Below are 55,387 nucleotides of genomic sequence, written 5' to 3'. Positions count from 1 at the left end.
GCTTTTCCATCACTTCGTCGCTGACTTCGAAGTTCGAATAGACGTTCTGAACGTCATCATCATCTTCAAGAACATTGAGAAGCTTGAGCACGGAGCGTGCCTTTTCTTCATCGAGTTCCGTGTTGGTCTGTGGCTTCCAGATCGTCTTGATCGATTCGGCTTCACCGAGCGCCGTTTCCAACGCCTTCGATACTTCACCAATGTCTTCAAAGGCGCAGAGGATCACATGCTCTTCTTCGCCCGACTGGACGTCGTCGGCACCGGCTTCAATAGCCGCTTCCATGACCTTGTCGGCATCGCCAACAGAAATCTTGTAAACGATTTCGCCAACGCGATCGAACATGAAGGCTGCAGAACCGGTTTCACCCAGAGCGCCACCCGACTTGGTGAAAGCTGCACGCACATTGGATGCGGTACGGTTACGGTTGTCGGTCAGCGCTTCAACGATGACCATCACGCCGCCCGGGCCGCGGCCCTCGTAGCGCACTTCATCATAGTTTTCACCGTCGTTGCCTGCCGCCTTCTTGATGGCGCGCTCGATGTTATCTTTCGGCATCGACTGCGCCTTGGCGTTCTGGATGGCCAGACGCAGGCGCGGGTTCATCAACGGGTCAGGCAGACCCTGCTTTGCAGCCACGGTGATTTCTCGACCAAGCTTGGAAAACATTTTCGACCGCACGGCATCCTGACGGCCTTTGCGGTGCATGATATTCTTAAACTGTGAATGGCCAGCCATGGCACCCCTGTTCTGTTCATATGATGCGCACGGAGAAAGCGTCACATAAGAATGGGTCTGGCCGCAGACAGGTCGGCCACCGCGCTTTCCGTGCTGAATGGCCGCGTTATAAGGAATTGAGCCGCATTCGTCCAGCAAAAGCGCGATCACGCAATCACTTGTCGATAAAGTTGACAGGCCTCGACGCGGACCACCAAACAATATTATCTATAAAACCATGAATCAGCGCTCAAATGACACTCCCGGCGAAACCATTGCCGCCCGCATCAGCCGTATTCTCGCCGACCGTATTATTGCGGGCGAGATCGAGCCGGGCATCAAACTCCGTCAGGATCATATCGCCGAAGAGTTCGAAACAAGCCATGTGCCCGTGCGCGAAGCCTTTCGCCGATTGGAAGCGCAAGGACTTGTGGTTTCCGAACCCCGTCGTGGCGTGCGCGTTGCGTCCTTCGATATCAGCGAAATCCGCGAAGTGGCGGAAATGCGCGCAGCACTTGAAGTGCTGGCCCTGCGTCATGCAGCGCCCCATATCAGCCGCGCCACGCTGGACGCTGCCGAACAGGCAACCCTCGAAGGCGACAAGTCACGCGATGTGCGAAGCTGGGAAGACGCCAATCGTCGCTTTCATCGATTGATTCTGGAGCCATGCAACATGCCGCGCCTGCTGGCGGCTATTGATGATCTTCATGCAGCAAGCGCGCGCTTTCTGTTTGCCACCTGGCGTTCGGAATGGGAAACCCGTACCGATCACGATCACCGCGCGATTCTGACCGCACTCCGTCAGGACGACATTGAGACGGCGACCACCATCCTTGCGCGCCATGTGCAGTGGATAGGGCATCGCCCCGTCAAAACCGCATCAGGCAAGACCCGCGATTCTTTCGCCATCGTCGGCTAAGCAGCCACCCAGACCTTCCAGTTCTTAAGATGACCATGCGAGCTGCCGCACATGCAGCTCGCGCGCTTGCGGCTGCTTTGATTTTAAAGCATTTCCAGCAAAAGTGGGAACCGCCTCCGCAGGGAAATCAGTTCGCCGGACTGATTTCTTTTCCTGCTGCGATGCGTCGGATAATGCGTACAAACAAATAGTTACAGCGGTTCCAACGATTCAGCCTTAACTGGAGCCACTGTAAGCCTCTCCCAATTTTTATATATTTTATCTATTTCTCACTTGCCAAACACCATCAATCCGATGATTTTAAATAGATCGAATCGTAATTTTATCTATAATTTGAGGAAGCCATGGCTTACATCACCCAGAAGCGTGTATCTTTCAGCCCACTTGATCTCGAATCCCGCTCACCAGCCCTACGCATTGCTGCGGTAGCCTTCGGTACTCTGGTATTGGCAATCTCATCGCAGATTGCAGTCCCTATGATACCGGTTCCGATCACGCTTCAAACCCTCATTGTGCCGCTGATCGGCGCACTCTATGGCTGGCGACTTGGCTTCATCACCGTGCTTGCCTGGCTGGGCGAAGCCATGATTGGCCTGCCGGTTCTCGCTGGCGGCGCAGGTGGTATCCAGCATTTTGCCGGTCCAACCGCTGGCTATCTTGTCTCGTTTCCGATTATCGCAGCACTCACCGGCTATCTCGCGGAACGAGGCTGGAACGGTAAAAACCTGGTGCTTGCTTTTGTATCGTTCGGCGTAGCCAACCTGCTTTGCCTCGCCCTTGGTGCAATTTGGCTTTCAGCGCTGATCGGCGTTGAAAAAGCAGTAACCTTCGGTGTGACGCCATTCCTCATCGGCGCTCTGATCAAGTCGGCACTCGGCGCTGCAATTCTCAAAGCAGCAGCGCGATAAACGATTGATGACAGTTCGCCTGCGCGGTCATCATCTTCTTTGTATGCTGACCTATATCGGTAAGGGCTACAGCCCGGCTTTCGTGGAAAATTACGATGCGATTGCCGGGCATTTGTCGAATGGAGAAGACATCGAGATCGTCGATGGTCCAGACGACATCTGCCAGCCGCTGCTCTGTGAAAGTGATTGCCACTGTTTTAATGCAAGCGTAGCTGTTCGGGACAGATTGGCTATGGAAGCCATATCGAGGCTGTTTGGCCTGGTGATCTCGGCTGGATCACGATTGTCGCTCGATGCCATGCAGCTTGGCCGGATGCGGGCCGCTTTTGCCGACGGCAGCATCCGCAAAGCGTGCAAATCTTGCGAATGGTCAGAGCTTTGCACCCGCATCGCCGTCAAAGACGATTATGCGGGCGTTCAAATAAATTTATAAAGGCCTATCGCCAGAATGCAGGGATAGTTTCTTCCAGCCGTGCGCCGATCCGCAACGGCGCAGCCTTTTCAGCAAGGCCGGTACGATCAGAAATCTCGATCCCCACACCACAAATGGTTGCCGGACCACTGGCAGCCTCAAAGCGACCCTTTGGCACTTTCGACAGGAAGCGGTTCAAAGGCTCTTCCTTGTCCATTCCAAGCGAAGAATCATAGTCACCGCACATGCCGGCATCCGACATATAGGCTGTGCCATTGCGCAAAATCTGGCAATCGGCGGTCGGCACATGCGTATGCGTTCCCACGACAGCACTGGCGCGACCATCGACAAAATGGCCAAAGCACTGCTTTTCGCTGGTAGCTTCCGCATGGAAATCGAAGAACACGGCATCTGCCTGCTCGCCAAGCGGGCAAGCTTCGAGAATTTTCTCGGCCGCAATGAACGGGTCATCCAGATCCGGGTGCATGAACACGCGACCCATCACATTGGATACCAGCACGCGGGCACCATTCTTGGCGATGTAAAGCCCCTCGCCCTTGCCTGCCGTTCCTTTCGGAAAATTTGCAGGACGCAGGAAACGGTCTTCGCGCTTGGAGAAATCCAGCGCCTCGCGTTGATCCCATACGTGATTGCCGGTTGTCACCACATCCGCGCCCGCGCGGATTGTGTCGTGAAAAATCTCTTCGGTAATACCAAAGCCGCCAGCGGCGTTCTCGCCGTTGACGATCACGAAGTCCAGCTTGAGATCGGAAATCAGCCCCGGCAGCTTTTCATAAACCGCCGTGCGCCCCGACCGGCCCACCATGTCACCAAGAAAAAGTAATCTCATAAATGCGTCTTTATCAGCCCTGATCGAATAAGTGCAAGCCAGTCTCGGTCAGTATCTGGTGAAGAGCAATGTCGTGCGGCTCATTGGGCACATGTGGCACTTCCTGACAATCAAATGCCATGCCGATCAACAGCGGCTCCAGACCGCGCCCGGCAAAGCGCGCCAGCGCCCGATCATAATGACCAGCACCATAACCCAGACGATGACCGCGCTTGTCGAAACCGGCAAGCGGCATAAACAGGATGGCAGGATCAACCAGCGGTGCGGTCTTGTCCGGCCCCATCGTGCCGAACCCCGTCTGAACCAGCTCCGCATCCGGCAGAAATTCACGAAATGCGATTGTTTCCTTATCGAGAACCACCGGCAGACACAGACGCGCACCCTTGTCGCGCATCGCTGACAAAAGCGGACGTGGATCAATCTCCGAGCGGATCGGCCAATAGCCTGCGACCATCGTTTCCTTTGGAATCAATATCGCGGTTTCAGCCTTTTTTGCTGCAGCCAGTGACGCCTCGAACCGAAAGCGCGGATCAAGTGCATCGCGACGCGAAAGCACCTCTCGCCTCAATGCCTGCTTGTCGTCGCCTCGCGGCTGTCCATTGTCATTCATCAAACGCCTCCACCAATTGCTGCTAGTGGACCCGGAATGGCGGCATCCGTCAAGAAGCAGCTGCAATCCGTTGCGAACGATCACGAATGACTTTCAGCACAACGCCATGGAAATCATTCAGGAAAACCTTGCCCCACAGATCGCAGTAGAAATTGATCGGCGTTGCAATCCGGTAGCGTGTGGTGAGCGTGAGACGTGTATGACCATTTGGCAGCGCTTCGAGGTGATAATCACCATTCGTGAGCTTCAGGTAAGAGCTATCCACATTGATATGGGCTTCGACGGCCGCGGGGATGGAATCGGTGCCAAACCGAAAATCCCAGGCCAGCAGCCGGTTTTCTTCCCAGCGCGTCACAATCTCCTGAAATTTGACGCCGCGTGTCCATTCAAGCTGGCGCACAGCGCCGACACCCTCGCCCTCAAGGCGTGCATCGACGGGCTGTGGCACACCGACAATCCCGTGACTGAATGTCCATGACAGTTCATCCGGACGAACATGGCGGATTTCTGCGGTCTGCTGCCAGACGACTTCAGGCGAGGCTGCAATATCAATAACGGTCGTAACCGCTCCTTCATGCGGCTCATATTGCAGCAGCGGTTCAAACGGATAGAACATCAATGGCAGTGCGATCACCAGCATTGTGGAGCGTGGCGTGCGGAAACGGCGGATCAGCGAAAGCGTCAGCCAGGAGCCCACTGCGGAGAAAACGCCGAAAAACGGCGCAGCCATGATCACGCAGATGCCGCCCTCCCGGAACAAAGCCATGCTCACAACAATGAGACCGCCGATAATCATCCAGCTCATTCTCACATGGCGCCAGAGACCCTTTTCGGCGCGCGGGTCGCTTAGGCTCGAAGCAAGGCTCGATATCGCCATAGGCAAAAGCATAAGCCCCGCGATAAACGGCATCCATTCCCGTGCCGAGTTCACCCAGATAAGGACATAGAGCGTAAGCCCGTAAGCCACAGCCACTGGAACTGCGACACGTAAACGTTCGGAAAAGCCAGGAGAATTCGGGGGAGAGGATGTCATTTAAAACGCACATATCTTTGAAGGATAAGGCGTTTTAGAACATTTTTGTCTTAAATAACAAATAGCTTTGCTTACTTTATAGCAAGAGCTTGAAAAGTGGCGACCACGACGACCGATGGTAGTGTTTGATCCCGGGAACCTACAACGTAGGTGGGCGCCATATGCGAAAGCCCACAGGCCTTCACAGGGACAGCTCCCTTAGAGATCAATAAGGCCCCGGGGATGCTGTTACACCTGTCGGGAAGCGCAGTACGCCGAGAACCTATATAGGCGCAGTCAGACCTTAGCGCCAGAGGCGTCAGCCCGAGATACAGAAATCTTTTCGTAGATCAGACAGCGCCCGGACGGGGAGCGATACGCTTTGCTATCTGCTCGATACGTTCGGCCAAATCAGACAGCACACCAGTAAGGGCAGCATCATTCTGATCGGCACTGGTCAGCGCTTCGTCGCGAGAGCGGCGCAGGGTCTCGATCTCGTTTTCATGGCCCTTGATGCGCTTTTGCGTTTCCGCAAGCTCGTCCATCACCATGATACCGGCCATCACTGTGAGGCGCAGATCGCCTATTTCGCCGAAAGATGATTTGAGATGGGTGACATATTGGTCAAAGCGATCGGCAAGCCCGGAAAGATGTTCTTCCTGCCCTTCGTCGCAAGCCATGCGATATGCTTTGCCATCAATGGTAACGGTTACAGTCGCCATAGATCCCTTCTCCTATCGATCCAGCACGGCGCGAATGGTTTCCATCGCCGTCACCAGACGTCGCGAAACTTCGCGGTTTGCGGCTTCAAGCCGCTCGGCACGGGCTTCTGACTGGTCGAGTTCCTGGGCTAGACGGCTGCGGTCAGCATTCATGCGCTGTACCTCTTCCTCGGCTTCGGCGAAATCGCCTTCCTTGTCCAGCCGCAGGTCCACCGCTTGTTCAAGCGTACTGAGTGCCTTTTCCAGCCGTTCGAGGACCTGCCTGAGGGTCGTTTCGGGTGCCATCCATATCCTTTCCAATGCCAGATCACAGACATCGAATCGCGCCTGCCGGACGGGCATCTTTGAAAAGACTGTAATAATCGACCGCCCGATAAGCAACAAATGACGAGCCAGACTGGCCGTTCATGCACCGTTATCAGCGCAAAAAAGGCTTTTCAGTGATTGTCAGCCCACAAATTGCCCGCATTACCCAATCAATCGCAGACTGTTTATTGCCGATAAGCCATCGTTTTGTTGACTCCTCGGTAGCAGGTGCTATGTGTCCCAAAGCCTTCTGTCGCGCGAGCATCTACAGAATTTAATCGGTTTAAATTGATTAAATCGTTTAGTATAAGGAGCTCGTGCTTCAGTCCCGAGGCATCGCCGCAACCCCGTTAAAACCACTCTGGAAAGACGGCTGAGACAATGACGAATTCCGACAAGCAAAACCAGCTGGCCAACGCCATCCGCTTTCTCTCGATCGATGCGGTCGAGAAGGCTAATTCAGGCCACCCAGGCCTGCCTATGGGCGCAGCCGACATAGCAACGACTCTTTACACCCGTTTCCTGTCGCACGACCCGCAGAATCCGCATTGGCCGGATCGCGACCGTTTCGTGCTTTCTGCAGGTCACGGCTCGATGCTTCTTTATTCGCTGCTCTTCCTCTCGGGCTACGAAGACATCACCCTTGATGAAATCAAGAATTTCCGCCAGCTCGGCGCACGCACCGCAGGTCATCCTGAATACGGTCATGCCGCTGGCATCGAAACCACAACTGGTCCGCTTGGACAGGGCATTGCCAATGCTGTTGGCATGGCGCTTTCCGAACGCGTTCTGAATGCACAGTTCGGCGACAGTCTCGTTGACCACTACACCTATGCGATCGTTGGTGACGGCTGCCTCATGGAAGGCATCAGCCAGGAAGCCCTGTCGCTGGCAGGTCACCTGAAGCTCAATAAGCTGATCGTTCTTTGGGATGACAACAACATCTCCATCGACGGCCCGATCTCGCTGTCCGACAACACCGACCAGCCTGCACGTTTCGCCGCTTCCGGCTGGAACACGCTTGCTGTTGACGGTCATGATCAGGACGCGATTGCCAAGGCAATTGAACTTGCCAAGGTTTCGGACAAGCCAACCTTCATCGCCTGCAAGACCACCATTGGTTTTGGTTCGCCAAACCGCGCTGGCACCAACAAAGTCCACGGCTCGCCACTCGGTGCAGAAGAAATCGCTGCAACGCGCAAGGCACTCGGCTGGACTTCTGAACCTTTCGTCGTTCCTGCTGAAGTTCTCGACGCATGGCGCGTTGCTGGCCTCAATGCTGCGAAGAAGCGTCTGGAATGGGAAAAGCGTCTTGCTGCGGCTAACGCAGAAACCCGCGCTGAATTCGAACGTCGTATGCGTGGCGACCTGCCTGCAAACTTCGATGACGCGATCAACGAATACAAGAAGAAGCTTTCCGCAGAAAAGCCAAAGGTTGCGACCCGTAAGTCGTCCGAAATGGCTCTGGAAGTGATCAACGGCGTTGTGCCTGAAACCTTGGGCGGCTCTGCCGACCTGACCGGTTCCAACAACACCAAGACCAGCCAGACCAAGGCTGTTACGCCGGAAAACTACGGTGGTCGTTACATCCACTACGGTATCCGTGAACACGGCATGGCTGCTGCCATGAACGGCATCACGCTGCATGGCGGTCTGATCCCTTACTCGGGCACTTTCATGTGCTTCTCGGATTATTGCCGTCCGGCCATGCGTCTGTCGTCGCTGATGGGCATCCGCGTTGTTTACGTCATGACCCATGATTCGATTGGTCTTGGCGAAGACGGCCCAACCCACCAGCCGGTTGAGCATCTTGCAGCTCTGCGCGCCATTCCAAACCACAATGTCTTCCGTCCGGCAGACGCTGTGGAAGTTGCAGAATGCTGGCAGATTGCACTGCATTCGAAGGGCACTCCTTCGACGCTCGCCCTGACCCGCCAGAACCTGCCAGTTGTGCGTACCGAACATCGCGAAGAAAACCTCTCCGCATTCGGCGCTTACGAACTCGCTGCTGCAAAAGGTGACGCAAAGGTTTCGATCTTCGCAACCGGTTCGGAAGTGGAAATCGCGCTCAAGGCTCGTGACCTTCTCGAAGCCAAGGGCATTGCCACCCGCGTTGTTTCCGTTCCTTGCTTTGAACTCTTCGAAGAGCAGAGCGATGCTTACAAGCAGGCAACGCTCGGCGATGCACCGGTCAAGGTTGCAATCGAAGCTGGTCTTTCGATGGGCTGGGAACGCTTCATCGGCGAAAACGGCGTGTTTATCGGCATGAAGGGCTTCGGCGCTTCGGGCGAGATCAACGATCTCTACAAGCATTTCGGCATCACTGCTGAACATGCTGCTGAAGCCGCGGAAAAGAAGCTCAAGGCCGCATAATAATCAAACGCCGGCGTTAAACACGCCGGCGTTTACCTTTCCAGTTGTGGGCGTTCCCAAACGCGTTCAACTGTTTTATCAAGCCACTGCATATGCAGAACCCTTTCGGGAGATTTAGAGAAAATGGCAGTTCGCGTCGCAATTAACGGTTTTGGCCGCATCGGCCGTAATGTCCTCCGCGCTATCGTCGAGTCGGGCCGCACCGACATTCAGGTCGTTGCGATCAATGATCTCGGCCCAGTGGAAACAAACGCGCATCTTCTGCGCTATGACAGCGTTCATGGTCGTTTTCCAAAGGAAGTGAAAGTCGCTGGCGACACCATCGACGTCGGCTACGGACCAATCAAGGTTCACGCTGTTCGCAACCCGGCTGAACTGCCGTGGAAGGAAGAAGGCGTCGATATCGCTCTGGAATGCACCGGCATTTTCACCGCACGCGACAAGGCAGCTCTTCATCTTGAAGCTGGCGCAAAGCGCGTTATCGTTTCGGCTCCTGCCGATGGCGCTGACCTTACCGTTGTCTATGGCGTCAACCACGACAAGCTGACGAAGGACCATCAGGTCATTTCCAACGCTTCTTGCACCACCAACTGCCTTGCGCCAGTGGCTCAGGTTCTCAACGATGCAATCGGCATCGAAAAGGGCTTCATGACCACGATCCACTCCTACACGGGCGACCAGCCGACGCTGGACACCATGCACAAGGATCTCTACCGCGCACGCGCAGCAGCTCTTTCCATGATCCCGACTTCGACGGGTGCTGCAAAGGCTGTTGGTCTGGTTCTGCCAGAACTCAAGGGCAAGCTCGACGGCGTCGCAATCCGCGTTCCAACCCCGAACGTATCGGTTGTTGACCTGACCTTCGTTGCCAAGCGCTCGACCACTGTTGAAGAAATCAACAATGCGATCCGCGAAGCTGCCAATGGCCGCCTCAAGGGCATCCTCGGCTACACCGATGAGCCGCTCGTTTCGCACGACTTCAACCACGATTCGCATTCGTCGATCTTCCACACCGACCAGACCAAGGTCATGGACGGCACCATGGTGCGCATCCTGTCGTGGTACGACAATGAATGGGGCTTCTCGAGCCGCATGAGCGACACTGCAGTCGCTTTCGGCAAGCTGATCTAAGCAGCTTCAATGTTTCGCTCCCTTCTCCCCACCGTTGCGCGCTGGCGTTCGCTGGAAGGAGAAGGGCTCGAACATCTCAATATCACGCCCGCCGGTAACACTTTCAACGCCACTGGCGTTATCATCGGCGAGCGTGGCGATGTTCCCTACGGTGTACGTTATAGCATCGATTGCGCGAGCGACTGGCGCGTATTCCATTTCCTCATCGAAACGACATCCGGCTTAATGCTCGAACTCAAATCCGATGGAAATGGGCACTGGACGACCATGGCCGGAGACGCATTACCTGAGTTTGATGGTTGCATGGACATTGATCTGGCAGGGACACCCTTCACCAATAGCCTGCCGATCCGCCGTCTGGGTCTGACGCCCGAAAGCGGCACGGTACAGCTCGACATGCTTTATGTACCGTTCAATAGTTTCCGCCCGCTGCGAGACAGCCAACGATATACTTGTCTTAAGGAAGGCAAGCTTTACCGTTACACTGCCGCTGATCGCACGTTCACCGCTGAATTGCCTGTCGATGAAGACGGGCTTGTCACTGATTACCCAACCCTGTTCCAGCGCCTGCCTGTCTGAAAGACGAAAACCTGCAGGCCGCCGGAAAAAGCCCCGGGAGAAATATCATGAGTTTCCGTACCCTCGATGATGCCGACGTCAAATCTAAGCGCGTTCTGGTTCGTGTTGATCTCAACGTGCCGATGGCAAACGGCGAAGTAACCGACCTCACCCGTATCGAACGTATTGTTCCAACCATTGCGGAACTGTCGAAAAAGGGTGCCAAGGTCATCCTGCTCGCTCATTTCGGTCGTCCAAAAGGCGTTGCGTCCGATGAAAACTCGTTGAAGCATGTCGTAAAGCCGCTTTCGAAAGTGCTCGGCCATGGCGTACATTTCGCTGAAGACAGCATTGGCGACAAGGCGAAGGCGGCAGTTGATGCGCTGAAAGACGGCGACGTTCTGCTTCTCGAAAACACGCGCTTCCACAAGGGCGAAGAAAAGAACGATCCGGAATTCGTGGCAGCGCTCGCAGCCAATGGCGACATCTATGTCAATGACGCCTTCTCGGCGGCGCACCGCGCGCACGCTTCGACCGAAGGTCTGGCGCATGTGCTGCCAGCCTATGCAGGCCGCGCCATGCAGGCAGAACTTGAAGCGCTTGAAAAGGGCCTTGGACAGCCAGCCCGTCCCGTTGTAGCAATCGTTGGCGGCGCCAAGGTTTCGACCAAGCTCGACCTTCTGTCGAACCTGATTGAAAAGGTCGATGCACTGGTGATCGGCGGCGGCATGGCCAACACTTTCCTCGCAGCCCAAGGCCACGATGTCGGCAAGTCGCTTTGCGAGCATGATCTTGCCCATACCGCACGCGAAATCATGGCCAAGGCTGAAAAGACCAAATGTGCCATCATCCTACCGGTTGATGCGGTCGTGGGCTGGCACTTTGCTGCCGATACACCAAACCAGACCTATGGCGTGGAGTCGGTGCCAAGCGACGGCATGATTCTCGACGCAGGCGCGCTTTCGACTGACCTGATTGCATCAGCCATCGATGATGCCGCAACGCTCGTCTGGAACGGCCCGCTCGGCGCATTTGAGCTGCGTCCGTTCGATACAGCAACCGTCAAGACCGCCAAGCATGTTGCCGCCCGCACCAAGGCTGGCAAGTTGGTATCGGTCGGCGGCGGCGGCGACACCGTTGCAGCGCTTAACCATGCAGGCGTTGCAGACGACTTCACCTATATCTCGACCGCTGGCGGCGCTTTCCTTGAATGGATGGAAGGCAAACCACTTCCCGGCGTTGATGTGCTGAAGAAGTAAGAAAACAAAAAAGCCCGGGGGGTTCCTCCGGGCTTTTGCTTTATGATTTCGGTGTCAGCTTCAGAAGACGCCCGGGATTGTCATCCTCGATCACCCAGATCGCACCATCTGGCCCGACGGCTACGTCACGGATACGATTTTCCATCGCAAAACGTTCGGCTTCATTCGGCTGACCATCGCTGTTGATCGTCACACGGATCAGCGCCATCGACGAAAGGCCGGCGATCAACGCAGAACCATTCCAGTCGGCAAACATCTTGCCCTTGTAGAATGCCAGGCCGCCAGGCGAGATCACCGGCGTCCAAAACAGCATAGGTGCTTCAAACTCAGGCCGCGTGCTGTGGCGCGGGATCGGACGGCCACTATAATTGTCGCCATTGGAGACAACCGGCCAGCCGTAATTGAGACCCGGCTTGATGAGATTGAACTCATCGCCGCCGCGCGGTCCCATTTCATGCTCCCACAGCTTGCCGTCCGGCGCGAATGCCAGACCATAGGGATTGCGATGCCCCGTCGTCCAGGTCAGCGCTTTGATGCCACCTTCCTCAGCCTTCGGATTGTCCTTTGGGGTTGAACCATCGGGGTTCATACGCAGGATCTTGCCCATCGGCGCATTGTCATCCTGTGCGGTTGCGGGCGACATGCGATCGCCAACCGACAGGAACAAATGCTTTTTATCAGGCGCAAACGCGATCTTGCCACCGGGTTGCCCGCCCTTGGCAGGTGTCGCCTGCTGCCAGATTGCCTTGAGATCCTTAAGCTCAGCCTTGCCCTTGCTTTCAGACAGCGTTGCACGCGCCAATATGAGCGCGCCGCCACCATTTTCCGGCATGACATAGGTGAAATAGATCGCCTTGCTCTTGGCAAAATCAGGCGCAGGAACAACATCCAGTAGACCGTTCTGGCCGCTGAACAAAACCTCCGGCACGCCTGAAACTTCCGTCTTCTCACCCTTTTCTGTTACGACAAAAATCTTGCCGCCCTTCTCGGTGAGGATCAGTTTGCCGCCCGGCAGAAATGCAATCGCCCATGGTGTGTCAAATTCCGCCACTGCTGCCACATTGAAAGGCAATTCAGTGGTGGCCTCCCTGCTTCCTGCATTGATGCTCTCCGCAAAGGCGGTCTGAGCCGGAAGGGCGATCATCGATGCAGCCAGAATGAACGGCAGGCTTAGTAGGGCACTTCGCATCTCTCCTCCTTATAATTGATATCCTTTAGATGGGATTCTCAGGCGTCATGTCAAAACCAAATGGGGTTGAAATCGCATATTCGTCTGTCGAATCTGGAATATTCATTTTGCACGCCAATTAGAGCAGAGTTCTGACAGCCGGTAAGAAAACTTGTCCCGGCTAAATCGTTTGAAAAAATTTCAATCGTTTCAACCACTTGTGCTGCCATTTTGTTGGCCTAACTCTTCTGCTATCGAAAATGAATATGTGTCTTGAGAGCGGCTGAGGCTCTTTGCCCAGCTTCCCAATATTGCCCCCTTGCGGGGACTTAAGGAGCTAACACATGACCGAACGTCTTGAAGATATTGCAATTGCACTCGTCGCAAACGGCAAAGGAATTCTGGCCGCGGACGAAAGCTCCGGCACCATTGCAAAGCGTTTTGAAAGCATCGGCCTCGCCTCGACCGAGGATTCACGCCGCGATTATCGCGAGATGCTGTTCCGCTCCGACGAAGCGATGAAGAACTACATTTCCGGCGTCATTCTTTACGATGAAACCATCCGCCAGAAAGCCAAGGACGGCACGCCGCTTGTCGATCTCATTCGCAAGTCAGGTGCGGTGCCGGGCATCAAGGTAGATGCCGGTGCCAAGCCACTTGCAGGTTTTGAGGGTGAAACAATCACCGAAGGTCTCGACGGTCTGCGTGATCGCCTCAACGAGTATTATGGTTTCGGTGCCCGCTTTGCGAAATGGCGTGCCGTAATCTCGATTTCTGATGGGCTTCCAACATGGGGAGCGGTCAAGCAAAACGCGCAGGCCCTCGCCCGTTACGCAGCACTCTGCCAGGAAGCAGGCATTGTGCCGATCGTTGAGCCGGAAGTGCTGATGGATGGCAAGCCGGGCGATCATTCCATCGACCGTTGCTACGAAGTCACCGAATGGGTGCTCAAGACCGTCTTCACCGAGCTTTACGACGCGCGCGTCAGGCTTGAAGGCATGATCCTGAAGCCGAACATGGTTATCGACGGCAAGAAGGCGCGCAAAGCCTCTGTCGAAGAAGTGGCCGAAAAGACTGTTCGCTGCTTCCGCAACACTGTCCCTGCCGCGGTGCCGGGCATTGCCTTCCTTTCCGGAGGTCAGACCGGCGAAGAAGCAACCGCGCATTTGTCGGCAATGAATGCCAGCTTCGATATGCCGTGGAAGATGACCTTCTCCTATGGCCGCGCGCTGCAGGCAGCCTCTCTGGAAGCCTGGGGCGGTAAGGATGAGAATGTTGCCGCTGGCCAGCGTGCCTTTGCGCATCGCGCCAAGATGAACGGCCTTGCTGCAACTGGCGGCTGGAAGAAAGACCTCGAACAAGCAGCCTGAACGATGCTGCATGATAAAAGGCCCGGTTCAGCGCATGATCCGACCGGGCTTTTTAGTTTTCAGTGAAATGAAACCCGACCGCCATCGCCATAGCAAAGATCGCAAACGCCGCGATCTTCCAAAAATCGCCACGCTTCTTCAATCCCGGCCAGCCAAGTGGCTTGATGATGTGCAAGCCCATCAGGGCCATAAGCAGCACAGGCAGGACTTTGAACACAAACACCTCTCACGCACCCTTTTGGCCCAGCAATCAGCATCCTGCAAGCCTCATCAATTTATGCTGTGTTTGTGATACACTTATTCATCTTAAGTTTCATGGACGAAGCTTTGATCTTGGGCGTAGACTTAACCCCGGAGGAGATGGAAAGCGCGTGGAGGAGATCAGGCTAATCAGCCCTGTCTTGCGCTTTCATCCAGCGTGTTCGAGCATTTCCAGCAGAAGTGGAAACCGGTTTTGCGTCTGGAAATGCTTAAAAACAAATAGATAGAGCGGTTTCAGTGACTCAGCATTGGCTAAAACCGCTCTATCACGATGCTTTAACGGATCATCTGATCCAATTAAGCGCGTGCTTCTGGGAGGAACAGCATGACATCAAAATATGCCGAAACCTATGCCGCATGGCAGCAAGACCCTGAAGGCTTCTGGGCCGAAGCAGCCGGGGCCATAGACTGGTTCAAGCCATGGGATCAGGTTTTTGCGAGCGATGAAGGGGTTTATGGTCGCTGGTTTAAAGGTGCTGAATGCAATACCTGTCACAATGCACTCGACCGCCATGTTGCCAATGGGCGCGGCGATCAGGTTGCGCTCATTTACGAAAGCCCGGTAACAGGCTCTGTACGCAAATTCACCTATCGCGAATTGCTTGAAGAGGTGGAAGCCCTCTCGGCGGTCATGCTCGACAATGGTGTGAGCAAAGGCGACCGCGTTCTTATCTATATGCCCATGGTGCCGGAAGCTGCTGTCGCCATGCTTGCCTCAGCCCGCATTGGTGCCGTGCATTCGGTGGTCTTTGGCGGTTTTGCCGCCAATGAACTTGCAACGCGTATAGATGATGCAAAACCCGTGATGATCATTGCTGGTTCATGCGGCATCGAACCAACTCGCGTTGTGCCCTATCAGGCAATGCTCGACAAGGCGATTGCCACCGCCCGCCACACGGTCAGGCACTGCATTATCCTGCAACGCGAGCAGCATCCGCATAAGCCGGTTGAAGGCCGCGATATCGACTATCGTACCGCTGTGGATGCCGCGCGCGGCCGTCATGTTCCTTGCACGCCCGTTGCAGCCACCGATCCGCTTTATGTGCTTTACACATCGGGTACTACCGGCGAACCCAAAGGTGTCGTGCGTGACAATGGCGGGCATATGGTGGCCCTTGCATGGTCGCTGAAGCATGTGTTCGGCATCGAGCCGGGACAGGTGTTTTGGGCGGCATCCGATGTCGGCTGGGTGGTCGGCCATTCCTATATTGTCTATGCTCCGCTCATTGCCGGTGCCACCAGCATCCTCTTTGAAGGCAAACCCGTTGGTACGCCCGATGCAGGCAGCTATTGGCGCATCATCGCCGAGCACGGTGTGGAAGTGATGTTCACAGCCCCCACTGCCTTGCGTGCGATCAAGAAAGAAGATGCCGACGGTAATTTCGCGCGCCGATATGATCTTTCAAAATTCCGCGCGCTTTATCTGGCCGGCGAACGTGCCGATCCCGACACGATCCACTGGGCTGAAAATCTGCTCGGTTGTCCGGTGATCGATCATTGGTGGCAAACCGAAAGCGGCTGGCCGATGGTCGCCAATCCGCTTGGTCTCGGACTGCTCGAAACCAAATATGGCTCGCCTGCCGTCTGTCTGCCCGGCTATGACATCCGCGTGCTCGACGATGCCGGCCATGAAGTCGAACGTGGCCAACTTGGAAATATCCTTATCAAGCTGCCATTGCCGCCCGGTTGTCTGCCAACTCTGTGGAACGCCGATGAGCGATTTCGCAAAGCTTATCTCAACGAGTTTCCCGGCTATTATAAAACCGCCGATGCGGGCTACATGGATGAAGACGGCTATCTCTACATCATGAGCCGAACCGACGACATCATCAATGTCGCAGGACATCGTCTGTCGACAGGTGCCATGGAGGAAGTGCTTTCCAGCCATCCGGACGTTGCAGAATGTGCGGTGCTTGGCATCTCCGATTCCGTCAAAGGACAGGTGCCTTGCGGCTTCCTTGTGCTGAAATCCAACATCGACCGTGATGAGCACGAGGTTGAAAAGGAATGCGTGAGCATGATTCGCGACGCCATCGGACCGATTGCCGCCTTCCGCCTCGCCCTGACCGTCAAACGTCTGCCAAAAACCCGTTCCGGAAAGATACTGCGCTCAACAATCCAGAAAATCGCTGATGGTGAGGACTGGAAAATGCCCGCCACCATCGATGATCCGGTGATTCTCGATGAAATCAGCACAGTTTTGCGCGAGCGTCATATCGGCCTGGCCTTTGCCTGACCTTTTATTATCGCGCATCTAGAACGCTTGACCGGCGAAAGTCGCCGGTCCACTCTCCGTCAAAAATCGGAGAATGATCAATGCAGTTAGAAGGCAAGGTGGCAATCGTCACGGGTGCTGCCCGCGGTATTGGCTATGCCATTGCCAAGCGCTTCCTGATGGATGGCGCAAGTGTCGTTTTGTCGGATGTCGATGGCGCAGGTGCCACAAAAGCAGTCAGGGATCTGGAGCAATATGGCCGGGTTCTCGCCATTGCCTGCGATGTGGGCGACAAACTCGATATTCATAATCTGCTGACCTATGCCACGACCAATCTTGGTGAGATCGACATCCTCGTCAACAATGCAGGCATCGTGCATCAGGCAGAGTTTCTCGACCTGAAAGAAGATGACTTCGACCGCGTGATGCGCGTCAACCTCAAGGGCGCTTTTCTCTGCGGTCAAGCTGTCGCAAAACGCATGGTTGCGCGCGTGGAAGCAGGCGGCGAGGCTGGCAGCATCATCAATATGTCGTCGATCAACGCGATATTCGGTCTGCCCAATCAGCTTGCCTATTCCGTGTCAAAGGGTGGCATGAACCAACTGACACGCACGATGGCGGTAGCGCTGGCAAAATGGGGCATTCGCGTCAATGCAATCGGCCCTGGCTCAATCGACACTGACATGCTGTCCGCCGTGAACAACGATGCCGAGGCACGCAAAAAGATACTCGCGCGCACGCCATTGGGTAGAATCGGACAAGCATCTGAAATTGCAGCAATAGCCTCATTTCTCGCATCGCGTGATTCAAGCTATGTGACAGGCCAGACGATCTATGCCGATGGTGGACGCTTACCACTGAGCTATACCGCAGAACCGCCTTTCAAGGCCTGATGAAATAGTTGCCGTTTGGGTATATCAGGAAGATAATAATTAACATTGCTCCTGACAGACAGCTGTCAGGAGGCCTGTGTCATAGTGCATTCTTACAGATGAGGGATTCACCATGGCACTCGCAATCGCACCACTGCTCGCAATTCTGAAAGAATATAAGCGCAGACAGGACGAACGTCGGCGCTTCGTGCGCACGCAGCGCGCATTCGACAACCTCCCAAGCGAGCTGCGCAAGGATATGGGCTGGCCGGACCGTTATCTCGAACAGCGCCGTAACGCTGCCGATGAGAGGAAATAACACCATGGCGGAAACCAAAATGGTCGGCTTCGTCTTCGTTGAGGGCTTTGCTGATTGGGAATATGGGTTTTTATCGGCATCGGCACGCGAATGGTTCGGCGTAAACACCGTCTCACTTGCTCCTGCAGGTGAGGAAGTCCGTTCGCTCAGCGGCTTTCGGCTGACACCGGATCGCAGCACGGACCCCGAAGATAATACTGATCTCGATGCCATTGCTGTCATCGGCTCCGATATCTGGGCGACGCCGCAGGCTCCCGATCTGACTGCGCTCTTGCGCGCCATCGCACAAAAATGCGGTGTGGTTGGTGGCATTTGCGGCGCAACACTTGCACTGGCTCGCGCAGGCCTCTTCAATGGGGTCAATCACACCAGCAATGGCCGCGAATGGATCGCAGAACGCGCACCGCAATATGCGGGTGCCAGCCGCTATCAGGACGTGCCCGATGCTGTTGCGGATAAGCGCATCGTTTCAGCGCCGGGTACAGCGCCCGGCACCTTCGCTGCCGCTTTTTTGGAAACGCTGTTTCCAACCGAGCGGGAGCGTATTGGCGAAATGCGTGCGCTTTTCGCACGCGAATATACTTGAGATCACCATGCGTCGAGCAGACCGCCTTTTTCAAATCGTTCAGCATCTTCGCGGCGGCAGGCTTGTCACCGCACGGCAGCTTGCCGAGCGGCTGGAAGTTTCAGAACGCACAATCTATCGCGACATTGCAGATCTGCAATCGACAGGCGTTCCTATCGATGGTGAAGCCGGCGTCGGCTATATTCTGCGGCAGGGGTTTGAACTACCGCCACTGATGTTTACGCGTGATGAAATCGTGGCACTTGTTGCGGGCGCCCGCTTGATCCGTGCATGGGGCGGCGTTTCAATGGCGCGCGGTGCAGAAGAAGCCCTGGTCAAGATCGAAGCCGTTCTGCCCAAAGAAGAACGCGCGCGCATCACCGGCACGCAAATCCATGCACCGTCTGCATCAATCAGCGTAAGCGAACGCCGTATCATCGATGCCGTCGAGCGCGCAGTTGATGAAGGCACGGTTCTCAACATCCGGTATCGCGATCTGGAAGCCCGTGAGAGCGAGCGGGATATCCGTCCGCTTGGTCTGTGGTTCTGGGGCAAGGTCTGGACTGTGATCGGCTGGTGCGAATTGCGTAATGCTTTCCGCACGTTTCGGACCGACCGCATCATCGCTGCTGACAAATCAGGCCGCACCTTCCGCTCAGAGCGCGGCAAAACACTGGCAGATTTTTACCGGTTGATGGAAATGAGCGAGTACAACGCATTCAAGGACTAGAGCGCCGCGCGCCCTTTTGGGCGCACAAAGGTCGCTCTAACACTTTATGTTTACAGCATAATTTTACCTTAAACTGATTCAAGTTTAAGGAATTATGCTGTAGAGCGCCGGGCGTCGTGCCAGACGCTCAAACGTCACGCTTACCTTCCCAAGCAACAAAAAACCCGCCAGAACGGCGGGTTTTTTGTTCAGTCGAAGAAATCTTATTCTTCGTCTTCGTCGGTGTTCGAGCCCTTCAGCGAGGAGAGCTTTGCGAAAACCTTGTCCGCATCCAGCTCTTCTTCTTCAGGCTTCTCATCACGGTAATCGAAGTTTTCAGTCGCCGATGCTGGCAGCAATGTGCTGTCAGATTCAACAACTGGACGGTTGCGCGCTGCGCGCTCGACTTCAAGGTCGAGATCGATCTGCGAGCAAAGGCCGAGCGTGACAGGGTCCATTGCAGTCAGGCTTGCCGAGTTCCAGTGAGTGCGATTGCGAATCTGCTCAATGGTCGACTTGGTCGTGCCGATCAGACGCGAAACCTGTGCATCCTTGAGTTCAGGATGATTGCGCACCAGCCAGAGAATCGCATTCGGACGATCCTGACGCTTGGACAGCGGCGTATAACGCGGGCCCTTGCGCTTGGCTTCTGGAACGCGAACCTTTGGCTCGGAAAGCTTCAGGCGATGATACTGGTCCTTTTCGCCCTTCGCGATTTCTTCGCGCGAAAGCTGGCCGGTGATAACCGGGTCAAGTCCCTTGATACCCTGCGAGGCCTCACCGTCCGCAATAGCCTTTACTTCGAGCGGATGCAGCTTGCAGAGAGCCGCGATCTGGTCAAAGGACAGAGCCGTATTATCAACGAGCCAGACTGCCGTTGCCTTCGGCATAAGAAGCTGGGTGGCCATTAGATATAATCCTCTTGTTCGTCCGCTCCGGTAGGGCGGGCCGTGGGAAAAACCACAAATTCCGGGAAATCACGGTCTATATATATTTTTTTTGTGCGCAGAGCAAGAAACTGCTGCCATGACATCCCAGGTTCTCTCGCAAATCTATTAGGTCAAGCGACATCAAGCACGATTTTGCCAATGTGCTGGCTGCCTTCCATACGATCATGCGCCCGCCAAGCATCTTTAAGCGGGAAGATCATATCCATCACAGGGGCGACCTGACGCTGTGCCAAAAGTGGCCAGACTTTCGCTTCCAATTCGCGTGCGATGCCTGCCTTGAACTCAACCGAACGTGATCGCAATGTCGAGCCGGTATGGGTCAGGCGCTTTGTCATCAGGATTGCGAAATTAGCCGTTGCCTTTGCCCCGTTCAGGAAGGCAATCTGCACGATGCGACCATCTTCGGCAGCCGCCTTGTAATTACGGTCAACGTAATCGCCACCAACCATATCGAGGATCACATCGGCTCCCTTGCCGCCGGTCATCTCTTTGACGACAGCGACAAAATCTTCGTCGCGATAATTAATCGCGCGATCAGCGCCAAGCTTTAAACAGGCATCGCACTTTGCTTGGGAGCCAGCCGTTACAATAACGCTTGCGCCAAAGGCTTTGCCAAGCTGAATAGCCGTCGTGCCAATTCCTGACGAGCCGCCATGGATCAGCAGGGTTTCGCCTTCTTTAAGGCCACCGCGTTCAAATACATTGTGCCAGACCGTGAAGAAGGTCTCAGGGATGGCTGCGGCCTCGATATATCCATAGCCCGACGGCAGAGGCAGCGCAGTAGTTTCATGCACGGTGGCATATTCTGCATAGCCGCCACCGGCAAGCAGCGCCACGACCTGATCGCCGATGCGATAGCGTTTCACACCCTCACCGATCGCAACGATGTCACCGGCAATTTCAAGCCCTGGTATGTCCGACGCGCCGGGTGGCGGCGCATAACTGCCCTGACGCTGCAACACATCTGGCCGGTTCACGCCTGCCGCCCGAACCCGCACCAGCACCTCGCCTGCCTTCGGCTCGGGCACCGAGCGCTGTACGGAACGCAATACATTGGCGTCGCCCGGCTCGGAAATTTCGATTGCGGTCATCTGGGAAGGCAATTCAGCCATCATGATCAAAGCTCCTGTTAAAATCTCTCGTCGCAGAAATACCGCACACACAACTGCACAAATACATCCTGCTCATTTTCAGAGAATTCATCATCGATTTCTGGAAATATATATGCGAAGATTCAAGGTGTTATAGCATTTCCAGCAAAAGTGCGACGCGGTTTTGCGTCGGATAATGCGTAAAAACAAACAGTTACAGCGGTTCCAACGATTCTTTCTTAACTGAAACCGCTGTAAATCTTTTCTGTCTTTATAAGCACGCCATAGACTCCGGAGGAAGGCCATGAGCGGTTTTGATGAAGAGGTCAAAAAGCCACGCGAAAGCGTCGTTCTCAGCGAGGATGAGCTGTCTCTGCTGTCGGTGATCGAAATCGACCAGCGTATCGCTTTGCTACAATCCGAAATCGAACGTCTGAAAGCAGAAAGGCTCCGAAAGGGCGACAGCCGCGCGGCTGCAGAAGCTCTTTTCCGCTGAGGCGGCACGTTTTCGCCTCAGTATCAGAGATAAATCAAAGCCACTTCAATACGGCTTCATGAAATTCCGGGAACGTAATATTGCGTATTTACATTCAGGTTCTGGCGCTGCTTTGCGGCACAGCCTTTCTCTTGATGGCCTCTGGCCTGCATGGCCTGTTGCTGCCCTTGCGCGGCGGAGTTGAAGGCTTCTCCGTTGCTTCACTTGGTATGCTGGGCACGACATGGGCGGGCGGTTTTGTAGCTGGCTGCCTTTTCGCCCCGCGCCTGGTGCGACGTGTCGGCCATGTCCGCGCTTTTGGCTGTTTTGCAGCTTCCGCCGCCATCATCGCTCTTTTGTCAGGCATCTATATCGATGCAATCTCATGGATCATTCTGCGAACCTTCACCGGCTTCTCGATGGCAGGCGCTTTCATGGTGATCGAAAGCTGGCTGAACGAGCGCGCCACCAATGAGTCCCGCGGCAAGATTTTCGGCCTCTATATGATGGTCAACTATGGTGCCACCATGAGCGGCCAGATGATGGTGGCAAATGGTGATATCAGGAGCGATCATCTGTTCATGATCACCGGCATTCTTTTCTGCCTGGCACTGATACCCACCGCCATGTCGACAGCGGTAAGCCCAAAACCGCTGACCGAAGTACAGCTCGATCTTAAGGCGCTTTACCGCAATTCACCTGCCGCCTTCGTCGGCTGCATCCTGATCGGCATAGCGAATGGTGCTTGGGGTACACTTGGCGCTGTTTTCGGCGCAAAATCGGGCATTTCAACCACCGAAATCGCGCTTATGGTCAGCGTAACCATCGCAGCTGGTGCCTTGATGCAAATCCCGGTCGGGCGAATTTCCGACCTGATAGACCGGCGTTATGTTCTGGCCGGTGTTGCTTCTCTCGCAGCCTTTGTCGGTCTTATGGCCTTCATCATCGGCCCGTCCAATGGCAAGGTCATCATCATTATGACCGGCTGCTATGGCGCGCTGGCCTATGCGCTTTACCCGGTTGCCGTCGCCCACGCAAACGACCATGCCTCGGCGGAAAGCTTTGTGAAAGTATCGAGCGGCTTGCTGTTGCTTTATGGCTTCGGCACGATGCTGGGACCGTTGCTTGCAGCCGCTGCCATGGATATCTTCTGGCCATCGGGGCTGTTTGCCATCACAGCGCTCTCGCATATTTCCATCACAGCCTATGCGCTGTTCCGCTCACGCAAGCGGGCATCCGTGCCAAAGGCTGAAAAGGAACAGTTCAAGAGTATGCCGTCTGTGAAAAGTGCAACTCCTGAAGCCATGAACCTTGATCCAAGGGCTGAAGCGGAGGGCTGAGCACCCGCTTCAGATAGACAACAAAAAAGCAGCGAATATTCGCTGCTTTCTTCGGTGTCTTTTAAAGCATTTTCGGCAAAATTGCGAAGCGGTTTTGCGTGGGATAATGCGATAAAAACAGGAAATGCTCTATGGTGAGCACCTTTGCAAAATCATTTGATTTTAAAAGCTGATGTGCGGCGGCTGTTGCACAGCCGCCAATATCAGTAACAGTACCATCCTGTTGATCATCACCAACGGCGATTGAAATACCGTTTAAAACTCCTGTGTTTAATGTCGTGTCACCTGAGTTTTAAGTTTCTCGATCTGCTCCTTGAGTACGAGTTTCTTGCGCTTGAGAGAAGTAACATGCAGGTCATCAATTGCCGGTGACGCTAAAGCCTCGGAGATTTCCTCTTCCAAAGCGCCGTGCTTCTGTTCAAGCGTGGCAAGATGGGACTCGATAGCCATCATCAATTCTCCTTTGAATGATTACCCAAAGGACAGAGCCATGTAGCAGTTTTGCCAACAGAATGGCTCCATCCGCTCTCACCTGCGCAAACGCCCGGTACACCTCCTGTTATCCGGGCCAATTACGCAGTCCCGGCTGCCATTCAACAGTTTGTCAGTCGAAACTTCCGGCAACCGTTGTTCATGACAGAACAATGACACTGTGGCATGAGTTTGGTGGAAAGTCGAATTTGTTTTGGTAGCATTTTCCAATCACGAAAAATGTGATAAAGGCTTCGCTCGAAACGGGTCTGCCCCAATCTGGTGCGGCCCGTAATATCATTCTGGAACAATACGGGGCAAACCGCATGTCCGATCAGGAACAGGCCGAAATCAGATTGGCCGTAGCACGTCTGAAACAGGAACACGCGGATTTCGATGCAGCCATAAATGCCATGATGCAGGTGGGCTGCGATCAGCTGCGCATTCAGCGCATGAAAAAGAAAAAACTCGCCATCAAGGATAAGCTGCAGGAAATGGAAGATCAGGTCATCCCTGACATCATCGCCTGAGCATCTGACAAAAGACGTTTTACAGCCGGGGTTCGCCCGGCTTTGTTTTTCAATATACCAACCACCAAACGATTGAAGCGGAGCAGGAAGGATCAATGAGCGTGAGTGCAGACGTCGCCATCATCATGGGCAGCCAGTCCGATTGGGAAACCATGCGTCATGCAGCAGACACACTGGAGGCTCTCGGCATTTCGTTTGACGCCCGCATCGTCTCTGCGCATCGCACACCAGACCGCCTCGTCGCTTTCGCCAAAGGCGCAAAGGCTGAGGGCTTCAAGGTCGTGATCGCCGGCGCCGGTGGCGCAGCTCACCTTCCCGGCATGGCAGCAGCCATGACCCCTCTTCCGGTCTTTGGTGTGCCAGTGCAGTCGAAAGCCCTTTCCGGACAGGACTCGCTCCTTTCGATTGTGCAGATGCCAGCAGGCATTCCGGTCGGCACGCTCGCTATCGGTCGCGCCGGTGCCGTCAATGCTGCTCTGCTTGCAGCAGCCGTTCTCGCACTTTACGACGATGCACTTGCTGCTCGTCTTGACGAATGGCGCACAGCGCAAACCGAAAGCGTCGCTGAACGCCCATCGGACGAGGTCTGATATGGCAAATTCCGCACTGAAGGCTGGATCAACGATCGGCATTATCGGCGGCGGCCAGTTGGGTCGTATGCTGGCCATGGCAGCCGCACGCCTTGGCTATGAGACGATCATTCTGGAGCCACAGGCAGATTGCCCGGCGGCTCAGGTGGCAAATCGCCAGATCATTGCAGCCTATGATGATCCCACTGCTCTTGCTGAGCTTGCAGCGGCCTCCGACGTTATCACCTATGAATTCGAGAACGTGCCGGTATCGGCCGCAGACAAGCTTGCAGAATCGGCGCTCGTTTTCCCGCCACCGGCAGCGCTTGAAATCTCGCAGGATCGCTTCACCGAGAAGCAGTTCCTCAATGAAAGCGGTATTGAGACTGCGCCCTGGCGCCTTGTCGATGATGAGGAAACGCTCATTGCAGCGCTCGGTGCTTTGGGAGAACGCGGCATTCTGAAAACCCGCCGTCTCGGCTATGATGGCAAAGGGCAGGTTCGCCTGACGTCGCTTGATGAGAATGAAGCGCATGCAGCACTTGAGACAATCAAGCACGCACCGGCAATTCTCGAAGGCTTTGTCGCATTCGAGCGCGAAGTCTCGGTCATTGCAGCCCGTGATCGCGACGGCAATGTAGCAATCTTCGATATTGCGGAAAACGTTCATAAGGACGGCATTCTCGCAACCTCAACGGTTCCAGCCGCCATCTCGGCTCAGACAGCAGAAGCTGCCAGCAAGGCCGCTGAGAAGCTCCTGCATGCGCTTGATTATGTCGGCGTGCTTGGTCTGGAATTCTTCGTTCTTGCGGATGGCACACTGCTTGCCAATGAATTTGCACCACGCGTTCACAATTCCGGCCACTGGACGGAAGCCGCTTGCGCGATCTCGCAGTTCGAGCAGCACATTCGCGCCGTTGCAAGCCTCCCGCTGGGCGACACCGTGCGCCATTCGGATTGTGTGATGGAGAATCTGATCGGCGATGACGTCGAAAAGGTGCCAGCGATTCTCGCAGAATCGAATGCTGTGCTGCATCTCTACGGTAAGAAAGAAGCGCGCCCAGGCCGCAAGATGGGTCACGTAACCCGTATAAAGCCCCGTGCAAACTAAACTTCATGGAGGAATCTGTCAGATTCTTCCGTGAACAGCCCCTGCGGCCAAGATTTTCCGAACCTGACTTCGTGAATCTGCGGCGCAGGAGTTGACATTTGGCTGGAATATTGTGTATTTCGGCCAACCCTTCGGGCAGGAATACTGCCTGTAACCAATTGGCGCCTTGGGCGCCTGTTTTTATGAAGCCCCGAGACATGTCATGTCGATGGGCCAACCAAGACCGGTGATTGACATGAAGATCAAGAATTCGCTCAAGGCGCTCAAGGCCCGTCATCGTGACTGCCAGCTCGTTCGCCGCAAGGGCCGCGTTTACATCATCAATAAGACTGCTCCGCGCTTCAAGGCACGTCAGGGCTAATCTTATTTCTGATTTTGCATTTGACGTTCCGCTGCGTATAATGAAAATTATGCGCATGCGGAACGTTTTTGCTTATCTGAACAATTCTTCGCTTCTGATTACGCTTGGCCTTTCGGCCCTGATCAGTGCGTCTTCGGCCTATGCCGAAACAAAGCCGTCCCTGACAGCACCGATTACCCCGGTGCAGGTTGGCACTGACAGCGACCAGAAGCCCGCTCCCAAAGAACAAAATCAAGCCGAACAAACGCCGGAAGAGCGCCTCGACAAGCTCTTTGCCGACCTCAAGCGCACCTCTGACGAAACCAAGGCACGTCGACTCACCGTCCAGATTAATCAGATCTGGTCACAGTCGGGCAGCGCGACGATTGATCTTCTCATTCAGTGGGCAAGTGCTGCCATGCTGGAAAAGCGCTACACATCGGCGCTCGATTTCCTGAATGAAGCCATTGCGCTCAATCCGGACTATGCAGAAGCATGGAACCGTCGCGCCACCGTCTATTTCCTGCGTAACGACTATGCGCACGCCATGTACGACATCAATCGTACTCTGGAGCTTGAACCGCGCCACTACGGTGCCCTGACAGGCATGGCGGAGATACTGCGCGCGCGTGGGCTGAAGGAACAGGCTTTGAAAGCCTATGAGCAGGCACTGCAGATCAATCCTATGATGCGAGATGCTCAGAAGAGCTTGCTCGATCTCACAGAAGAGCTGAGCGACACCCGCACCTGATTCTCTCACAGAGATACAAACAAAAACGCGCCCCGAAAGGAGCGCGTTTTGTACTTCTATCATGCACCCAAACTAGGTACTTCTATATTAGTCAGTGGAAGACTGACCATCAGCGCCGATATAGGCGATGCGTAGGAGGTTGGTGGCACCTGGCGTTCCGAATGGTACGCCTGCGGTGACGATCAGACGATCACCAGCCTTGCCGAACTCTTCCTTGAAGGCGACCTGACAAGCATGGTCGACCATGTCTTCCAGATCGTGTGCATCTTCAGTCACAACACAATGCAGACCCCAGACAACCGAAAGACGGCGTGCGGTTTCAACAATCGGCGACAGTGCGATGATTGACGTGCGTGGGCGTTCACGCGCAGCGCGCAGACCCGTTGCACCCGAAGCCGTATAGGTGACGATAGCCGACAGGTTAAGCGTTTCAGCGATCTGACGAGCAGCAAGGGCAATCGCGTCAGAACCGGTTGGTTCTGGGATTGCGCGCTGTGCATCGAGAATGCCCGGATAGGTCGGCTCACGTTCGACCTTTTCCGCGATGCGGTTCATGGTTGCGACAGCTTCAACCGGATACTGACCGGAAGCAGATTCTGCCGAAAGCATGACAGCGTCAGCACCTTCAAACACTGCGGTCGCAACGTCCGATACTTCAGCGCGGGTCGGAACCGGTGCAGTGATCATCGATTCAAGCATCTGCGTGGCAACCACTACTGGCTTACCAGCGCGGCGTGCCTTGCGGATCATCTGCTTCTGAATGCCGGGAACGCTTTCCAGCGGCATTTCAACGCCGAGATCGCCACGCGCAACCATGATCGCGTCAGAGAGCTCAATGATCTCATCAAGACGGGTCACAGCCTGCGGCTTTTCGATCTTCGACATCAGGCCGACCTTGCCGCCCGAAATCTTGCGTGCTTCGATCAGATCTTCAGGGCGCTGAATGAACGACAGGGCAACCCAGTCAATTTCTTCCTGCAAAACAGCATGAAAATCTTTGAAGTCTTTTTCCGTCAGTGCGCCGACACCCAGCGTGGTATCCGGCAAGCTGACGCCCTTACGATCCGAAATGCTGGTGCCTGCAACAACCTTGCAGCGGATCGACTTGCCGTCGCTTGCTTCAGCAATCAGCTCCAGCTTGCCGTCGTCGATGAGAAGGCGGTGGCCCGGCTCAACAGCTTCCAGAATTTCCGGATGCGGAAGATAGACGCGGGTTTCGTCGCCAAGCTCTTCATTGTTGTCGAGCGTGAAAGTCTGGCCTGCAACGAGTGCGACCTTTGTATTCTTGAACTTGCCAACGCGCAGCTTTGGACCTTGAAGGTCGGCCAGAATACCGATCGGGCGACCCAGTTCCTTTTCCACATTACGGATACGCTTGACGAGCGTGCGCATCAGATCATGATCCGCATGGCTCATATTGATACGGAAGACGTCTGCGCCAGCTTCAAAAAGCTTGCGGATAACGGACTCCTCGCCTGACGCCGGGCCGAGTGTGGCGAGAATCTTGACCTTGCGGTTGCGTTTCATTGGTTATTCGTTCCTGTAACTGTGGAGTTTTCTAACGGCGTTTCATCGGTGAGCTGTACCATCCAGCTCGATTGTTCCCCGGTATCGTATTCCTGGAAGCCATTGCGTTGAAACCCGCGTGCAAAACAGTCCTGAACACCGGTGATGCGGAATTCCTTTTCCGCCACACACATGTTCACTTTGCCTTCCCAGCGACCACCACTCTGAGAATCCTCAGCGTAAAGATAATAATAGCGCGAGGTCAGAGGCCCTTCGATCAGGGTTTTGCAGGTGGAACCATCAATGTGCCACCAGCCCTCCGTCACCCAACCAGCTTTGGCTCTGTAGCCAATGGCAACGCCAACGAGATTCTGGGTTGAGTTGCATACTCGAAAATCGGCCCGCGCTTCCATGGATGTCATCCCCAGAGCACCAATCAGCACACTGGAAAACAAACCCAAAAACATTGGAAGTCGCATTCGCCGAACTCCTTCAGCCCGCAATCGCTTTTGTCTCACGCAAGGAAATCCTCTTTCGGTCGCTCTCTTTTCGGCAGTTTCGCCTTTGATGTCAACGCAATCCCGGAGAGAACAAATCAGTTACAGCATTTCCATTCGAACTGCATAGCGATTTCAGCGCGATTTAAACGATTAGATTCGTTCCTTTGCCGCATTCCGGAAACTCCTTCCCCATTCTTTTGAGAATGATCGTTGCAATCCCGGCTTTCTCATGACAGAGCTGAAACTACTTGTGATTTATGACAGAAATCCTACCTAAGAAGCTGCATCCATGTCATTTGATCCGTCCTTTTCCCCCGTCTATCAGGTCGACGGCAATCGCAGCCTCGGCCTGCTGTTGACCGCCGACCATGCCCGCCGTGATTTGCCGGCTGAATATGGTAGCCTTGGCTTGGCGCAAAGCGAGTTCGAGCGGCATATCGCCTATGATATCGGCGTTGAGGAACTGACACGTCAATTGGCTGCGAAGCTTGATGCACCAGCCGTCATGGGTGGCTTTTCACGCCTGCTGATCGATCCTAATCGCGGCGAAGATGATCCGACGCTTATCATGCAATTGTCTGATGGTGCGGTGATCTCCGGCAATTATCCGATGTCCCCCGAACAGCGCGAAATCCGCCTCGACCGCTTTTATCGCCCCTATCATGATGCAGTTGCATCCATAAGCACGCGGGTTGCAGCCGAAAGCGGGAAAGCCCCATTCATCGTCTCGATCCATTCGTTCACGCCAAACTGGCGCGGCAAGGATCGTCCGTGGCAAATCGGATTGCTTTGGGATTCTGATCCGCGCGCCGTTACACCGCTGCTTTCCATGCTGCGCAAAGAGCCGGGCCTCATTGTCGGAGATAACGAGCCTTATGATGGCGCACTTAAAAACGATGCCATGTATCGTCATGCAACGGCGCGTGGCTATGCGCATGTTCTGATTGAGGTGCGTCAGGATCTGATTGCTGACAAGGCGGGTGCGCGTGAATGGGCCGACCGGCTTGCCCCCATGCTTAATACCATCAACGCCATGCCGGAAATCCACGAAATCCGCCATTATGGTTCGCGTTCAGGCCCGGTTCCACATCTGACAGACTGACGCTTTACCCGCTATCCACAGCCCGTCGACGATAAAAAGTGCATTTCCAAGCCCACTGGCTCTTAATTTTGCCTGCGACTCGCAGAAAAACTAAGTCCAACTTTCGGCAACGGTCCTGTTCCTGTAACGGATGACCTTTGACCCGCATTCATAATCGACTTTGAATTGGAGAAACCCGTGAGCGACGACATTACCAGCGAAGCCCAGACCATCGCCGTAGGCCAGTTGCGTGCTTTCATCGAGCGCATCGAGCGTCTTGAAGAAGAAAAAAAGACCATCGGCGACGATATCAAGGAAGTTTACGCGGAATTGAAGGGTTCGGGGTTTGACAGCAAGGTCGTAAGGACCATTATTCGTCTGCGTAAAAAAGAAGACCATGAACGTCAGGAAGAAGAAGCCATGCTCCAGCTTTATATGGATGCACTTGGTATGGGCTGACATTTAGGGCGCGGTGCGTCCGGCCTGTTGCTTCTTCCTGAAATCGAAGCCCTGCGAATTCGCCGGAATTCGTACACACAGGAAGGGGATAGGGTCCATGGAGTTTAGAAAACTCGGACGTACTGAACTCGAGGTTTCGCCGCTTTGTTTTGGCGGCAATGTGTTTGGCTGGACGGTCGATGAAGCAACATCATTTTCGCTTCTCGACCGTTTTGTCGATGCCGGTCTCAATTTCATCGATACTGCGGACGTGTATTCCGCATGGGCACCAGGCAATATCGGCGGTGAATCCGAAACTATTATTGGCAACTGGCTGAAATCCCGCGGCCTGCGCCACAAGGTTGTGATTGCCACCAAGGTCGGTTCTGAAATGGGCCCCGACGAAAAAGGCCTTTCACCAAGCTATATCCGCAAAGCCGTCGATGCCTCCCTCAAACGGCTGCAAACCGACTATATCGATCTTTACCAGTCGCACTGGGATGATCCCGAAACCCCGTTTGAAGATGTTCTTGGCACCTATCAGGAGCTGATCAAGGCCGGTAAAGTCCGTGCAATCGGCGCATCCAATCTGACACCGGAACGTCTGACAGAATCGCTTGATGTTGCGAAGAAGCATGACCTGCCGCGCTACGAGAGCTTGCAGCCGCTTTACAATCTCTATGACAGATCGGCTTTTGAAGATGGGCTTGAAGCGATCTGCCGCGACAATGAGTTGGGCGTTATCAATTATTATTCGCTGGCTTCCGGCTTCCTGACCGGCAAATACCGCTCAAAAGACGATCTCGGCCAGAGTGCGCGCGGTCAAACGGTTGAGAAATACCTGACGGATCGCGGGTCGCGGATTATTGCGGCACTTGATCAGGTTGCTCGTGCCAATGACGCTAAACCGGCGCAAATCGCAATTGCCTGGCTAATTGCGAGACCATCCATTACGGCACCAATCGCCAGCGCCACGCGCCTCACACAGCTCAATGAGCTGCTCGATGCCGCACAGATCAAGCTCGATGCTGAAGCGATTGCCCTGCTCGACAAGGCAAGCGCTTAACCAGAAACGAAACGGAAGGGTAAACTACCCTTCCAGTTCTTCGCGCAACATCTCCAGCTCCAGCCATTCTTCTTCCATGGCAGAGTGTTCAGAGCGCTTCTTTTCAAGAAGATCGGCAGTCTTTGCAAAAAGCGTCGGGTCTTTAGTATAAAGCTGCGGGTCGGCGAGCTTGCCTTCCAGCACAGTCATTTCCTTTGCCAAAGCATCCATTTTGCCGGGTAAGGTTTCGAGCGCGAATTTCTGCTTATAGGAAAGCTTGCGCTTTTCATCGCGTTTGGGCTGCGGTGCATCCCCACCTTTTTCGTCAGTGCGAGCTGTCGTCGTCTTGACGTTGCGTTTTGCCAACGCCTGCTCTTTACGCTGTGCCATCATATCGGCATAGCCACCGGCATATTCGAGCCAGTTACCATCACCTTCCGGCGCGATTACTGACGTTACCGTGCGATCAAGGAAATCGCGGTCGTGGCTCACAAGAATGACCGTTCCCGGAAAGCCGGAAACCAGTTCCTGCAACAGATCGAGCGTTTCCATGTCGAGATCGTTGGTAGGCTCGTCAAGGATCAGCAGATTGGCAGGCCGTGCCAGAACGCGCGCCAACATCAGACGTGCCCGCTCACCACCGGAAAGTTCGCGGATTGGTGTCCGCGCTTGTTCCGGCTGGAACAGGAAGTCTTTCATGTAGGAAACGACATGGCGCTGCTCGCCATTGACCACGAGGCTTTCGCCACGCCCGTCTGTGAGATAATGCGCGAGCGTGTCATCAAGGTTCAGGCTTTCACGCTTCTGATCGAGCTCGGCCATTTCCAGATTGACGCCAAGGCGCAATGTACCGGAATCAGGCTCAAGCTTGCCGGTCAGCATCGACAAAAGCGTCGTCTTGCCTGCGCCGTTTGGACCAACAAGACCGATACGGTCTCCACGTTGAACACGCGTCGAAAAATCCTGAACGAGAACGCGCTCGCCATAAGCCTTGTTCAGCTTCTTCGCTTCAATCACCAGCTTGCCGGATTCCTTGGAATCACTGGCCGCCAGAACAGCTGTACCCTGTGCCTTGCGGTGATTGCGGAAATCAGCGCGCATGGAATGCAACTCACCAAGACGGCGCATATTGCGCTTGCGGCGAGCGGTTACGCCATAGCGCAACCAATGTTCCTCGCGCGCAATCTGGCGCCCAAGCTTGTGATGGTCGCGTTCTTCTTCTTCGAGAACCTTGTCACGCCATTCCTCAAAATGACCAAAGCCCTGATCGATGCGGCGGGTAAGGCCGCGATCAAGCCAAACTGTCGAACGGCTGACATTCTCCAGAAAGCGGCGGTCGTGCGAGATTAGAACGATGGCTGAACGGATCTGACGCAGCTCACCTTCAAGCCATTCAATCGTTGTCAGATCGAGATGGTTGGTCGGCTCATCGAGCAACAATACATCAGGCTGTGGAGCAATCACGCGGGCAAGCGCTGCACGACGTGCTTCACCACCTGACAGATGATCGGGCTTTTCCTCGCCGGTAAGCCCCAGATGTTCCAGCAGATAGGTCACACGATGCGGATCGTCTGTTGGTCCAAGACCGGCTTCCACATACGCACGGACATTGGCAAAGCCATCAAGATCAGGCACCTGCGGCAGATAACGGATAGTGGCACCCGGATGCTTGTAGATTTCGCCAGAGGTCGCTTCGACCATACCGGCGGCAATTTTAAGCAGAGTGGATTTGCCGGAACCATTGCGTCCGACCAGCGCGATGCGGTCGCCCTCGCTAACCGAGAGGGCTGCGTCCTCAAGCAGCGGCGTGCCGCCAAAGGTTAGCTTGATCTGATCGAGGCGAAGAAGCGGAGGTGCCATGGTTCTCTTTGAAAAATGCCGTTGAAATTTCTGCCCTGCTTGTCGAGGACAAAACGCATTCTGTCAAATGGGTATGGCCAAAAAAGAAACAGGCCGGGTTTCCCCGGCCTGTTTGTTGAATTCAAAACCGCTCAGCGGCTTGGGCACCTTAGTTACAAGGTGCTTCGTATGTGCGACCGTAATTGTCGCGGTAACGGCAGTACTGAACGCCATTACGGGTCTGTGCTGCACCGAGAAGCGTACCAGCGACGCCACCGATAGCTGCACCAGCCAGAGCACCGCGACCGCTGCCGCCAATTGCACCGCCAGCGAGCGCACCAAGAGCTGCACCACCAACGCCATAGCCGGCAGTACGCTGTTCAGCCGTCGTGCATGCTGCTGTTGAGAACGCAAGCGCGCCGACGATTGCAATCATGGAAAGACGTGATTTCATGAAACAATCTCCTACTTAAAGTTACACCAACACCGACTTTGCGTCCCCAATTTCGGCGTAAAGCAGATCTTACCCGCTTGGGAACATTTACAATACGTTTCGACCGTCAGCGTCAAGCAGTTTCAATTGATAAGGTTAGCAGCCATCCTAAAGCGGGGTCTCTTCACCAAAGTTAGCTACGAGTATCGCAAGACCAGAACGCACGGAAACACAAAGAGTTCCACGCACAATGTTGGATACGGTCCAGGAAGAGCCGAAAGGCAGTGTCACATTATCTAACGGCCACTCGGCATTTTTGATCGACAAACCTTCAACTGTGCAGAAATTTATGACGCTGAACGATGTGCCATCTGCAAAATCATAGAGATAATCACCCGGCACCAGCGGCCATGCTTCTTCCTCTCCACTTGAGAGAAGAATGTTGCGACCGTCCGCTGCCTGAGCTGTCGCCATGGTGAGGTGCAACAGCGTATGATCGGTGCGGGCGCCGCCAAAAGCGCCGCACAAAATGACCTTTTCGGCGCCACGCTCATAGGCTTCCGACAGCGCAAGCTCACCATCGGTCATGTCTTTGGCGCGCGGAAAACTCTTCTGCGGCACATGGGCATACTGCTTTTGCAAAGCATCGGAAGCGGAATCGAAATCCCCCAGCCACAGTTCCGGCTCCACGTCCAGCGCGGCCGCATGACGTATGCCACTGTCCGCCGCAAGAACACGCGCTCCTGCAATCTGGCTTTTCAGGCGATCCGTGACGACGAGATCGCCGCCGAGTAGAATGACAAATGTGCTCATAAACCGCTCATAACATGCAGAAATTATAGCTGAAAGCCCGCATTGCGATCCCTTGCCCTTCGTGATGCAAACATCTATTGTCAGCCCTGCTCTAACGGGGTGCCATTCAATCTCTGAATGGCTGAGAGGCCGCACTCCGGCTAACCCGCTGAACCTGATCCGGTTTGTACCGGCGGAGGGATTAGATGCTGACCGATTTCCCAAGCGGCGCTCAATCTTTTCGAATAAAAGAAAGGAATGCCGTTATGCGGCTTTTATCTCTGCTTACCCTGTCGCTGACCGCAGCTTTTGCCTTTGCGCCTGTTGCACAGGCCAAAGACAAGCTGACCATCTATACCTATGACAGCTTCGTTTCCGAGTGGGGTCCAGGCCCAAAGGTCAAGGAAAACTTCGAGAAAGAATGCGATTGCGAGCTGGAATGGGTGGCATCGGCTGATGGCGTAGCACTGCTTAATCGCCTGAAGCTTGAAGGCGGCAATACCAAAGCGGACATCGTCCTTGGCCTCGACACGAACCTGACCACGGAAGCACGCGCCACGGGCTATTTCGCGCCAAGCGGCATTGATCTTTCCAATGTCAAAGTGCCGGGCGACTTCAAGGACGATATTTTCATACCTTATGATTACGGCTATTTCGCCATCGTCTATGATTCCGAGAAACTGCCAAATCCGCCCAAAAGCCTGAAAGAGCTGGTCGAAGGCGATCCTTCGCAAAAGATAGTCATTCAGGATCCGCGCACATCGACACCGGGCCTCGGCATTCTGCTCTGGATCAAATCGGTCTATGGCGATCAGGCAGGCGAAGCATGGGAAAAGTTGCAGAAGCGCATTCTCACGGTTACTCCGGGCTGGTCGGAAGCATATGGCCTGTTCACCAAGGGTGAAGCGCCAATGGTGCTGTCCTACACCACCTCCCCTGCCTACCATATGATTGCCGAGAATACGGAACGCTATAAGGCGCTGGCTTATCCTGAAGGCAATTACCTTCAGATTGAGCTTGCCGCCCAGACAACAACGGGTGCAAAAAACCCGCTGGCGCAGAAATTCCTCGCATTTATGACCGGCCCAGGCTTTCAGGATGTAATCCCTGAAACCAACTGGATGTTCCCGGCAGGCAAAACATCTGCACCTCTTGCTGCCGCCTTCGACAAACTGCCGAAGCCGGAAAAGACACTTCTCATCCCGGCAGACGAAGTTGCAAAGAACCGCAAGGCCTGGGTCGATGAATGGCTGGCAGCTTCCAGCAAATGAGTGAAACGCTGACCAGAACCCGGCCAGTCCAGACAACGCCCGCAATCAAATCTCTTGCGGGCGTGCTGGCGCTTGGCTTTCTGGCAAGTCTGGTCGGCGGCTCACTAATCGCTCTGGGGCTTGAGGCCAGCGGCTTTAGCTTCAGCATATTTTTTGATCCCTATCTTCAGCGTATTGCACGTTTCACGATCTGGCAGGCGGTTCTGTCGAGCCTGCTTTCGGTGTTATTCGCCATTCCTGTCGCGCGCGCTCTTTATTCGGAAGGCCGTTTTCCGGGCCGCGGGCTGATCCTACGCCTTTTCGCGCTGCCGCTCGCCCTGCCCGCCCTTGTAACTGTGCTCGGCATTACCAGCATTTACGGGCGCAATGGTTTTATCGCGCAGCTATCGCAGACGCTGGGATATCCAGTACAACCCGATATTTACGGCTTGACGGGCATTCTGATCGCGCATGTGTTTTTCAATATGCCCTTGGCGGTGCGGCTCATTCTGGCAGCCTATGAATCGATTCCCGCTGACTACTGGAAACTCGCAGCACAACTCGGCATGAAGGGCAGAGCTCGCTTTCGCCTGATTGAATGGCCGACCATAAGGCGCAATCTGCCCGGCATGATCGGCCTTATCTTCATGCTCTGTGTAACGAGCTTCACAACGGTTCTCACACTCGGCGGCGGACCACGCGCCACGACGCTAGAAGTTGCAATCTATCAAAGCCTGCACTTCGACTTTGATCCAGCACGCGCCGTGGCACTCACATTGGCGCAGCTGACACTCACCGTCCTGATTATCGCAGCCTTACGCCTCACAGGTCGACCTTCGGAAGAGGGTTTCACTCTCACCACTGCCCCACGCCGCTATGGCAGGCCAGACGGCCTTGAACGCCTCTTGAACATCGTTGCGATTGGCATCGGCTTTCTCTATGTGGCCTTGCCCGTTGCGGGCATTGTGGTGTCAGGTCTTGCCGCTGATCTCATGCGCCTGATGAGCGAAAGAGCCGTATTAACTGCTATTGGCACCAGCGTTGTTCTGGGATTTGGCGCAGCGCTTCTTGCCGTCATCCTATCGCTTTCCCTTGTGATAGCGCGCGAAGCAACCAAAAGCAGGCGCTTGGCTAATTTCTTCGATACGGGTGCAAGCCTCATCCTTGTGATGCCGCCTATCGTCATTGGTGCTGGCTGGTTTATTTTGCTGCGTCACTTCACCGACCCATTCACGATGGCCCCTTTCATGGTCGTGACAGTCAATGCGGCAATGGCAATGCCTTTTGCCGTGCGCCTGCTGCGTCCGGCATGGGATACATCAGCTGTTCGTCATAATCGACTTTGCGCGCAGCTCGGCATATCCGGCTTCAACCGGTTGCGGCTCATCGACTGGCCAGCCATTCGCAGGCCTTTCGGTATGGCATTCGCATTTGCGATGGCGCTTTCGCTTGGTGATCTCGGAACCATTGCGCTTTTTGGCAGCGACGCGCTGCAAACCCTACCCTATCTGCTGTTGCAGCGTATGGGCAGCTACCGCACATTCGATGCAGCCGGCCTTGCCCTGATCCTCGGAATCTTATGTCTTTGTCTGATGATGATTGCCGACCGCGCAGCCGCGTCCCGAAAGGAAATACCGCTCCCATGAATGCGCTCAGCAAGAGTAGCCTCAGCGAAATCAAGCTCCATGATGTGCGTTTCAGCTATGGCGAAACAGTGATGGAATTCAGAGCGACCATTCCGGGCGGTGCGATTGCAGCCATTGTCGGACCCAGCGGCTCTGGCAAATCCACTCTGCTGAACCTGATCGCCGGTTTTGAAACCCCGCAGTCAGGGCAAATCAAAATCGGCAATGAAGATGTAACAAGCCTGCCGCCAGCATCTCGGCCCGTATCGATGGTGTTTCAGGAAAACAATCTGTTTGCTCATCTGAGCGTTGAACAGAATGTCGGGCTTGGCCGCTCTCCGAACCTGAAGCTCAACCAGCAGGACCGCGCCGCTATCGCGACGGCACTGGAGCGTGTGGGGCTGAAAGGCAAAGAGAACCGCAAACCCGAAGCGCTTTCGGGCGGCGAACGCCAGCGCGTCGCAATTGCACGCGCGCTGGTACGGGCAAGACCCGTTTTATTGCTGGACGAAGCCTTCGCATCGCTTGGCCCTGCTCTGCGGCACCAGATGCTCGATCTTGTGAGGGAGCTGCACAAGGAAAACGGCATGACCGTTCTGATGGTCACGCATACGCCGGAAGACGCGCTCTATCTCGACGCACTGTTGCTATTTCTCGACAATGGCCGAATTTCCGCACAAGGCCCTGCCCATGAGTTGCTGTCGCCATCTGGACCGGAAGCTTTGAAACACTATATCGGTGGTGAAACCTCAAAGCTCAAATAGAGTTAACGCTGTGGACATATTTTGTTCGCATTCGCCTTGAAGAACGGCTTTGAGGACTGATCTACTTCTTGTAGGTACTTCAGTCTATGGCTAGATTTGCGCCAATGCTATCGGTGCTGATTCAATTGCGAGGGTAAAATACTGTTCCGTCACACGACCCGTCTCCGGGCCTCCCTGTGTCTCCCCCTTTCTCTGCCAGAACGGGCACAGCGCAATTGGCGGAAACCAGCCATTGGTTTTGGCTTGCTTGCTGTCAGCCTGATTTCAGGCTGTCAGTCGATCAATTCAAGCAAAGATCTTGGGCTGCAGCCTTCCTCAAATCCTGTCACTGTTGAAAACGTGACTCGTAACGACCGGCTGGCACAGATCGGCGCGCAACAGCATCCGCGCATCCTCGCCACCTATGGCGGCGAATATAAAGATCCGAAGCTTGAGCGCATGGTCGCCAAAATCGTCGGCAATCTGACAACGGTTTCCGACAAGCCGGATCAGACCTATCGCATCACAATCCTCGACAGCCCCAACATCAATGCCTTCGCTTTGCCGGGCGGTTTTCTTTACGTAACGCGGGGCCTGCTGGCGCTGGCCAACGACTCGTCTGAAGTCGCAGCCGTCATCGCGCATGAAATGGGTCACGTCGTTGCCAATCACGGCATTCTTCGTCAGGAGAAGGAAGCCGAAACGGCTATTGCGGGTCGTGTCGCAACCGAAGTGCTGCATAATGAGAGCGCAAGCCGCGAAGCAACCATCCGCGGCAAGCTTCGTCTTGCACAGTTCTCGCGTAATCAGGAACTGCAGGCCGATGCTATTGGCATCAAGATGATTGGCGAAGCAGGCTACGATCCTTTTGCCTCCGCCCGCTTCCTGCAGTCGATGGAAGCCTATACCGATTTCCGCTCCGTATCGGGTGCAACCGATGCAAGCCTCGACTTCCTTGCAAGCCACCCGGCAACGCCACAGCGCATTCAGCTTGCGCTCGGCCACGCGCGCCGCATCGGTGCGCCGGGTGTCGGCACCACGGATCGCGATTCCTTCCTCAATGGTATCGACGGGCTGCTTTACGGCGACTCGCCAAATGAAGGCTATGTGCGTGAGCAGACCTTCATCCATCCAAAGCTCGGCGTAACCTTTACGGCTCCTGCTGGCTTCACCATCGACAATTCTGCCAATGCCGTCATGGCGAGCGGTCCGGGCGAAGTGGCAATCCGCTTTGACGGCGCATCGCTGCCTTCCGGCTCAAACCTCACCGATTATATCAAGTCGGGCTGGGTGACAGGTCTTGATGAAAGCTCGATCCGTCCGATCACGATCAACGGCATGCCTGCTGCAACTGCGAGCGCAAGCGCTGATCGCTGGCAGTTCGACATTGTGGTGATCGGCACCAACAATAAGGTCTATCGCTTCCTGACGGCTGCTCCAAAAGGCAGCACTGCTCTGCAGCCTGCATCGCAGACCGTAACACAGTCCTTCCGTCTACTGACGCCGACCGAAAAGGAAGCGCTCAAGCCATTGCGTATCCGTGTCGTGACAGTGAAGCCCGGCGATACAATGGGCAGCCTGTCCGCGCGTATGCAGGGCACAACGCGTAAACTTGAACTCTTCCGCCTGCTCAATGCCATGTCGGCGGGCGCGACAGTTTCCGTAGGTGATCGCGTCAAGATCATCAGTGAATAACGCATGTCGCATGAATAGTTTAAATCACGAGACGTTTTAAGCCCATGGAAGTCATCGTCGAGTCATTGCTTGCAGGCCAGATCGCTCCACTGGGACCGCGTGGCGCACCGAGCGGCATCGATAAGAAGCCGGTATCCGGCCCCGTTCGTTTGCTGCGTGAGGGGCTCGAATGCGACGCACAGGGCGACAGGAAAGTGCATGGCGGCCCCGAAAAGGCCGTCCATCATTACCCGCACGATCATTATGCAACCTGGGTTGACGATGTTGGTGAAAATCCGCGTCTCGAAATGCCCGGTGCCTTTGGCGAAAACATTTCCACCACCGGACTGACCGAGCATAATGTGGCGGTTGGCGATCGTTTCCGCCTTGGGAGTGCGCTCGTTGAAGTCTCGCAGGGCCGCCAGCCTTGCTGGAAGCTCAATGCCCGCTTCGACATTACGGATATGGCAATCCGCGTACAGAAGAGCGGCCGCAGTGGCTGGTATTACCGGGTTGTTGAAGAGGGTATAGTCAGCGAAGGCGACACGATGCGCCTCGTCGAGCGCCTGTCACCGGAATGGACGCTGCATCGCGTATGGCATCTGCTCTATGTGGACATGCTCAATTATGAGGAGCTGGCGTTGATGGCCCAGATTCCACACCTTGCGGACGGCTGGAAGCGCTACGCTATCCGCCGCCTTGAAAATCGCAAGGTCGAAGATTGGTCAGCCCGACTTCAGGGAAATCAGGCCTGATAAGCCGCCATCTCATGCTGGTCGAGTAACGCCAGTTTAAGCTTTTCCATTGCCCGGCTTTCAATCTGGCGAACGCGTTCCTTGGAAATACCGAGCTTTTCGCCCAGTGCTTCTAACGTCACGCCATCATCGTCGAGCCGACGCTCGCGAATGATGTGCAGCTCACGTTCGTTCAGCGCATGAAGCGCCGTATGAAGCCAGCTGACGCGACGCTCCATATCGATCGTGCTTTCCACGACTTCATCCTGCAAAGGATGATCATCGACGAGAAAATCCATCCGTGTGGAAGTGCCTGATTCATCATTATTCATTGATGCCGACAATGAACTATCGGAACCAGACAACCTGCTATCCATGAACTCGACATCTGTTGCCGAAACCCCGAGCTGGGTCGAAATTTCGCGATAGATATCGGCTTTGCTCATCGTCTCGTCTTCCTGCGCAAGCTTGGAGCGCAGACGACGAAGATTGAAGAAAAGAGACTTTTGCGCCGAGCTGGTACCACCGCGCACAATCGACCAGTTGCGCAGGATATAGTCCTGCATCGATGCGCGGATCCACCATGATGCATAGGTGGAAAACCGCACTTCGCGATCAGGATCGAAACGGGCAGCTGCTTCCAGAAGACCAACATAGCCTTCCTGAACGAGATCGCTCATCGGAAGCTTGAATTTTCTGAAACGACCGGCCATCGAAATTACCAGTCGCATGTGCGAGGCGGTAATCCGATGCAACGCATCCTGATCCTTGTTTTCTTTCCAGCGAATGGCGAGGTCGCGTTCTTCTTCGCGTTCAAGGTAGGGCGCAGACATCGCATTGCGGATCATCGATTGGGAGGATGCAGCTGGCGCTTGAATGCTGCGCGCAGATATCGGCAAGCGTGTCGGCGGAACGGTGGAGGAACTGCTCATTGATGACTGCTTCATCTGGCTCTCCTGTTCTGGCTGCGGTGCTCTCAGGGAAATCTGAGGCCCGAAACTGAAACTATTCCAGCTCTGCAAAGAACAATTGAATGAACATCTTGTATTCGTTCAAACTGCCTTTCACAGACCTGTCCTGAGGCCAGACTGGTACGCCGCAAAACAAACCCGCTACGAACTGGTTTGAGAAGAACGCAGAAAGTACCCTCCGGTTCCATCCGGAGTGCGATAAATCTTTGAGATACCAAGAAAATAGGACACATAGCTCGTTGGGCAAGAGCGGCTACTCTTCGCCCCATAAATAAAAAGCCCGCGAATGGCGGGCTTTTTTATAGCATTTCCAGCAAAAGTGCGAAGCGGTTTTGCGTCGGATAATGCGTAAAAACAAACAGTTACAGCGGTTCTAACGATTCATTCTTAACTGGAACCGCTGTAAAGAAATGCGGGCGTAATTGATTACGCTGCTTCGACTTCATCACCGTCGACATCGCCTTCAGCGTCGGCATCAGCCTTGGTACGCTTAGGGCTCTTGGCGAGATTGGTCTCGATAAGACGGACAGCTTCAGTATCTGAAAGCTTGTTCACAGCTGCGATTTCGCGCGCCATGCGATCCAGCGCTGCTTCATACAGCTGGCGTTCCGAGTAGGACTGCTCTGGCTGATTTTCAGCACGATGCAGATCGCGGACAACTTCAGAAATCATAATCAGATCGCCGGAATTGATCTTTGCATCATATTCCTGAGCGCGGCGCGACCACATGGTGCGCTTCACGCGTGCACGGCCCTGAACGACCTTGAGAGCACGCTCAACATAGTCGGTTTCCGACAGCTTGCGCATACCGATGCTGACAGCCTTGGCGACTGGCACCTTGAGGCGCATCTTGTCTTTTTCAAAGTCGATAACAAAAAGCTCAAGCTTATGGCCGGCTACTTCCTGCTCTTCGATGGCTACGATCTGGCCAACGCCGTGAGCTGGATACACAATGGACTCACCGGTCTTGAAACCCTGACGAGCCGGTGTCTTCTTCTGCTGGGATGTCATACGCTCTAATACTCCCTGTTGTGCCCGGCGCAACTCGCCGGTTTACACATGATATCGACCGCGCCACTTGGGAGAGGCACGGAAGTCGTTGCGGTTTGAACTGGAAGCGCGTCTCGGACACAGATTTATCTACCGGGAAGGTTGGTTAGGGACGGACGCGAAATCGCAAAAATCCGTTCCGGTGCCATACAGCCCAGTAAAAAAAGCTAGCCCTTTCAGAGATTAATGCGTTTGCGCCACGAGTTGACGTCCAGTCACCGAAATTATCTGTGCAACTTAACACAATTTTGCGCAAGAATCAACAAATTGCCAAATATCTTACTTTCGGCAACTTTAGACGCCCTTAAAATAGGCTGTATTCGCGCATTCGTGCAGACAAAACGCGCCCGCAATGCGATTTTTAGTCGCCCGAACCCGGTTCTGCCGAGAAGAACTGCTCAAGCTTGCCAGTTACGCCGTCCATTTCCTTGGCTTCAGGAAGTTCATCCTTCTTAGCCGTCAGATTAGGCCACTTGGCAGCATATTCAGCATTCAGCTCAAGCCACTTATCGAGACCCGGCTCGGTATCCGGGCTGATGGCTTCCGCTGGGCATTCCGGTTCACAAACGCCGCAGTCGATGCATTCATCGGGATTGATGACGAGCATGTTCTCGCCTTCATAGAAACAGTCGACAGGACAAACCTCGACGCAGTCCGTATATTTGCAACGAATGCAATTATCGGTCACGACATAAGTCATTGTCCAACTCCTGTTGCCAACCTTCTATTTGAAGGAACGGCTTATCTATCCTGAACTGGCTGTTCGAACACTCAGATCGGACATCTGAATGATTTCGCTCCGGTCACGACATATGTGTCACGCATATGGTGGCTACGGCGTGTGGCTTGCTTGCCAGCTCATGCCCTTGCAATCGCCAACGGTGAGGTAACGACTTTATCTGCCCATGACAAGAGCCCAATCGCCGCAATATCACTATGTCACGAACATCTGAAACGACATTTCGTTTATGAACCTAAACGCGGAAAAGACTTTTATTTTAAGGCTTTGATACGCAATTTCTATCGCACAGAGGCGCTATCCTGCGTCATCGCGTCCGCCATAGAGCGTTTCCTGCTTCAATTGAAATGCTCTATCCGGCCAATTTTACGCGCATCTACGCCCGAAAACCAAAGCCCACTTATTGGGATTCACTCTAATTGCCGCGCAAACGATCAGTTTCGCGACGTTCTTTCTTGGTTGGACGGCCTGCACCGCTTTCGCGTCGTGGCTGTATTGGCTCAGCGAGCTGATCTCCCGGTACAGGTTTGGGCGTCATGTCTTCATAAAGAAGCTGCGCTTCGGGCGTTGGACCGCGTCGCTCGCCAGGGGCAAGTATCTTGTAAACCAGAATGCGCCGATCAAGCGTGATCGTCAGAACATCGCCGACTTTAACCTGATAGGCTGCCTGCTCAATCTTATCGCGATTGACGCGGACTTTGCCGCCGACGGCGAGTTTCGCCGCCAGCGATCTTGATTTGACCACGCGCGCAAAGAACAGCCACTTGTCGATCCGCTGTCTTGCGCCGTGTTCGCCGGTCATCTTACTTCTTCAACTGCTCCTTGAGCGCCAGAAGCTTGGCAAAAGGCGAATCGGGATCAATCCGTACCGGACGTTCCTGTTCGACGCGCTTGTTGCCCTGATGATTATTGCCATGGTCACGCTTAGGCTGACGATCGCGATTGCCATCGCGTGGCTTGCCTTTGAAGCCTTCGCGCTTGTTCTGGCCTTCGCCATCATGGTTGCGGCGATTCTTGTCGAAACGCTTGCCACCACGATTGTCACGCGCGTTCTGGCCTTCGCCGCCTTCCGAACCGCCTTCAGACTTGCGAGCCTCATTGCCCTGGCCACCCTGTGGGCGGTTATGGCGCTGACGGTTCTGGTCCTGATTACGGTTATTACGGCCTTCAAAACGGCCCTGACGCCACAGAAGAACAGGCTTTGGTTCTTCAACAGGCGCTTCAGTAAGCTGAACGGCAGGCTTTTCTTCACCCGACACTTCCGCTGCAGCAGCAGCTTCAACCGGTGCAGGTACAGGTTCAGCCGCAGGAACAGCAGGCTTTGCTTCGCTCGCAGGTGCGGCAGCAGGAACAGCTGGTTTGAAGACGGTATCTTCAACAACAGCCTCCGCTTGCGCGGCGGCAGCCGCAAATGCATCGAGTTCAGCGAGCTTTGCTGTGACAGCGGCAGCTTCTGCAGCTTCATGGCGATAGCCAAGGCTCTTCAGGATTTCTTCCATATCTTCGGTGGTTGCACCGAGAATGGACATCATAGCCGGCGTGACGATGAAGCGCCCACCATCATAAGCGCCTTCCGGACGAGTGCCCGAACCCGGACGCCAGGCAAGAGCCGGACGGATCAGGTCAGCAAGACGTTCCAGAATGTCGATACGAACAGCACGACGACCCAGCACGCGATAGCCTGCAAGGCGGTAGAACTGATGATCGAAAGCCGGATCGACGACAACCGATGTACGGCCTGCGGCCAGAACATTGACCACGTCACCATAACCGGCACGTTCGCGACCATCGTTCTTCAATGCCCAGAGCAGCGTGATGAGGCCAGCAGGTGCAGGCTTCAGCAGCATTGGCATGAAAACATGATAGGCACCGAAGCGCACGCCAAGACGGCGAAGAGCGGCACGGGAATCCTGATCAAGGCCACGGACTTCCTCAGTCACATCGCGACGCTGAAGAATGCCGAGGCTCTCGACGATCTGGAAAGCCAGACCGCGCGTCATGCCGGTCAGCGCATCGGCGGCGCTGAGATCGGTCAGAGGCTTCAAAATGGTTTCGATATGATGCGCCACAAAACGTTCGATGCGGGCTGCAACCTTGTCGCGTGCCGGACCGGTCAGCTGCTCATCAGCTAAAATGACCGCGCGTGGCTTCAGAACATCGTCGCCTGCAACCAGCGTTGCGACAGTTGCCCCAACCCAGCGCAGAACGCCATCCGAACCGAGTGCGAAGTCGCCGTTGGGAGCAGCAGCGAAACGCTCCGCACGACGATCAAACTCGGCGGCCAGCGCCTTTTGTGCAGCCGTCTTTACTGCCTTCGCATCCGGTCCATCGGACTGAACGTCGGCTGTAAAACGGAATCCTTCCAGTTGCCCGACATTATGGCCTTCGACAATTACGTCTCCGGTCGAGCTGATATCTGCTTCTAGCATGGCATTCTCTCTCAGGCGCCTCATAAGCACGCTTGTCCTGCGGTCTACAAAGCGTTTCGTCAACCTTTCATGCAGCGCATCGGACAATCTGTCCTCAATTTCGCGCGTCTTTTCCTGCCAGTGTGTCGGATCGGCAAGCCATCCCGGCCTGTGCGACACAAAAGTCCAGGTACGGATTTGCGCCACGCGGTGAGACAGAGTGTCGATTTCCCCCTCTGTACTGTCGGCGCGGCGCACCTGTTCGCTCATATAATCTTCATCAACGCTCCCTCGGCGGACCAGATCCTGATAGATGGTTGCTATGATATCGGCATGTTGTGCCGGCGCAATCTTACGATAGTCGGGGAGCGCACAGGTATCCCACAAAAGTTCGATCCGCGCAGGCGAATTTGCAAGCCGCACAATGTCTTCGTCTTTTGACAAATTTTCAAGCGCCTGTTGATCAACAGCAGGCAGCGCCTTGGTCAGTCCTTCGATCGGCGTCGGCGTTTCCAGAGAATAACGCAACGCACTCAACGATGAAAAATCGAAACGCCCTGTACGCCATTGCATAACTTTCACAGGGTCGAAGTCATGGGCTTCAACCCGCTCGACCATTTCATCGTCCAGCGGGCGCACCTGCCCAGTCACACCAAATGTACCATCGCGCAGATGACGCCCGGCGCGGCCTGCGATCTGTCCAAGCTCAGCCGGTGTCAGGTCACGATACTGATAGCCATCGAATTTGCGATTCTGTGCAAAGGCGACATGATCAACATCGAGATTGAGCCCCATGCCAATCGCGTCGGTCGCAACCAGAAAATCGACATCGCCAGACTGGTAAAGCTCGACCTGTGCATTGCGCGTGCGTGGGCTAAGAGCACCCATAACCACCGCTGCACCGCCGCGTTGACGACGGATCAGCTCGGCAATGGCGTAAACTTCTTCCGCAGAGAAGGCCACAATCGCCGAGCGATTTGGCAGGCGGATGATCTTCTTTGAACCCGCATAAGTGAGATGCGACAGGCGCGGACGCGTCACCACCGTAATCCCGCGCAACAGCTTTTCAAGAATGCCGCGCATGGTGCCTGCACCCAAAAGCAGCGTTTCCTGACGGCCGCGCAGATGCAGAATGCGATCGGTGAAAATATGGCCGCGTTCAAGATCGCCTGCCAGCTGCACTTCGTCGATAGCCACGAAAGGCATATCCGTGCGGCGTGGCATGGCCTCGACTGTGCAGACGGAATAACGCGAAGTCGGTGGCGTGATCTTTTCTTCGCCGGTAATCAGCGAAACATTGGCAGCCCCTACCCGCTCAACCACACGATTATAGACCTCGCGCGCCAAAAGGCGCAGCGGAAGACCTATCATGCCACTGCCGTGCGACAGCATCCGCTCGATAGCGAGATGCGTCTTGCCGGTATTGGTTGGCCCCAGAACCGCAGTAACACCGCGGCCGCTCAAGGTCAGCGGCAGATCATGGGCAGGGAGTTGGTTCATGCCAATAATAGAATTCCCGGAACAAATGCCATACGTAAAGCCATGCGTTAGCACTATATGACTTGAGCCGAAAGCGCTCCTGTTAAGTTTCAATCCATGTTTCGGGACGTTTCCGGCACGATCCAGTCTTTACTGTTCTATCCGGAACTTATCTCGCGTGCACCCTGAAAAGAACAAAACGGCTTTCAAATGACCATCCGTTTTAAAACACAGGATTGAAGATTGGTCTTCTATCAGCCCGCATCTTAACAAACGTGCCTTTTAATAAATAGAACGACTCTGGAACGAATCGGCGACGAATCGCTCACAGAACTTCCTTCGCCTTTTGTTCACGGCAACATATAGTGGCTGAACGCTCAATTCCCACCATATAATGAATCACCTCAGTTAATAATCAGCCCTAAAACAGAACAAACCTGCGGCCGCGTTAACTTTTATCTCGGAAGCCATTCTGCGAGCTGAGGCGACAGATGGTCTATTTATAAAATATCAATATTTCCTGACAGTTAGTTAAAGCTTTCGTCACATGAGAACCGATTTTCATTAACCTTCAGGCCAAAGCCGGAACGAATCGGCGACGAATCGCTGATCCGCATATTTTCCGGCTTTGTTCTCACCAGATATAGTGGCTGATCCTATCCAAACACCCTAGAGCGGCAAGAATTCGCCGCTCCAAGACAGTGATACTGACGCTCGCTGTTAACTTTTGAGCCTCTTATGCCCAAGCGGCTCAAGATGCTGATGCATCGCGCCTTGAAAAAGTTCGATCACCACTGGAGCATAATCAGAACGCCATGAGCCATACTCATGGCGTTCTGGTCTCATGGCGTTTTGGTATTACGACCGCTCAACGCACATAGCGACACCCATGCCGCCACCGATGCAAAGGGTTGCAAGTCCGCGTTTTGCGCCACGACGCTTCATTTCATATAGCAGGGTCGTCAGCACACGCGCACCGGACGCACCGATCGGATGGCCAATCGCAATTGCACCGCCATTGACGTTCACGATCTCCGGATTAATACCAAGATCGCGAACGACAGCACAGGATTGCGCTGCAAAGGCTTCATTCGCTTCAACCAGTTCCAGATCGGCGACCGTCCACCCAGCTTTTTCAAGCGCTTTGCGGGTAGCAGGAATTGGTCCAGTCCCCATGATCGATGGATCGACACCCGCTGTTGCCCAGGAAACGATCTTCGCAAGCGGCTCGACTCCGCGTTTTTCAGCTTCATCCGCATCCATCAGGACAACAGCCGCCGCACCGTCATTAATGCCGGATGCATTGCCAGCCGTAACCGTGCCCTCCTTGTCAAAGGCAGGCTTGAGCTTGGTCAGCGCCTCGATTGTTGCACCAACGCGGATATATTCATCCGCAGATACAATCGTCTCGCCTTTGCGGCTCTTTACGGCAAACGGAACAATCTCATCCTCGAAACGACCTGCGGTCTGTGCAGCTTCGGCCTTGTTTTGCGATGCCAATGCGAATTGATCCTGATCATCGCGGCTGAGCTGCCACTGCTTGGCGATGTTTTCTGCGGTGATACCCATATGGTAGCCATTGAAGGCATCCGTCAGGCCATCCTTGATCATCGTATCGATCATCTTGAAATCGCCCATCTTCACGCCGGAACGCAAATGCGCGCAATGGGGTGCCATGGACATCGATTCCTGACCGCCTGCCACAATGATCTTCGCATCGCCCGACAGAATCTGCTGCATACCGAGTGCGACAGCACGCAGGCCTGACCCACAAAGCTGGTTGATCGAGAATGCAGTCGTTTCCTTGGGGCATCCTGCTGCCATCGCAGCCTGCCGTGCCGGGTTCTGCCCCTCGCCTGCCGTCAGCACCTGACCGAGAATGACTTCATCCACATCAGCAGCATCCACGCCTGCGCGCTCAAGAGCTGCCTTGATTGCTGTTGCGCCCAGTTCATGCGCAGCCACATTTGCGAAAGCGCCATTGAACGCGCCCACCGCTGTTCGGGCTGCGCTGGCAATAATGATGGCTTTCTGGCTTTGCGATGCAGTCATTCTTTCCTCCTTGAAAAATCACCGACAGAGAAAGACCAAAACAGACACCTTGGCAAGCTCTGGCGTGTCCGCGGGTTTGGCACCTTCGCTCAAAACGATAATCAGTTTCTTCTCCACACATATAGTTTTCACCATACGTGTCCTTCAACAGTCGTTAGATTAGCTTCATGCAATCAAAGGAGATTTCTATGCCAAGCCTGACATTAGATAATGCCAATGCGATCATTACCGGCGCCTTTGCCAAGGCTGCCGAGTTGCAGTTGAAGCCGATCGTCGTTTCTGTTTTCGACGCAGGCGGCCATCTGAAAGCCTTTCAGCGACAGGACGGAACTTCGATTCTCCGCTTTGAAATTGCATCCGGAAAAGCTTTCGGCGCACTGGCTGTCGGTACTGGCTCACGCTGGCTCCACAATCAGGCCAAAGACCGTCCGCATTTTCTTGAGGGGCTGTCAGGCGTCTCAGGCGGGAGAATCGTGCCCGTGCCCGGCGGCGTGCTGATTAAAGACAGCACAAACGAAATTATCGGCGCTGTCGGCATCTCCGGTGATACATCTGACAATGATGAAGCAGCAGCCGTAGCCGGCATCGAAGGCGCGGGCTTTACAGCCGACATCGGATAAGAAGATCAAAACGCCGCGTATCCCATCAATATACGCGGCGTTTCATAGAATTGTATTGAAGACACCCGAATTATCATTTCAGATTTTTATTCGCAAAATGCGCTATTGCACCCGGCAAGGCATGTTCCACGCTGCCAACAAAAGAAGGTGTATCCGATATAACTTGAATATACCCTTCATTATATAATGTACAATTTACAACATTAAAAAATGAAACACCGGAATTTACAGATAAACCGCCGTTACCGATAATAATTTTGATAACATCATCCATTTTTATAACCCATAAAAAGTTGAATAACTAACAAGGGTGATGCTTCTTAATTTATAAGGCAAAATTGTGATTTTTTACCTTTTGATAAAAAATTGAATAAACATAGAATACTTAGTTGCTATTGCATTAGAACAAAAAAACGCCGCTTCCGGAGACCGGAAACGGCGTTTTTGAAATTCATCTTTCAGCTGCGATGCAGCCTAAGACTATTCCTTAGCTTCGAGGACCTGACGGCCGCGATACATACCGCTCTTAAGATCGATATGATGCGGACGACGAAGTTCGCCCGAGTTCTTGTCCTCGACGTAAGTCGGGGCCTTGAGAGCGTCTGCCGAACGGCGCATGCCGCGCTTCGACGGAGACGTTTTGCGTTTTGGTACTGCCATGGATCCAGCTCCACTGATCGATAAACAAACGTCCGGCACGGCCCCGAGGAGCCTGTCACATCGGACATAATTCCGGAAAGTCACGTGCCTATACACGCTCTCACTGCATTTGACCAGTCAGAGTCTTATCTTTTTTCCTGTCCAGCCGTTTATCGAACGCATGTCACATAGGGCCCAGCCCTGGAAGCGCGCCCGGCAACGATGCGCGAGATACGCTGCATGTTGCGCGTTGGCTTTGCCGGATTGCGCAAAGCGGGATTGGGAAGCGTTACGGCAAGCAAAGCGGCTTGCTGGGCAGTCAGACGTGATGCAGGCCGATTGAAGTAATGCTGAGCGGCCGCCTCGATTCCATAGATGCCCGGTCCCCATTCAGCAATATTGAGATAGATCTCCATAATCCGCTGTTTTGACAGCACGGCATCGGCGACCAGCGCCAAAGGAAATTCGAGCCCCTTGCGGACATAAGACCGGCCGTTCCACAGGAATAGGTTCTTTACAGTCTGCATGGTGATGGTCGATGCGCCGCGGCTTGGACCGCCCTCACCCGCATCATCAAGCACGAGGCTGAGCTGGTGCCAGTCCACGCCGCCATGGCTGCAGAACTGTCCATCCTCAGCCATCATCACCGAATTCACAAGAACAGGTGCAACATCCTCAATGCTCACCCACTGCCGATCTACATCGCGCAGAAGAACATAGTCCTTCACCATCAATGTCGAAATCGGACGAACAAAAGGAACCGAATAGACCAGGATCAGAAAAAGCGGCAGAACCGCAAGCACCACCAAAATCTTGAGCATGAGGGCAATTCTGCCACCCCAAACGGGATCAGCCAAGTAACCGCGACCATCTTTGCTCTTGAGAATGATTTTTGCCACGTCCACCGCCTGTTAGAGCATTTCCAGCAAAAGTGAGAATCGATTTTGCGTTCGAAAATGCGTAAGACAAATAGATAAAGCAGCTCGAGTGTTAGCTTGAACTGCTTTAGCCCCATTCAAGCGACATAAACTATTCCTTAACAATAATGAACCTGATTCCATAATCAGCCGCAGGAATTCAGCGACCAAATTGAGCGCTTTATGGCTCAAAATCCGCTGTTTGATGACCGCTTGATGAAAAAGCCTGTGCTGATCGATGTGGCCAGTTGACCAAATCAGCGCTTTCGTCCATCCCCTTTAGACATGGAAAACGTGTCTGTCGATTTTGCTCAATCCCTGAACCTACGCGCGCTCGAAGTCGAGACAATGCTGGTTGGGCTTCTGGATCTTCGTTTGCGCACCGGCGAAGTGGCTCGCCCCGAGCGACTGCTCGCTGCCATGCGTCATGGCGTGCTGAATGGCGGCAAAAGACTGCGTCCCTTCTTGGTCATAGAAAGTGCAGCCCTTTTTGGCCAGCATGGCGATGCGGTTCTGCGCGTGGCATCCGCGCTTGAGTGCATCCATTGTTATTCGCTCGTCCATGACGATCTGCCAGCGATGGACAATGATGATATGCGGCGTGGTCAACCGACCGTACACAAGGCTTTTGATGAGGCCGCAGCGATTCTCGCGGGCGACAGCCTGCTGACCTACGCTTTTGACATCGTGGCCTCAGACGAAACCGATCTTCCCGCCAGCATTCGCAACGAGCTGGTCTCGGCTTTGGCGCGGGCTTCCGGCATTGGCGGCATGGCCGGTGGTCAGGCGCTTGATCTGATGGCAGAAGATAACAAACCCGATGAAGCAGGCATTATCACGCTGCAAGCCATGAAGACCGGTGCGCTGATTCGTTTTGCCTGTGAAGCCGGAGCGATCATTGCAGGTGCATCGCGCGAAGACCGCGAACGCATGGCGGAATTCGGTTCGGCCATCGGTCTCGCCTTCCAACTTGCCGACGATCTTCTTGATGTAACTGCCGATGCGGCGATCATGGGCAAGGCAACAGGCAAGGATGCGGCGGCAGGCAAAGCCACGCTCGTTGCGTTGCATGGCATCGACTGGACGCGCAAGCAGCTCTCCGGTCTGGTGGCTCAGGCGGAAAGCCTGCTGGAACCATTTGGCGAAGATGCAGTGATTCTCAAACAGGCCGCTCGCTTCATTGCAGAGCGACAGAGCTAAAGCGCATCCCGAAAAATGTGAAACGGCTTTCGGACCAGATGCACGTCAAAACCAACTCTTAGAGATCGTCTTCACGCACTTTGATGATGGCAACGTCATCGACCGAGAGCTGACGGCCATCAAGTGCACGCACCTCAAGCTTCGCCACGCCTTCACCATTGATGGTATCAACCAGTTTTGAATGCGGCTCATCAGGCGCAAACAGATAGTTCTCGCCCCATTGCCGCAGGGCAACGACAACAGGCAACAGATCACGACCCTTGTCGGTCAGTCGATATTCCTGATGTGCGCCGCCATTGGGATCGGACACCATCTCCATAATGCCCTCGCCCGTCAGCTTGCGCAGCCGTTCAGCCAGAATGTTACGCGCGATGCCCAGATTCTTCTGGAAGGCGCTGAACCGCGTTACTCCGTCAAAAGCTTCACGCACGATCAATAGTGACCACCAGTCGCCGATCACATCCAGCGCACGCGCACTTGGGCAATAGTCACCTTTCAGGCTCTTTTTGCGAACCATGTTTACTCCATGCATTGCAACTTGGTTGCAATATAAAACCAATCACGCTAAAAGCAAAATGGTTTCATTTTAAAACCATTTTGCAGGAGCCAATCATGCAGTCCTATCCCAGCGCGGCAGCACCGTCTGCCGCGAACGACCTTGTGCGCCCTTCGCTTTCCCGAGCGACACTGCTGCTGTTTGCCATTGCCAGTGGCCTCGCTGTGGCCAATGTCTATTTCGCACATCCGCTTCTTGATGTGATGTCAGATGATATGGGGCTTAAACGTTCAACCGCCGGCCTTATCATTGCGTCTAGCCAGGTCGGCTATGCAATCGGCCTCATTTTTCTGGTGCCCCTTGGCGATCTTTTCGACCGGCGAAAACTGATTCTCACGCATTTCCTGCTGTCGGTCTTATCGCTTCTAGTCATTGGCTTTGCAGGAACTGCGACCATGTTGTTGCTGGCAATGGCCACGACGGGGCTTCTGGCTGTTGTCACACAAGCACTCGTTGCCTATGCGGCGAGCCTTGCCGATCCGATGCGGCGCGGTCATGTGGTGGGGATTGTCACAAGCGGCATCGTACTTGGCATATTGCTGGCACGCGCCATAGCTGGCGCGCTCACCGATATTGGCGGATGGCGCAGCGTTTACTTCAGTTCCGCAGCACTCACATTGCTGATTTCGCTACTTCTATGGCGCAACCTGCCACAACAGAATCGTCAAACGACCAGCGTCTCCTACCCCGCGCTTATTCTGTCACTTGTAACGCTGTTCCGCTCCGAACCCGTGCTCCGTGTCCGCGCAATCATTGCCATGCTGATCTTTGCTGATATCACCACGCTGCTTGCGCCGCTCGTCATACCCCTCAGCGCACCGCCTTTTGAATTGAGCCATGCGCAAATCGGACTGTTCGGCCTGGCCGGAGCCGCAGGTGCGCTGGCCGCTTCTCGTGCGGGCGTGGCTGCGGACCGGGGGCAGGCTCAGCGCGTGACCGGCATCGCGCTCACGCTGATGCTGTTATCGTGGATACCAATTGCCCTGCTCGATTATTCACTGCTCTGGCTGATTGCAGGTGTGCTCGTCATCGATTTCGGGCTTCAGGCTGTGCACGTCACCAATCAGGCAATGATCTATCGCGTGCGGCCCGAGGCACAGAACAGACTCACCGCTGCCTATATGGTTTTCTATTCCATCGGCAGCGCAAGCGGCTCGGCACTTTCAACATGGATCTATGCTTATGCGGGCTGGAACGGTGTCTGCCTGCTGGGTGCTGGCATTAGCCTCTTCACACTCATATTCTGGGCTGCGACCCGTAAATCAATGCCGGAGGTCGCAACGCGCCCAGTATCAAACTGAAATCAGTTCTGGCCAGCAGCGATCTTTCGATCAAGCCCGAAACGGTTTTCGATATATTCGGCAACCATCTTCTGGAAATCGGCGGCAATCTCAGGTCCGCGCAGCGTCGTAACCTTCTTGCCATCGACAAAGACCGGTGCGGACGGCGTTTCGCCCGTGCCGGGAAGCGAGATGCCAATATCAGCATGTTTCGATTCGCCCGGACCGTTGACGATGCAGCCCATGACTGCGACCGAAAGCGATTCCACACCCGGATATTTCTCGCGCCAGACAGGCATACTGCGACGAATATCGTCCTGAATATTCTGCGCCAGTTCCTGAAACACGGTTGAGGTCGTGCGTCCGCAACCCGGACACGCGGCAACAATCGGAATGAACTGACGGAAACCCATGGTCTGCAGCAGTTCCTGTGCCACCTGCACTTCACGCGTGCGGTCGCCGCCCGGCTCTGGCGTCAGCGAGATACGGATCGTATCCCCAATGCCCTGCTGAAGCAGGATACCCATGGCAGCCGACGAAGCGACAACGCCCTTGGTGCCCATGCCCGCTTCGGTGAGGCCCAGATGCAGCGCGTGATCGGAGCGCTGTGCAAGCATTGTGTAAACGGCAATCAGATCCTGCACCTGACTGACCTTGGCCGACAGGATGATCTTGTCGCGGCTAAGGCCGATTTCTTCTGCAAGATTTGCCGAAATCAGCGCCGACTGAACAATGGCTTCACGCATGACTTCCTGCGCGCTCAAAGGCGCACCCTCAGCCTGATTGCGATCCATCAGCGTGGTCAACAATTCCTGATCGAGCGATCCCCAGTTAACGCCGATACGGACAGGCTTGTCATAACGGATCGCCATTTCAACGATATCGGCGAACTGCTTGTCCTTCTTGTCCTTGAAGCCGACATTGCCCGGATTGA

The 55,387-nt window shown here is 54.6% G+C and carries 58 protein-coding genes, 1 other RNA gene and 1 riboswitch; of the genes, 31 read left to right on the top strand and 28 right to left on the bottom strand.

The genetic code is table 11. The features are described 5' to 3' along the window. Positions 1 to 736 (bottom strand): YebC/PmpR family DNA-binding transcriptional regulator (locus tag RT142_RS22495; RefSeq protein WP_313031652.1); only part of this gene is annotated, 736 nt, incomplete at its 3' end. A gap of 217 nt (positions 737 to 953) precedes the next feature. On the opposite strand from RT142_RS22495, the gene RT142_RS22490 reads away from it, so the two are divergent. From RT142_RS22490 to RT142_RS22480, 3 genes are all read left to right on the top strand, one after another. Beyond that, the gene (locus RT142_RS22490; protein ID WP_079212269.1) at positions 954 to 1,634 is read left to right on the top strand and encodes a GntR family transcriptional regulator; all 681 of its coding nucleotides are present in this window, start codon (positions 954 to 956) and stop codon (positions 1,632 to 1,634) included. Positions 1,635 to 1,978: 344 nt separating this feature from the next. Then, complete coding sequence (locus RT142_RS22485) at positions 1,979 to 2,542, top strand: biotin transporter BioY (RefSeq protein ID WP_231195301.1); 564 nt, start codon at positions 1,979 to 1,981, stop codon at positions 2,540 to 2,542. A 7-nt stretch (positions 2,543 to 2,549) separates the two neighbouring features. Continuing rightward, positions 2,550 to 2,975 carry a DUF1284 domain-containing protein gene (locus RT142_RS22480; RefSeq protein WP_313031647.1) on the top strand — a complete coding sequence of 142 codons (426 nt, stop codon included), beginning with the start codon at positions 2,550 to 2,552 and terminating at the stop codon, positions 2,973 to 2,975. A gap of 4 nt (positions 2,976 to 2,979) precedes the next feature. Here the strand turns inward: RT142_RS22480 and RT142_RS22475 are convergent, their stop codons facing one another. From RT142_RS22475 to RT142_RS22450, 6 genes are all read right to left on the bottom strand, one after another. Beyond that, positions 2,980 to 3,804 carry a TIGR00282 family metallophosphoesterase gene (locus tag RT142_RS22475; protein ID WP_007876638.1) on the bottom strand — a complete coding sequence of 275 codons (825 nt, stop codon included), beginning with the start codon at positions 3,802 to 3,804 and terminating at the stop codon, positions 2,980 to 2,982. 13 nt (positions 3,805 to 3,817) lie between these two features. Continuing rightward, a complete protein-coding gene (locus RT142_RS22470) occupies positions 3,818 to 4,414 on the bottom strand; it encodes a 5-formyltetrahydrofolate cyclo-ligase (RefSeq protein ID WP_079212272.1) in 597 nt (198 codons plus the stop codon). A 49-nt stretch (positions 4,415 to 4,463) separates the two neighbouring features. Further along, on the bottom strand, positions 4,464 to 5,447 hold the full coding sequence (locus RT142_RS22465) for an SRPBCC family protein (RefSeq protein ID WP_039860165.1): 984 nt from the start codon (positions 5,445 to 5,447) through the stop codon (positions 4,464 to 4,466). A gap of 97 nt (positions 5,448 to 5,544) precedes the next feature. Continuing rightward, positions 5,545 to 5,703: non-coding RNA, 6S RNA (ssrS, locus tag RT142_RS22460), on the bottom strand. A 73-nt stretch (positions 5,704 to 5,776) separates the two neighbouring features. Further along, a complete protein-coding gene (locus RT142_RS22455) occupies positions 5,777 to 6,148 on the bottom strand; it encodes a cell division protein ZapA (RefSeq protein WP_007876643.1) in 372 nt (123 codons plus the stop codon). A gap of 12 nt (positions 6,149 to 6,160) precedes the next feature. Beyond that, entirely contained in the window at positions 6,161 to 6,433 is a 273-nt protein-coding gene (locus RT142_RS22450; RefSeq protein ID WP_007876644.1) for a DUF4164 domain-containing protein, read from the bottom strand. A gap of 402 nt (positions 6,434 to 6,835) precedes the next feature. On the opposite strand from RT142_RS22450, the gene tkt reads away from it, so the two are divergent. The 4 genes from tkt (at position 6,836) to RT142_RS22430 (ending at position 11,775) form a co-directional block, all read left to right on the top strand. Beyond that, positions 6,836 to 8,827: a transketolase gene (gene tkt / locus RT142_RS22445; protein ID WP_313031640.1), complete on the top strand. Its 1,992-nt coding sequence runs from the start codon at positions 6,836 to 6,838 to the stop codon at positions 8,825 to 8,827. Between the two features lie 123 nt (positions 8,828 to 8,950). Then, complete coding sequence (gene gap, locus RT142_RS22440; RefSeq protein ID WP_007876646.1) at positions 8,951 to 9,958, top strand: type I glyceraldehyde-3-phosphate dehydrogenase; 1,008 nt, start codon at positions 8,951 to 8,953, stop codon at positions 9,956 to 9,958. Between the two features lie 9 nt (positions 9,959 to 9,967). Continuing rightward, the gene (locus tag RT142_RS22435; protein ID WP_007876647.1) at positions 9,968 to 10,537 is read left to right on the top strand and encodes a putative glycolipid-binding domain-containing protein; all 570 of its coding nucleotides are present in this window, start codon (positions 9,968 to 9,970) and stop codon (positions 10,535 to 10,537) included. Between the two features lie 47 nt (positions 10,538 to 10,584). Continuing rightward, positions 10,585 to 11,775 carry a phosphoglycerate kinase gene (locus RT142_RS22430; RefSeq protein WP_007876648.1) on the top strand — a complete coding sequence of 397 codons (1,191 nt, stop codon included), beginning with the start codon at positions 10,585 to 10,587 and terminating at the stop codon, positions 11,773 to 11,775. Between the two features lie 40 nt (positions 11,776 to 11,815). Here the strand turns inward: RT142_RS22430 and RT142_RS22425 are convergent, their stop codons facing one another. Next, positions 11,816 to 12,964 carry a PQQ-dependent sugar dehydrogenase gene (locus RT142_RS22425; protein ID WP_313031636.1) on the bottom strand — a complete coding sequence of 383 codons (1,149 nt, stop codon included), beginning with the start codon at positions 12,962 to 12,964 and terminating at the stop codon, positions 11,816 to 11,818. Positions 12,965 to 13,287: 323 nt separating this feature from the next. Here RT142_RS22425 and RT142_RS22420 point away from each other — a divergent pair, with 323 nt between their 5' ends. After that, positions 13,288 to 14,313: a class I fructose-bisphosphate aldolase gene (locus RT142_RS22420; RefSeq protein ID WP_312472180.1), complete on the top strand. Its 1,026-nt coding sequence runs from the start codon at positions 13,288 to 13,290 to the stop codon at positions 14,311 to 14,313. Between the two features lie 52 nt (positions 14,314 to 14,365). Here the strand turns inward: RT142_RS22420 and RT142_RS22415 are convergent, their stop codons facing one another. Further along, positions 14,366 to 14,530 carry a hypothetical protein gene (locus tag RT142_RS22415; RefSeq protein ID WP_007876654.1) on the bottom strand — a complete coding sequence of 55 codons (165 nt, stop codon included), beginning with the start codon at positions 14,528 to 14,530 and terminating at the stop codon, positions 14,366 to 14,368. Between the two features lie 369 nt (positions 14,531 to 14,899). Between RT142_RS22415 and RT142_RS22410 the strand changes: the two genes are divergently transcribed. From RT142_RS22410 to RT142_RS22390, 5 genes are all read left to right on the top strand, one after another. Further along, on the top strand, positions 14,900 to 16,810 hold the full coding sequence (locus RT142_RS22410; protein ID WP_313031633.1) for a propionyl-CoA synthetase: 1,911 nt from the start codon (positions 14,900 to 14,902) through the stop codon (positions 16,808 to 16,810). An 80-nt stretch (positions 16,811 to 16,890) separates the two neighbouring features. Further along, entirely contained in the window at positions 16,891 to 17,682 is a 792-nt protein-coding gene (locus RT142_RS22405; RefSeq protein WP_112804473.1) for an SDR family NAD(P)-dependent oxidoreductase, read from the top strand. 112 nt (positions 17,683 to 17,794) lie between these two features. After that, entirely contained in the window at positions 17,795 to 17,980 is a 186-nt protein-coding gene (locus RT142_RS22400; protein ID WP_313031630.1) for a hypothetical protein, read from the top strand. A 4-nt stretch (positions 17,981 to 17,984) separates the two neighbouring features. Continuing rightward, entirely contained in the window at positions 17,985 to 18,566 is a 582-nt protein-coding gene (locus RT142_RS22395; RefSeq protein WP_113487084.1) for a DJ-1/PfpI family protein, read from the top strand. A 7-nt stretch (positions 18,567 to 18,573) separates the two neighbouring features. Continuing rightward, positions 18,574 to 19,275 (top strand): helix-turn-helix transcriptional regulator, encoded by a 702-nt coding sequence (locus tag RT142_RS22390; RefSeq protein ID WP_007876678.1) that lies wholly within the window; start codon positions 18,574 to 18,576, stop codon positions 19,273 to 19,275. A gap of 203 nt (positions 19,276 to 19,478) precedes the next feature. On the opposite strand, the gene RT142_RS22385 is transcribed toward RT142_RS22390, so the two are convergent. Together RT142_RS22385 and RT142_RS22380 are read right to left on the bottom strand one after the other, a co-directional pair. Beyond that, positions 19,479 to 20,162 (bottom strand): DUF1013 domain-containing protein, encoded by a 684-nt coding sequence (locus RT142_RS22385; protein ID WP_007876680.1) that lies wholly within the window; start codon positions 20,160 to 20,162, stop codon positions 19,479 to 19,481. A gap of 152 nt (positions 20,163 to 20,314) precedes the next feature. Beyond that, positions 20,315 to 21,319: an NAD(P)H-quinone oxidoreductase gene (locus RT142_RS22380; protein ID WP_113158628.1), complete on the bottom strand. Its 1,005-nt coding sequence runs from the start codon at positions 21,317 to 21,319 to the stop codon at positions 20,315 to 20,317. 280 nt (positions 21,320 to 21,599) lie between these two features. Between RT142_RS22380 and RT142_RS22375 the strand changes: the two genes are divergently transcribed. Further along, positions 21,600 to 21,791, top strand: a complete 192-nt coding sequence (locus tag RT142_RS22375) for a DUF1192 domain-containing protein (RefSeq protein ID WP_007876684.1) — start codon at positions 21,600 to 21,602, stop codon at positions 21,789 to 21,791. Positions 21,792 to 21,871: 80 nt separating this feature from the next. Then, a complete protein-coding gene (locus RT142_RS22370) occupies positions 21,872 to 23,110 on the top strand; it encodes an MFS transporter (RefSeq protein ID WP_112808162.1) in 1,239 nt (412 codons plus the stop codon). A 270-nt stretch (positions 23,111 to 23,380) separates the two neighbouring features. Here the strand turns inward: RT142_RS22370 and RT142_RS22365 are convergent, their stop codons facing one another. Continuing rightward, positions 23,381 to 23,563 (bottom strand): YdcH family protein, encoded by a 183-nt coding sequence (locus RT142_RS22365; RefSeq protein ID WP_171380027.1) that lies wholly within the window; start codon positions 23,561 to 23,563, stop codon positions 23,381 to 23,383. Between the two features lie 344 nt (positions 23,564 to 23,907). On the opposite strand from RT142_RS22365, the gene RT142_RS22360 reads away from it, so the two are divergent. The 5 genes from RT142_RS22360 to RT142_RS22340 all read left to right on the top strand — a co-directional run bounded on the left by RT142_RS22360 (position 23,908) and on the right by RT142_RS22340 (position 26,882). Next, on the top strand, positions 23,908 to 24,111 hold the full coding sequence (locus RT142_RS22360; protein WP_007876691.1) for a YdcH family protein: 204 nt from the start codon (positions 23,908 to 23,910) through the stop codon (positions 24,109 to 24,111). A gap of 101 nt (positions 24,112 to 24,212) precedes the next feature. Continuing rightward, a complete protein-coding gene (purE, locus tag RT142_RS22355; protein ID WP_007876693.1) occupies positions 24,213 to 24,701 on the top strand; it encodes a 5-(carboxyamino)imidazole ribonucleotide mutase in 489 nt (162 codons plus the stop codon). 1 nt (position 24,702) lies between these two features. Continuing rightward, positions 24,703 to 25,791 carry a 5-(carboxyamino)imidazole ribonucleotide synthase gene (locus tag RT142_RS22350; protein ID WP_313031623.1) on the top strand — a complete coding sequence of 363 codons (1,089 nt, stop codon included), beginning with the start codon at positions 24,703 to 24,705 and terminating at the stop codon, positions 25,789 to 25,791. A 235-nt stretch (positions 25,792 to 26,026) separates the two neighbouring features. After that, entirely contained in the window at positions 26,027 to 26,152 is a 126-nt protein-coding gene (ykgO, locus tag RT142_RS22345) for a type B 50S ribosomal protein L36 (RefSeq protein ID WP_002967908.1), read from the top strand. Positions 26,153 to 26,189: 37 nt separating this feature from the next. After that, positions 26,190 to 26,882 (top strand): tetratricopeptide repeat protein, encoded by a 693-nt coding sequence (locus tag RT142_RS22340; RefSeq protein ID WP_039860185.1) that lies wholly within the window; start codon positions 26,190 to 26,192, stop codon positions 26,880 to 26,882. Positions 26,883 to 26,969: 87 nt separating this feature from the next. Here the strand turns inward: RT142_RS22340 and pyk are convergent, their stop codons facing one another. Next, entirely contained in the window at positions 26,970 to 28,409 is a 1,440-nt protein-coding gene (gene pyk, locus RT142_RS22335) for a pyruvate kinase (RefSeq protein ID WP_064321066.1), read from the bottom strand. Continuing rightward, positions 28,406 to 28,867, bottom strand: coding sequence for a DUF1036 domain-containing protein (locus tag RT142_RS22330; protein ID WP_079212284.1), 462 nt, complete (start codon positions 28,865 to 28,867; stop codon positions 28,406 to 28,408). The genes pyk and RT142_RS22330 overlap by 4 nt, the downstream gene beginning before the upstream one ends. 310 nt (positions 28,868 to 29,177) lie before the next feature. On the opposite strand from RT142_RS22330, the gene RT142_RS22325 reads away from it, so the two are divergent. The 3 genes from RT142_RS22325 to RT142_RS22315 all read left to right on the top strand — a co-directional run bounded on the left by RT142_RS22325 (position 29,178) and on the right by RT142_RS22315 (position 31,473). Continuing rightward, positions 29,178 to 29,990 (top strand): N-formylglutamate amidohydrolase, encoded by an 813-nt coding sequence (locus RT142_RS22325; RefSeq protein ID WP_313031619.1) that lies wholly within the window; start codon positions 29,178 to 29,180, stop codon positions 29,988 to 29,990. A 177-nt stretch (positions 29,991 to 30,167) separates the two neighbouring features. Further along, on the top strand, positions 30,168 to 30,428 hold the full coding sequence (locus RT142_RS22320; RefSeq protein WP_007876730.1) for a DUF2312 domain-containing protein: 261 nt from the start codon (positions 30,168 to 30,170) through the stop codon (positions 30,426 to 30,428). 97 nt (positions 30,429 to 30,525) lie between these two features. Next, positions 30,526 to 31,473 (top strand): aldo/keto reductase, encoded by a 948-nt coding sequence (locus RT142_RS22315; RefSeq protein WP_200637377.1) that lies wholly within the window; start codon positions 30,526 to 30,528, stop codon positions 31,471 to 31,473. A gap of 24 nt (positions 31,474 to 31,497) precedes the next feature. Here RT142_RS22315 and RT142_RS22310 read toward each other — a convergent pair whose 3' ends face one another. From RT142_RS22310 to RT142_RS22300, 3 genes are all read right to left on the bottom strand, one after another. Then, on the bottom strand, positions 31,498 to 33,312 hold the full coding sequence (locus RT142_RS22310; protein ID WP_313031613.1) for an ABC-F family ATP-binding cassette domain-containing protein: 1,815 nt from the start codon (positions 33,310 to 33,312) through the stop codon (positions 31,498 to 31,500). Between the two features lie 148 nt (positions 33,313 to 33,460). Further along, positions 33,461 to 33,745, bottom strand: a complete 285-nt coding sequence (locus tag RT142_RS22305) for a glycine zipper domain-containing protein (RefSeq protein ID WP_007876736.1) — start codon at positions 33,743 to 33,745, stop codon at positions 33,461 to 33,463. 147 nt (positions 33,746 to 33,892) lie between these two features. After that, positions 33,893 to 34,537, bottom strand: coding sequence for a thiamine diphosphokinase (locus tag RT142_RS22300; RefSeq protein ID WP_007876738.1), 645 nt, complete (start codon positions 34,535 to 34,537; stop codon positions 33,893 to 33,895). A gap of 85 nt (positions 34,538 to 34,622) precedes the next feature. Next, positions 34,623 to 34,735: riboswitch (TPP riboswitch) on the top strand. A 47-nt stretch (positions 34,736 to 34,782) separates the two neighbouring features. Between RT142_RS22300 and thiB the strand changes: the two genes are divergently transcribed. The 5 genes from thiB to RT142_RS22275 all read left to right on the top strand — a co-directional run bounded on the left by thiB (position 34,783) and on the right by RT142_RS22275 (position 40,563). After that, the gene (thiB, locus tag RT142_RS22295; RefSeq protein ID WP_313031610.1) at positions 34,783 to 35,787 is read left to right on the top strand and encodes a thiamine ABC transporter substrate binding subunit; all 1,005 of its coding nucleotides are present in this window, start codon (positions 34,783 to 34,785) and stop codon (positions 35,785 to 35,787) included. Then, positions 35,763 to 37,412 (top strand): thiamine/thiamine pyrophosphate ABC transporter permease ThiP, encoded by a 1,650-nt coding sequence (gene thiP, locus RT142_RS22290; RefSeq protein ID WP_313031606.1) that lies wholly within the window; start codon positions 35,763 to 35,765, stop codon positions 37,410 to 37,412. The genes thiB and thiP overlap by 25 nt, the downstream gene beginning before the upstream one ends. Then, positions 37,409 to 38,155: a thiamine ABC transporter ATP-binding protein gene (gene thiQ, locus RT142_RS22285; RefSeq protein WP_194780453.1), complete on the top strand. Its 747-nt coding sequence runs from the start codon at positions 37,409 to 37,411 to the stop codon at positions 38,153 to 38,155. Before thiP ends, thiQ begins: the two co-directional genes overlap by 4 nt. A 192-nt stretch (positions 38,156 to 38,347) precedes the next feature. Further along, on the top strand, positions 38,348 to 39,829 hold the full coding sequence (cdlP, locus tag RT142_RS22280; RefSeq protein WP_313031655.1) for a cell division protease CdlP: 1,482 nt from the start codon (positions 38,348 to 38,350) through the stop codon (positions 39,827 to 39,829). A 44-nt stretch (positions 39,830 to 39,873) separates the two neighbouring features. After that, the gene (locus RT142_RS22275) at positions 39,874 to 40,563 is read left to right on the top strand and encodes an MOSC domain-containing protein (RefSeq protein WP_105518934.1); all 690 of its coding nucleotides are present in this window, start codon (positions 39,874 to 39,876) and stop codon (positions 40,561 to 40,563) included. Here the strand turns inward: RT142_RS22275 and RT142_RS22270 are convergent. The 6 genes from RT142_RS22270 to RT142_RS22245 all read right to left on the bottom strand — a co-directional run bounded on the left by RT142_RS22270 (position 40,554) and on the right by RT142_RS22245 (position 49,241). Continuing rightward, positions 40,554 to 41,489: an RNA polymerase factor sigma-32 gene (locus RT142_RS22270; RefSeq protein ID WP_007876745.1), complete on the bottom strand. Its 936-nt coding sequence runs from the start codon at positions 41,487 to 41,489 to the stop codon at positions 40,554 to 40,556. The genes RT142_RS22275 and RT142_RS22270 overlap by 10 nt on opposite strands. A 450-nt stretch (positions 41,490 to 41,939) precedes the next feature. Further along, positions 41,940 to 42,524 (bottom strand): CarD family transcriptional regulator, encoded by a 585-nt coding sequence (locus RT142_RS22265; RefSeq protein ID WP_007876746.1) that lies wholly within the window; start codon positions 42,522 to 42,524, stop codon positions 41,940 to 41,942. Between the two features lie 400 nt (positions 42,525 to 42,924). Further along, entirely contained in the window at positions 42,925 to 43,263 is a 339-nt protein-coding gene (gene fdxA, locus RT142_RS22260; protein WP_007876747.1) for a ferredoxin FdxA, read from the bottom strand. Between the two features lie 454 nt (positions 43,264 to 43,717). Further along, positions 43,718 to 44,104: an RNA-binding S4 domain-containing protein gene (locus tag RT142_RS22255; RefSeq protein ID WP_313031600.1), complete on the bottom strand. Its 387-nt coding sequence runs from the start codon at positions 44,102 to 44,104 to the stop codon at positions 43,718 to 43,720. Position 44,105: 1 nt separating this feature from the next. After that, entirely contained in the window at positions 44,106 to 47,210 is a 3,105-nt protein-coding gene (locus RT142_RS22250; protein ID WP_007876751.1) for a helicase-related protein, read from the bottom strand. Between the two features lie 837 nt (positions 47,211 to 48,047). After that, a complete protein-coding gene (locus tag RT142_RS22245) occupies positions 48,048 to 49,241 on the bottom strand; it encodes an acetyl-CoA C-acetyltransferase (RefSeq protein ID WP_079212298.1) in 1,194 nt (397 codons plus the stop codon). A 188-nt stretch (positions 49,242 to 49,429) separates the two neighbouring features. On the opposite strand from RT142_RS22245, the gene RT142_RS22240 reads away from it, so the two are divergent. Further along, the gene (locus RT142_RS22240) at positions 49,430 to 49,861 is read left to right on the top strand and encodes a GlcG/HbpS family heme-binding protein (RefSeq protein ID WP_064321077.1); all 432 of its coding nucleotides are present in this window, start codon (positions 49,430 to 49,432) and stop codon (positions 49,859 to 49,861) included. A gap of 73 nt (positions 49,862 to 49,934) precedes the next feature. On the opposite strand, the gene RT142_RS22235 is transcribed toward RT142_RS22240, so the two are convergent. The 3 genes from RT142_RS22235 to mtgA all read right to left on the bottom strand — a co-directional run bounded on the left by RT142_RS22235 (position 49,935) and on the right by mtgA (position 51,399). Further along, on the bottom strand, positions 49,935 to 50,135 hold the full coding sequence (locus RT142_RS22235; protein WP_007876757.1) for a hypothetical protein: 201 nt from the start codon (positions 50,133 to 50,135) through the stop codon (positions 49,935 to 49,937). 206 nt (positions 50,136 to 50,341) lie between these two features. Further along, positions 50,342 to 50,521 (bottom strand): 50S ribosomal protein L32, encoded by a 180-nt coding sequence (gene rpmF / locus RT142_RS22230; protein WP_006467787.1) that lies wholly within the window; start codon positions 50,519 to 50,521, stop codon positions 50,342 to 50,344. Between the two features lie 149 nt (positions 50,522 to 50,670). Beyond that, positions 50,671 to 51,399 (bottom strand): monofunctional biosynthetic peptidoglycan transglycosylase, encoded by a 729-nt coding sequence (mtgA, locus tag RT142_RS22225; protein WP_171380024.1) that lies wholly within the window; start codon positions 51,397 to 51,399, stop codon positions 50,671 to 50,673. A 303-nt stretch (positions 51,400 to 51,702) separates the two neighbouring features. Here mtgA and RT142_RS22220 point away from each other — a divergent pair, with 303 nt between their 5' ends. Continuing rightward, positions 51,703 to 52,617, top strand: a complete 915-nt coding sequence (locus RT142_RS22220; protein WP_313031594.1) for a farnesyl diphosphate synthase — start codon at positions 51,703 to 51,705, stop codon at positions 52,615 to 52,617. Between the two features lie 58 nt (positions 52,618 to 52,675). On the opposite strand, the gene RT142_RS22215 is transcribed toward RT142_RS22220, so the two are convergent. Then, positions 52,676 to 53,134 carry a helix-turn-helix domain-containing protein gene (locus tag RT142_RS22215; protein ID WP_313031591.1) on the bottom strand — a complete coding sequence of 153 codons (459 nt, stop codon included), beginning with the start codon at positions 53,132 to 53,134 and terminating at the stop codon, positions 52,676 to 52,678. 95 nt (positions 53,135 to 53,229) lie between these two features. Between RT142_RS22215 and RT142_RS22210 the strand changes: the two genes are divergently transcribed. Next, the gene (locus RT142_RS22210) at positions 53,230 to 54,474 is read left to right on the top strand and encodes an MFS transporter (RefSeq protein WP_313031590.1); all 1,245 of its coding nucleotides are present in this window, start codon (positions 53,230 to 53,232) and stop codon (positions 54,472 to 54,474) included. A 2-nt stretch (positions 54,475 to 54,476) separates the two neighbouring features. Here RT142_RS22210 and ispG read toward each other — a convergent pair. Beyond that, a partial coding sequence (ispG, locus tag RT142_RS22205) for a (E)-4-hydroxy-3-methylbut-2-enyl-diphosphate synthase (RefSeq protein WP_313031586.1) occupies positions 54,477 to 55,387 on the bottom strand: 911 nt, incomplete at its 5' end.

It is taken from the genome of Brucella sp., assembly GCF_032066345.1.
GTDB classification, from domain to species: domain Bacteria; phylum Pseudomonadota; class Alphaproteobacteria; order Rhizobiales; family Rhizobiaceae; genus Brucella; species Brucella pseudogrignonensis.
Note: the sequence above shows the minus strand (reverse complement) of the source record. Positions and strands in the feature narration are given on the sequence as shown.

Bases quoted from the DNA above. Each gene is read 5' to 3' on its own strand.
- RT142_RS22490 (WP_079212269.1), top strand. From the start codon at position 954: ATGAATCAGCGCTCAAATGACACTCCCGGCGAAACCATTGCCGCCCGC.
- RT142_RS22485 (WP_231195301.1), top strand. From the start codon at position 1,979: ATGGCTTACATCACCCAGAAGCGTGTATCTTTCAGCCCACTTGATCTC.
- RT142_RS22480 (WP_313031647.1), top strand. From the start codon at position 2,550: ATGACAGTTCGCCTGCGCGGTCATCATCTTCTTTGTATGCTGACCTAT.
- RT142_RS22475 (WP_007876638.1), bottom strand. From the start codon at position 3,804: ATGAGATTACTTTTTCTTGGTGACATGGTGGGCCGGTCGGGGCGCACG.
- RT142_RS22470 (WP_079212272.1), bottom strand. From the start codon at position 4,414: ATGAATGACAATGGACAGCCGCGAGGCGACGACAAGCAGGCATTGAGG.
- RT142_RS22465 (WP_039860165.1), bottom strand. From the start codon at position 5,447: ATGACATCCTCTCCCCCGAATTCTCCTGGCTTTTCCGAACGTTTACGT.
- RT142_RS22455 (WP_007876643.1), bottom strand. From the start codon at position 6,148: ATGGCGACTGTAACCGTTACCATTGATGGCAAAGCATATCGCATGGCT.
- RT142_RS22450 (WP_007876644.1), bottom strand. From the start codon at position 6,433: ATGGCACCCGAAACGACCCTCAGGCAGGTCCTCGAACGGCTGGAAAAG.
- tkt (WP_313031640.1), top strand. From the start codon at position 6,836: ATGACGAATTCCGACAAGCAAAACCAGCTGGCCAACGCCATCCGCTTT.
- gap (WP_007876646.1), top strand. From the start codon at position 8,951: ATGGCAGTTCGCGTCGCAATTAACGGTTTTGGCCGCATCGGCCGTAAT.
- RT142_RS22435 (WP_007876647.1), top strand. From the start codon at position 9,968: ATGTTTCGCTCCCTTCTCCCCACCGTTGCGCGCTGGCGTTCGCTGGAA.
- RT142_RS22430 (WP_007876648.1), top strand. From the start codon at position 10,585: ATGAGTTTCCGTACCCTCGATGATGCCGACGTCAAATCTAAGCGCGTT.
- RT142_RS22425 (WP_313031636.1), bottom strand. From the start codon at position 12,964: ATGCGAAGTGCCCTACTAAGCCTGCCGTTCATTCTGGCTGCATCGATG.
- RT142_RS22420 (WP_312472180.1), top strand. From the start codon at position 13,288: ATGACCGAACGTCTTGAAGATATTGCAATTGCACTCGTCGCAAACGGC.
- RT142_RS22410 (WP_313031633.1), top strand. From the start codon at position 14,900: ATGACATCAAAATATGCCGAAACCTATGCCGCATGGCAGCAAGACCCT.
- RT142_RS22405 (WP_112804473.1), top strand. From the start codon at position 16,891: ATGCAGTTAGAAGGCAAGGTGGCAATCGTCACGGGTGCTGCCCGCGGT.
- RT142_RS22400 (WP_313031630.1), top strand. From the start codon at position 17,795: ATGGCACTCGCAATCGCACCACTGCTCGCAATTCTGAAAGAATATAAG.
- RT142_RS22395 (WP_113487084.1), top strand. From the start codon at position 17,985: ATGGCGGAAACCAAAATGGTCGGCTTCGTCTTCGTTGAGGGCTTTGCT.
- RT142_RS22390 (WP_007876678.1), top strand. From the start codon at position 18,574: ATGCGTCGAGCAGACCGCCTTTTTCAAATCGTTCAGCATCTTCGCGGC.
- RT142_RS22385 (WP_007876680.1), bottom strand. From the start codon at position 20,162: ATGGCCACCCAGCTTCTTATGCCGAAGGCAACGGCAGTCTGGCTCGTT.
- RT142_RS22380 (WP_113158628.1), bottom strand. From the start codon at position 21,319: ATGATGGCTGAATTGCCTTCCCAGATGACCGCAATCGAAATTTCCGAG.
- RT142_RS22375 (WP_007876684.1), top strand. From the start codon at position 21,600: ATGAGCGGTTTTGATGAAGAGGTCAAAAAGCCACGCGAAAGCGTCGTT.
- RT142_RS22365 (WP_171380027.1), bottom strand. From the start codon at position 23,563: ATGATGGCTATCGAGTCCCATCTTGCCACGCTTGAACAGAAGCACGGC.
- RT142_RS22360 (WP_007876691.1), top strand. From the start codon at position 23,908: ATGTCCGATCAGGAACAGGCCGAAATCAGATTGGCCGTAGCACGTCTG.
- RT142_RS22350 (WP_313031623.1), top strand. From the start codon at position 24,703: ATGGCAAATTCCGCACTGAAGGCTGGATCAACGATCGGCATTATCGGC.
- ykgO (WP_002967908.1), top strand. From the start codon at position 26,027: ATGAAGATCAAGAATTCGCTCAAGGCGCTCAAGGCCCGTCATCGTGAC.
- pyk (WP_064321066.1), bottom strand. From the start codon at position 28,409: ATGAAACGCAACCGCAAGGTCAAGATTCTCGCCACACTCGGCCCGGCG.
- RT142_RS22330 (WP_079212284.1), bottom strand. From the start codon at position 28,867: ATGCGACTTCCAATGTTTTTGGGTTTGTTTTCCAGTGTGCTGATTGGT.
- RT142_RS22325 (WP_313031619.1), top strand. From the start codon at position 29,178: ATGTCATTTGATCCGTCCTTTTCCCCCGTCTATCAGGTCGACGGCAAT.
- RT142_RS22315 (WP_200637377.1), top strand. From the start codon at position 30,526: ATGGAGTTTAGAAAACTCGGACGTACTGAACTCGAGGTTTCGCCGCTT.
- RT142_RS22310 (WP_313031613.1), bottom strand. From the start codon at position 33,312: ATGGCACCTCCGCTTCTTCGCCTCGATCAGATCAAGCTAACCTTTGGC.
- RT142_RS22305 (WP_007876736.1), bottom strand. From the start codon at position 33,745: ATGAAATCACGTCTTTCCATGATTGCAATCGTCGGCGCGCTTGCGTTC.
- RT142_RS22300 (WP_007876738.1), bottom strand. From the start codon at position 34,537: ATGAGCACATTTGTCATTCTACTCGGCGGCGATCTCGTCGTCACGGAT.
- thiB (WP_313031610.1), top strand. From the start codon at position 34,783: ATGCGGCTTTTATCTCTGCTTACCCTGTCGCTGACCGCAGCTTTTGCC.
- thiP (WP_313031606.1), top strand. From the start codon at position 35,763: ATGGCTGGCAGCTTCCAGCAAATGAGTGAAACGCTGACCAGAACCCGG.
- thiQ (WP_194780453.1), top strand. From the start codon at position 37,409: ATGAATGCGCTCAGCAAGAGTAGCCTCAGCGAAATCAAGCTCCATGAT.
- RT142_RS22275 (WP_105518934.1), top strand. From the start codon at position 39,874: ATGGAAGTCATCGTCGAGTCATTGCTTGCAGGCCAGATCGCTCCACTG.
- RT142_RS22270 (WP_007876745.1), bottom strand. From the start codon at position 41,489: ATGAAGCAGTCATCAATGAGCAGTTCCTCCACCGTTCCGCCGACACGC.
- RT142_RS22265 (WP_007876746.1), bottom strand. From the start codon at position 42,524: ATGACATCCCAGCAGAAGAAGACACCGGCTCGTCAGGGTTTCAAGACC.
- fdxA (WP_007876747.1), bottom strand. From the start codon at position 43,263: ATGACTTATGTCGTGACCGATAATTGCATTCGTTGCAAATATACGGAC.
- RT142_RS22255 (WP_313031600.1), bottom strand. From the start codon at position 44,104: ATGACCGGCGAACACGGCGCAAGACAGCGGATCGACAAGTGGCTGTTC.
- RT142_RS22250 (WP_007876751.1), bottom strand. From the start codon at position 47,210: ATGAACCAACTCCCTGCCCATGATCTGCCGCTGACCTTGAGCGGCCGC.
- RT142_RS22245 (WP_079212298.1), bottom strand. From the start codon at position 49,241: ATGACTGCATCGCAAAGCCAGAAAGCCATCATTATTGCCAGCGCAGCC.
- RT142_RS22240 (WP_064321077.1), top strand. From the start codon at position 49,430: ATGCCAAGCCTGACATTAGATAATGCCAATGCGATCATTACCGGCGCC.
- RT142_RS22235 (WP_007876757.1), bottom strand. From the start codon at position 50,135: ATGGATGATGTTATCAAAATTATTATCGGTAACGGCGGTTTATCTGTA.
- rpmF (WP_006467787.1), bottom strand. From the start codon at position 50,521: ATGGCAGTACCAAAACGCAAAACGTCTCCGTCGAAGCGCGGCATGCGC.
- RT142_RS22220 (WP_313031594.1), top strand. From the start codon at position 51,703: ATGGAAAACGTGTCTGTCGATTTTGCTCAATCCCTGAACCTACGCGCG.
- RT142_RS22215 (WP_313031591.1), bottom strand. From the start codon at position 53,134: ATGGTTCGCAAAAAGAGCCTGAAAGGTGACTATTGCCCAAGTGCGCGT.
- RT142_RS22210 (WP_313031590.1), top strand. From the start codon at position 53,230: ATGCAGTCCTATCCCAGCGCGGCAGCACCGTCTGCCGCGAACGACCTT.